The following is a 57,671-nucleotide window of genomic DNA, read 5'->3' on the forward strand; positions in this document are numbered from 1 at the left end:
AAAGCATACAAACTCAGTTACACTTTTTATTACTGATTTTTTATTCTTTACATGACTTATAGCCAGATATACCCCCACTAAAGGTGATAAATCTGTTATTGCAAGAATTATTATACTCGTATCCATCATCATTTCCGGTAAAACTTTAAAATTTAGGTATTTAATTATAAATACACATTCGAATACTCCTATAACTGTAACTATTATTCCTAAAAACGTCTGTAAAGTTTCCACCTTAAAGCGGCTAGTATTTAGCATGATCATCCCCATTGCAATTAAAAAAGTTGCATACAGACAGTGTACTATTATTTCAAATCTTATAATATCATTTACAAAAAACATAGCTGCCAACGAAATCAACAAAAAAATAGCAACATCTCTCGTTTCATTGAATTTTGTACTGTTAATATTTCTAGGTTTTGCTATACTTGTTTTCAAAGCTCTCATACTCCTTAACAATTTTCTAGTATAAATAACTATACGATACTCGACACAGTAATTCCTTCTTTCAATTTCAAATACAAATAAATATATTTTTTTATTTTTTTCAACTTCATTATATTGCATAAATTTTATTAAAATATAAACACTCGACATATAGTTTATAGATACTCAAATAAGCTTTGGTTTTCAAAAAATTAGGATGCACTAAATTGATATGCATCCTTAATTACCTTAAAGTAAATTATATTTAATTGATCTCAAGTCTTTTATATCATTATATTAAGAGTTAAAAAACACTCTTTTATTCTCTACCCTCTTAGTGATTTTGTTTCTATCAAAGTTTTCTAGGATTATCATGCAATTTTTCCTACTCGAATCCACAAGATCCCTATAATCGCCTAATGTTATCTCTCCATTTTTATTTATATAATCGATAAGTATATCTTTTGCTTTTTCATATATTTCCTTATCCATTACATATATATCATCTAGCTTCTCTACATCTTCACCTATCATAGATTCGAGAACTTCATTGTAATTATGATTTTCACAAACCTCTTCGATTGTAAGAATTGAAGACATACCACAAGCTTTTAGTTTCTTCTTTATACTTGTAGCTATAGATTTTTGGGCATCATTTAGTTTCACTTCAAAATAGTGTAGAGAAACTATATTCCCTGTAACCTTGATAACCTTCTCTTTGCTAAGTTTTTCTAGTAGTAAATCCATATCTCTAGTTTTAAATTTACTAGCTACTTTTGACCTTAGTTCTTCTTTTAGCATACCTTTTCTAAGCCTATACTTTTTATGATAATCTCCTAGTAAAATTACAGTCTTATCTTTTAGCATACTATACTGATTTATATGGAAATACATGTTGTTCATATTTATGATTTTTTCTTTCCCTATTAACGTTTCTAATGCTTTAACTATATCAGCTTCATGGGCTCCACTGTAGCTCATAATCACTTTGATTGTCGGATACTCATTATTTGATTTTATAAACTCTTCTATTATATCTTTTAACTCGCCTTTTTCTTTTACTTTTAAAGCCTCAATTACTTTATCATCAAATCTTTTATGTTTTCTAGGAGATGGATCTATTATAACGCCTCCACCAATAGTTTCCATTGGGGAGTAAAGTCTTATTACAAATTTATCTCCCTTTTTACAAACAATACTTTCTTCTAGTCTAAGCTGAACAAATGCACTTTCCCCAGGTTCAATCTTCTCATTATTTAGAGGAACAGCTCTACACAGAATTTCTCTAGTGCCATGATATAGTCTAAGCCTATCCCAGTGTTTTATCGATTTATCACTATGTTTTACAGCTGATAGTTTTACATCTAACATCATTGATTCCTCAAGAGAGTTAGGAGATGCCAAAACATTTCCTCGCTCAACATCATCAACCTTAACATTAGAAATATTTATAGCCGTTCTTTGACCTGCATAGGCAGTTTCTACATCTTGTCCGTGTACTTGTATGCTTCTTATCTTTGTCTTTAGATTCTTAGGATATACAATCAGGTCATCATCTATATTGATTTTTCCCTCAAATAAAGTCCCTGTTATTACAGTTCCGAATCCTTTTACTGAGAAAACTCTATCTATATTTAGTCTAGCAGGAGAATTTACATTTTTATCTTCTATATCATCGCTTAATACATCTATTTTTTGTATAAGTTTATCAATTCCTCTTTTCGATATAGAATCTACTTCTATAATCTCTGCATCTGCTAAAAATGTATCACTTATTTTTTCAGAAACATCTTCTTTTACTAAGCTTACAAACTCAGGATCAACTGCATCACATTTTGTAAGAACAACGATACCTTTTTTTACATTAAGGTAAGATAGTATATCTAAATGCTCAACAGTCTGTGGCATTACGCCTTCTTCTGCTGAAACTACTAAAAGTACCATATCAAGTCCTGAAGCTCCAGCAAGCATATTTTTAATAAACTTTTCATGACCAGGGACATCGACTATACCCACTCTTTTATTGCTAGGTAAATCGAAATAAGTAAATCCAAGGTTTATAGATATTCCCCTCTTCTTTTCTTCATCGAGAGTATCTGTCTCTCTACCTGTTAGAGCTTTTATAAGAGTGGTCTTACCGTGGTCAATGTGTCCTGCTGTTCCTATAATGACATTCTTCATTTTTTCCTCCTATTTAAAAGCCTTTTCTATTTCTTTTGCTAATACTCCAAATTCATCATCAAATATTGTCCTTACATCTAAAACGTATTTGTCGTCGTAAACTCTTGCAATTATATGTGAATCGCTAAGTCTAAGTCTTTTTTCTAGTTCAGATATACTTATAATCTTTGGACTTATTGTTATTACTCTACTCTTCATAGTTTCAAGCGGCATAGATCCCCCACCTACTTGTGAAAGACCATCTTCCATAGATACATCTGCATCAATATTTGAGCTTTTAATTTTAGTGTATAAGATCTCTGCTCTCTCAGCTAGCTCCTCATATGAATAAAGCAACATTTTAAGTGTAGGAACATTTTCTATTGCTTTTTTCTCATCTAAATACATTCTAAGAGTAGCCTCTAGTGAACATATAGTTAATTTATCAACCCTTAAAGCTCTCGTCAGCTGATTTTTTTTCATTTTTTCTATATACTCTTTTTTCCCAACTATTATACCTGCTTGCGGGCCGCCTAACATTTTATCACCACTAAACGTTACTATGTCCGCACCATTTTTTAGTGAATCCATAACAGTTGGCTCATATGTCATTCCAAATTTTGATAAATCTATAAATACGCCACTTCCCAAGTCTTCTATTACTGGAAGTCTGTATTTTTTACCTAAGTCTGATAGTTCATCCACACCTACGCTTTCAGTAAATCCAAGCACCCTGTAGTTACTTGTGTGAACCTTCATAAGAACTTTTGTATTTTCAGTTATAGCATCTTCGTAATCATTTAAATGAGTCTTATTAGTAGAACCTATCTCGACTAAATCCGCCCCACTTAAAGCCATAATACTTGGTATTCTAAAAGATCCTCCTACCTCAACAAGCTCTCCTCTAGATACTATAGCTTCTCCACCTTTTGCCATTGTACTTAAAACTAGTAAAACTGCAGCTGCATTGTTGTTGACAACTAGTACATCTTCAGCCCCAGTAAGTCTCTTAATTGTATCTGTAAGGTGAACATATCTAGAGCCCCTCTCCCCTTTGCCTAAATTGTACTCAAGATTGGAATATCTAGATGCCGCTGTCCATAATTCATCCTTTATTTCCTCGCTGAGCAAAGATCTTCCTAAATTAGTATGAAGAACTGTGCCTGTGGCATTTATAACTTTTTTAAGAGATAAAGAGTATTTATTTTTTGCATTAACTAGTGAATTCTCAATTATTTCATCTAAATTTACCTTGTAAGATTCAACCTCTTCATCTTTTAGCTTTAATATCTTTTGTCTGTTGTACTCAATACTTTCTCTAATAGACTCTAATATCAATGTCCTTGGGTAAGATTCTAAAAAATCTTCGAATCTCTTATCACTTATTACTTCATCAACCGATGGCAACATTGCAAATAGATTTCTCTTGTCCAAAATAATCCCACTCCCTGTACTTATTTATATTATTTTAATGTATTTATCTTCATCTTTTTTCTCTACTACTTGTCCTATAATCTTTGCTTCTAAAGAACCATTTTTCTTCATGTCTTCAGCTAGAGCTTCTGCTAAATCTGCTTTTACAGAAATCAGTAAACCTCCTGCAGTTTGTGGATCGTAGAATACATCCTTAACAGCTTCTTTTACATCCCCTGCTAACTCTACATCTTTAGATGCGTAGTACATATTTTTGTACATTCCCTCTGGAATAATTCCCATCTCAGCCATATCAACTGCGCCATCTAATATGGGTACTTCTTTTGCATCTATTTCTACAGTCACTTCAGATGCTTTTGCCATCTCAAGTGTGTGGCCTATAAGCCAAATCCCGTAATATCAGTAACAGAATTTACTTCAAAGTTCTCAAAACTCATTGCTGCATACTTATTAAGATGAATCATAACTTTGATAACTTCATCAAATATCTCTTGAGACACCATTCCCTCTTTCATAGCAGTATTTAAAATTCCTACTCCTACTGGCTTTGTCAAAATCAATTTGTCTCCTGGTTTTGCACCCGAGTTTGCAAGCACCTTGTCTGGATGTACTGTACCCGATACAGAAAGCCCGTACTTCGGCTCTTTATCGTCTACTGTATGCCCCCCAACTAAAAGTGCTCCACTCTCTTTAACCTTGTCAAAACCGCCTTTAAGAATCTCAGCTAGTACATCCATGTCATGACATGCTGGAAAGCATACTATATTCATAGCCACCAAAGGTTTTCCTCCCATAGCATAAACATCTGAAAGTGAATTCGATGCAGCTATCTGTCCAAATATATACGGATCATCCACCATCGGTGTAAAAAAGTCTAAAGTCTGTATTAAAGCTGTTTCATCGTTTAATTTATATACGGCAGCATCGTCTGCTGTTTCTAATCCTACTATTAAATTTTCTGTATTTTCATTCTTTGGAAGCTGAGATAACACTGATGCCAGAACTTCTGGACCAATTTTAGCGGCTCAACCTCCTGCTTTTGTCATATCTGTAAGTTTTTTAAATTCTTTTCCCATGATTCTACCTCCTGTTACATACTTCTACATATTAATAATAACATACTACAATTCTATTAAAAATACTTATTATTATGTTGTTTAAATTAATTGGGTATTTAATTAACACTTATCATCTCTTTTATATTGTCATACTTTTTATCTCCTATTCCATTAACATTTTTTATATCTTCTATTGAATTAAATTTTCCATTTTCTTCTCTGTACTGAATTGTTTTATTCGCTGTAGCCTCACCTATTCCCGGAAGTGTATCTAGGTCTTTTAATTCCGCTGTATTTATATTAACTTTTCCAGAGCTATTTGATTCACTTTCGCCATTATTTGTACCAGCTCCAATGCTATTTTCCCCTTTGTTGTCTGCTGAAGCAATTTCATCATCCTCCACATCAATTACTTCCCCTATTCTCGGGACTATATAATGTTTTTCATCTTCTAACTTAGATGCCATATTCACTCTGTTTAAATCAGCTTTCTCCGTAGTCCCTCCAAGCATTTGCACTGCATCAAACAACCTTTTATTAGAATTTATTGTCACAATACCCGGCTTTTGAACTGCTCCACTTATGTACACTGTAATCTTGCCATCCTTTTCTTTTTTATCTGCTTCCTCATTTAGCTTATTAAGGTTATTATCTGCTTCCTCAGTCTTATTTACTTTATTGGAATCGTTTTTCTTGCTTACATCTTCATTTTTACTTACTACATAAACATCATTTCCAAATCCAGTACCTAGTTTTATTAGTATAATAAGACAAAATACTAAAATTAACAAAGAGATTATCAAAATTCTTTTCTTTTTTTTCACATATACCACTCCCTTATTTCAATTATTACCATATTTATGCTATACTAAAATATGAATTTATAATTTGGAGGTTAAAAATGAAAAGGATATTTTCACTTTTATTAGTCGGTTTTCTAACAATAGCACCTATCACAGGAATGACTAATATATCTTACGCAATTAATAATGACGGAAATAGCACTACTCAGACAACTAATAACATTAATACGATTAAAGGGACTCTTAATGAAAACAACACTTCGAAACAAGTAAACAGCAATCCAAATTCGCTACCATTACAAGCGAAGTACGCAGTTCTTCTAGACTACGAAACTGGTAAAACTTTATATAGCAAAAATGGGAATAAAAAGCTTTATCCAGCTTCTACAACTAAAATGTGGACAGCCTACATGGTCTTAAAAAATGTTGACGATCTAAACGATGTAATAAAGATTGAAGACTTACCAACCATTGACGGTTCAAGTATGTACCTAAAAGAAGGAGAATCTTTTACAGTAAAACAACTTTTAGATGCTTTACTTGTTCATTCTTCAAACGATGCAGCATTTGTACTTGCAAGATATACAGGTAAAGGAGATGTAAATAAATTTGTAGATATGATGAATACAGAAGCCAGATCAATTGGTGCCAAAAATTCTCATTTTACAAATCCACACGGACTTCCTGATCCAAACCACTACACTACAGCCCACGATATGGCTGTAATGGCTAGAAAAGCAATGAGCAACACTGTATTTAGAGAAATAGTGAAAACTACATACATTAAGTTTGATGCTACAGAAGCGTATCCTTATGAAAGACATTTTTCAAATACTAATCAACTTTTAACTTCTAATAATAAAATGCTCTATAAAGGTAAAGAAGTAAATATAAAATACGATATCGTGGATGGTATAAAGACAGGTTTTACAGACGCTGCTGGTAAATGCTTACTGTCTAGTGCTGTAAAAGATGACAGAAGAGTTATATCTGCGGTATTTAACTCTACTAATGATGGACTTTACTTAGATTCAAGAGAACTTTTAGACTATGGATTTGATAATTTCTATTCAGCTACTGTGCTAGACAAAGATGATTATGTAAAAACTAAAAAAGTAATGTTTACTAAACAAAAAGAATTAATTTATAAACCTAAGTTCAGCTACAAGCTTACACTGAGAAACGACGAGCAGAAGAAAGACTATACAATTAAGTCTAATTTAGACAAAATAGATCTTCCAATTAAAAAAGGCGATAAAGTAGGAACATTAGATGTATACAACGGTAGCGAAAAGGACAAGACAATCGATCTTATCGCACAAAACGATTTAAATAGTTCTTTTGCATTTATAACAGAGAATACACTTGCATTAAACATATGTAAAGGTATTTTAGGACTTGCAGTAATCATTATAGTAGTAAAAATCGGATTTAAAATTAAGAAAAAGAAAAAATAATTAAAATACAAATTAAAAAAACCTACAGACAATTAGGAGCTACTTCTCCATAAGTTCTGTAGGTTTTTTCTATGTAATTACTTTTCCGTCCGATTAATCAACATCAATATTGTAAATACAGTTATCACAATTTCCTAGACATTCATTCACTTTATTTAAACACTCAGTAAATGCAACTTTGCTGCTATTTTTATGTCTAACAATTGGTATATCTTGTTTTTTAGCTTTACTCTCTACTATTCTGCACATCTTATGTGAGACTGTTGAGGTCAATATAACTACTGCATCTGGATTTCCGATAGACTTGCTTAATTTAGATGATGCAGTTGTATAAACTTTAGTTTTAAAGCCATTTTTTTTGCCCAACTGCATGTAGTCCCTCTCCATTCTTTCATGTCCACCGATTACTAATAAGTTCATATTATCTCCTCCATTTATTATCATTACTACTCAATATTGATATTCATTATCATTAGATAATATGATATACCTATTTGGGTTATTTGTCAACTGCATATATTATTTTTACATAAATTTAAAGAACCAACTACAATTGTTGCGTTACAGCATTAATTGTAGTTGGTCCTAATTTAATTTTTTATTTGTAGATCTCAAAATATATAAAAACTAAATTACTTCTTATTATATCAATATCACTTTTAAATTAATTAGAGTATTCTTATCGTAGATTTTTCTTTATACCTTTATTTAAAATACTTTCGTAATCGATAAAGTCGTATATATCCTCTTTAAAAGCATCAGAGAATTTTCTAAGCTCTTCTAAAGTTAGTTCTTCTATGGACTTATTGTTATCTTCACAGTAGATTACTATATTTCCTACAATTCCATGAGCATCTCTAAATGCAACATTGTTTTTTACTAAGTAATCTGCAACTTCTGTAGCATTTAAGAAACCTTTTTTAACAGCTTGTTTCATATTCTCTACATTTACTCTTAATGTAGCGATCATTCTCTCCATTATTTGAAGGCACATCTCAAGTGTATGAACACTATCAAAGAATCCTTCCTTATCTTCTTGCATATCTTTATTGTAAGTTAGAGGAAGACCCTTCATTACAGTTAAAAGGCTAAATAGATTTCCATATACTCTTCCCGATTTTCCTCTAATTAGCTCTGCTCCATCTGGATTTTTCTTTTGCGGCATAATACTGCTACCTGTAGAATATAAGTCGTCAAGCTCTACAAATTTAAATTCCTGAGAACTCCAAAGAATAAGCTCTTCACTAAGTCTACTTAAGTGCATCATTATTATTGAAAAGTCGCTCATAAGCTCAAGTAAGTAATCTCTATCACTTACTCCGTCCATAAAATTATTTACAGGCTTTTTAAATCCTAACTTTCCACAAGTTATATTTCTGTCGATTTCGTGTGTTGTACCTGCTAGAGCTCCACACCCTAGAGGAGATTCGTCAAGTATCTCTAGAGCGTTTTTAAGTCTCTTTTCATCTCTATCAAGCATACTATAATACGCAAGTAGATGGTGTTTAAAGGTTACAACTTGGGCTCTTTGAAGATGAGTATATCCTGGCATAATTACAGAATTATTTTCAGCAACCACTTTAAGAGTTTCTTTTAAGTTTGCAACTAGTTCTATAAGACCAATCGATTTTTCTTTTGCAAATAATCTCATATCAACTGCAACTTGATCATTTCGGCTTCTTCCTGTATGCAGTTTCTTTCCAACTTCACCAATTCTTTCAATTAAGTTTATTTCTATAAAACTATGTATATCTTCATAATTCCCTTCTAAGAGAAGTTTTCCATCTTCAATATCATTTAATATACTACATAATCCATTAGTTATCGCTTTAGCCTCTTCTTCTGTAAGCAAGCCACATTGCTGCTGCATATATACATGAGCTAAACTGCCCTCTATATCTTTTTGATAAAGTACGCAGTCGTAGCCAAATGATTTATTAAACTCCTCCATCAGCTTGTTTTCTTCTTTTCTAAAACGTCCACCCCATAATTTCACTCTATTCACCTCATATTAAAAATTATTTTATATTTGTAGCTAAGTCACCAACTTCATCAGTATACATAAACTTAAAAATCGCGTTCGCGAATCCACTCTCTTCGTTAGTATCAGTAACGTAATCAGCACTCTCTTTTATATCGTCATTTGAGTTGCCCATTGCAACTCCAAGCCCTGCGTACTCCAACATCTCTATATCATTGTAGTTATCGCCAAAAGCCATTATTTCACTTCTATCTATGTTTAAATGCTCGCATAACATTTTTATAGCTTGTCCTTTATCTACACCTTCACTCATTATCTCTATATTATTTTCCCAAGAAGATGTTATCTTTAGACCTTCTATTTTCTCTAATTCTTCCTTTATAACTGGCAAAATAGATGTATTGTTTTCTTCAATAATAGTAAATTTCAATATATCGTTGTTTAGTATAGAATCTTTTAAATCGTCTTCTATTACGACTTTGGTTTGAGTTTTCATAAACTCATTTATTTTATAGTATTTACTGTCTTTATTATCTGATTCTTTACAGAATAACAGATCTTCATGTTGACACTGGTAGTATACATTATATTTCTCCAATACCTCTACTGCCTTTAGACATAATTCTGTGTCTATCTTATTTGAATATATAAGTGTACCATTTGATGATTTTATCAACGAACCATTACATGCAATAATAGGTATATCCATATTTAGATACTCTATATGTTGCTTAGCAGAATCGTACATCCTACCTGATGCCAAAGCTACACTAACTCCGTTTTCTATAGCAAAATCAATTGCCTCTCTATTTTTTGGGGTCATTTCTTGCTCTCTATTTAATAAAGTTCCATCCATATCAGTCACAATTAGTTTATATTGCATATTTTAAATTCACAACCTTTGCCTATATTGTATAAATGTTTATAATGTTTTACCCTATTTAAATTATAACATAATTTTTGCAATATCAATTGTAATAACTTTTATTATATAAACTCTGCAAAAATATTTACTTTTATCATTAGCCTATTGACAATTTTATGTATTATACTTATTATATGAATATATATTAAAAATATTCGTATGATATATTCATAAGATAGGATAGGAGTAAATTATGGCCAGAGGTGTAAAAGTATTTACAACTGAAGATAAAAATAAAATTAGAAGAAATTTAATAGATATTTGCAAAGAACTTTGGGTGTCACAAGGATATAAGGAAACGAGTATAAAAGAGTTGGCTTCTCGTGCTGGTATTTCTACAGGTGCATTTTACAGCCTGTACACTTCAAAAGAAGACCTCTTTTTCGAAACACTTAGCGAAGTACAGACTACAGCAAATAAAAATTTCATTGATGCAATATCACTAAACTCCACCAAACAAGGTTTCTTGATTGCAGTCAATGAACTCTACTTTGAATACGAAAGTAAGCCATTTTTATACAATACAAAGACTCCTGACTTCCTAGCCCTGTATAAGAAATTTTCAGAAGAAAAAATTAAGACACTTGAATCGTACAATGCTGATCTTTTCTGTAAATCTATACAAAAAGCGAATTTAAAACTTAAAGTCGATGAAGATATAGCTTTTTCTGTATTTTCACTTTTATTTTCTACTATAGCATCTAAAGGCGACTTATCGAGTTCTTGTGATTACAATGGAGCATTTCAATTTATACTTAATAAAGTGGTAGATGATATTTTTGAGTAAAGTGAAAAATTGGCGCCATAGTTTGTATATCATTCTATGTTTCGAGTACATATGGCGCTAGTGAATATTTTTGCAAGTATGCTATGTCTAATTAGAATATAAAGGAGATAAGAAAATGTTTAAAAATATAATTAAGGTTCTTGATACTACAAATAAAAAAATAAATGATTTTGGCATACAAATAACATTACCAAAACCATCTAAACGATCTTTTAAGGTCACTGCTGTTACAAATGGAACTATTGGTTCTGGACTTATTATTTTCGGAGTTTTATCTTCAAGCAAATGGGCAATTGTTCTAGGTGCACTTGGAGTTTTATGGGCTATCTGCATTGTTACATTTGACTAATAATAATTTAATTAATACAATTTATCACTAAAATCGGGGGCTAAAAATGACACTATCTTTTTCAAATTTAATAAACTTTATTTTAAGAGTTTCTCCTATATCTAGTGCGATCAATATCGTTTTTGCTATATGCATGTTAATTTTGGGGATATATTTAAATAAAAATAATCAACATTCGAGTAAAGAGAAAAAAATTGGCGCTATAGTATGTATATCATTCTCTGTTTTGAGTACATTGAGTGCTATAATTAATGTTTTTTTCATATTTACTCTATCTAATTAAGCTAAAGGGGGTGAGAAAATGCTAGGATATATAGTTAAGGTTCTTGACACTACAACTGAAAAAACTAATGATTTAGTGGGTATACAAATAGCAATACCAAAACCATCTAAACTAGCTTTTAAGATTAGTGCTGTTACAAATGGAACTGTTGGTACCGGACTTATCGCTTTTGGAGTTTTATCTTCAAAAAATGGGCGATTGTTTTGGGTGGACTTGGAATTTTAGGAGCCATCTATACTTCTACAATTGATTAATTTCAATAATTTATTTTTAAATAAAACCTACAGAGTGTACATTATTACAATTTGTGCAATCTATAGGTTTATTTTTATCTATTTTTTTATTCTTTGTTATTATTGTTATCATTTGAATTCTATTAAATATAATTTATCGAATTCTTGCTATTTATATGGTACAATTCTATTTATATATTTATAATTATTTACTTAAGTAAATTTCAATTTTTTATACTAGAAATGGAGGTTGATACTTTGTTAGAATCATTTTCTAATTTAATAAACTTTATTATAAAAGCTTCTCCCATACTTATAACTGCACATATTGTCTTTGCTATAGCTATGATTCTTATAGGTTTTTATTTAGCAACCACAAATAAAAGTTCAAGTAAAGGTAAACATATTGGCTCTATAGTATGTTTTGTACTAGGCTCTTTAGGAGCTACCTTTGCAGTAATTAATGCTATTTTTATATATATGATGTCAAGTTTAAATTAAAATTTAATATACATAGAAAATTAAAAACCTACAGCCTGAAAGATAATATCTTTACTGTCTGTAGGTTTATTTTATATACTTCTTAAAATTAAATTTCTGAGTCTATAGATTCAACAGAAATTCTTCTTTTATTGAAGATAATTTTCTTTAACTCCATAACTACTGATGCTGATAATGCCAATCCAAAACATATAGAAAGTTCTCTAAATCCAAATCCCATTGGTATCGAGAATATTCCTCTAAGTCCGGGAACTAATGTTACACCATAAAGTACAAAGCATATAACCATTGCACCTAATACATACTTATTTGAGAAAAATCCTATTCCAAATGATGTCTGTTCATTTGAGCGAGCTGGTAACGTCTGAATTATTCTAGAAAGTATTAGTGTTGAAAACGCCATAGCTACTCCCATTTCAGGAGAAACTATCATGCCTATTTTCTGAGCTATTATTGTTGCAATACCTATTACTATACCTCTAAATAATACTATTTGAAGTGTTCCCCCAGCAAGTATACCTTCGTCTGGATCTCTTGGCTTTTTCTTCATTACATTTTTTTCTGCTTTTTCAAAACCAAGTGCAATAGCTGGAAGCGAATCATTTACCAAGTTTATAAAAAGTAACTGTAGTGCTGTAAATGGATTTGACCATCCTGCAAATACTGCAAATAGTATTGCTATTATTGCACCTAGGTTGCCTGCAAATAAATAAGTTATTGATTTCTTGATATTGCTGTAAACAGTTCTACCAACTTCAACTGCCTTCACAATACTCGCAAAGTTATCATCTACTAATATCATCGCTGAAGCATCCTTAGCAACATCAGTACCACTTCCCATACCAATACCTATATCCGCTTGTTTTAGTGCAGGTGAGTCATTTACACCATCTCCGGTCATAGCTGTAATTTTGTTTTTCTTTTGCCATGCTTTAACTATTCTTATCTTATTTTCTGGTGATACTCTAGCATATACGCTTATTCTATCTAAGTCAGTGTCTAACTCTGAATCTGTAAGTTCATCTAGCTCCTTACCAGTAAGTGCAATATCTCCCTCTTTAATTATCCCTATTTCTTTAGCTATTGCCCTAGCTGTTGTTTTATGATCTCCAGTTATCATTACGGTCTTTATACCTGCGCTTTTTGCATTTCTAATGGCATCTATCACTTCTTCCCTAGGTGGATCTATCATCGCTAAAAGTCCAACTAATGTCATTTCATTTTCGTCGCTAATTCTAGGCTCAAATCCTGAGTCTGGAACATCTTTTATAGCAAATGCCAGTACTCTAAGTGCTCTATTTGAGAAATCTTCATTTTTCTTTTTATACTCTGAAAGTATATCTTCTGTAAGCTCTACTGTCTCTCCATTATTTAATACATATTTACATCTATTGAAAACTATATCTGGTGCGCCTTTTGTAAGAAGTATTGCATCTCCATAAATACTGTTTACAGTAGACATCAACTTTCTGTCAGAATCAAATGGAATCTCATCAAGTCTAGTGTATTTATTTCTAAGTTTATCGTAATCTAAGTCATTTTTATTTGAGTAATTAATTAAAGCTACTTCGGTTGGATCACCTATCTCTTTTCCAGTATTAGTTATCTGTGAATCGTTGCAAAGTGCAGATACAAGAGCTAATAACTTTGCATGATAAGAATTTTTTATATTTTTGTTATTTACTTCAAAATCCTCTGCTCCATAAAGATATCCATCAACTACTGTCATTTTATTTTGAGTAAGTGTACCAGTTTTGTCAGTACATATCACACTTGTCGATCCTAAAGTTTCAACAGCTGGTAACTTTCTAATTATAGCGTGGTTTTTAGCCATGTTATTAGTCCCTACTGCAAGGACTATTGTAACTATGGAAGATAATGCCTCTGGTATAGCTGCAACTGCAAGAGCTATAGCAAACATAAATGAATCTACGACTATACCAAACATCTCGCCTTCTCCGCCAGTCATGTACCCTCTTGCTACTTGTATCCCAAATATAAGTAATGCAAGTATAACTATTCCAATACCTAGTTTTTTACTGAATTCATCTATTTTCTTCTGTAGAGGTGTAGCTTTCTTTTCTGCACTCTCTATCATAGATGCTATCTTACCCATTTCTGTCTCCATAGCAGTCTTAGTAACTACAAAACTTCCTCTTCCATATACAACCATGGATCCACTGAAAACCATATTAATCTGATCTCCTAGAGCTACATCTTCGTCAATCTTATTTGTATTTTTTAGAACAGCTTCTGATTCTCCAGTAAGCATTCCCTCTTCAACTTTTAAAGATTGTGAGTTTATAATTCTACCATCAGCAGGTATATAGTCTCCTGCCTCTAAAAATACAATATCTCCAACTACTAATTCCCTCGCTGGCAGTGTATTTTTTTCTCCATCTCTTATAACTTTTGCATTTGGTGCAGAAAGTACTTTTAAACTATCTAGTGAGCTCTCTGCCTTCTTAGTCTGAACTACTCCAAGTATTGAATTTAGAACTATAACTGCAAATATAATAAGTGATTCTATTCGTTCGCCAAGAACCATTTGTACTACACCTGCAATTATTAAAATTACTACTAACGGATCTTTAAAGCTCTCTAAGAATAATTTGTATGTAGGAACTTTATCAGTTTCCTTTAGTTCATTTGATCCGTTTTTCTCTAATCGCTCTGATGCCTCTTTTTTACTTAGTCCGTCCAAACTAGAGCCTAAAGATTTGATTACTTCTTCATAATCGTTTTTGTAAGACATGCAACATTCCTCCTAGTTTAATAAAGTTATTTTATGTCTCTATAGTAATATATATACTATAATGACCTAATTAATAAATAAAAAACCTTGATAACAAAAAAACCTTCGAAACAAATACAACTGCATCTGTTTCGAAGGTCTTGCTATCAAGGTTAACTTGTTGATTGACCGAGTATCTCTACTGTCTTGACGACCAATCATCACTTTCGTGTCAGCTACTCCCCTTCGAGGTAGTTATTTATTAATTTATACTAGTATTATATACTAAATCAATTAAATTGTCTACAAAAACCTTTTCTGTAGTTTACTATAAAATAAATTGCCACCATTTCTCTAATGGTGGCAATTTAGTAGCATATAATGTTATCGCATATTTTACTCTGCTCTATACATTAAATGAATTTTAATAATCTTATAACATAGCTATTGCTTCTATTTCTACTAATACATCTTTTGGTAATCTAGCAACTTCAACACAAGCTCTAGCTGGTTTGTTGTCACCAAAGTACTCAGCATAAACTGAGTTTATGTCACCAAATTGGTCCATATCTTTTATAAATACTGTAGTTTTTACTACATTTGAGAAATCTGCTCCAGATTCTTTAAGAACAGCTTTAAGATTTTCTAATGATTGAGCAGTTTGAGCTTTAACGTCTCCTTCTACAAGTTCCATAGTAGCTGGTACTAGTGGTATTTGTCCTGATACAAATAACATGTTTCCAGATTTTATAGCTTGAGAATATGGTCCTAATGCTGCAGGAGCATTGTCTGTATGTATTACATCGAATTTCATAATAAATTCCTCCTAATTTTTTAATAAATCAAATTTTGTATATCAAAATCATCAATATACTTTATTATTATAACCTTTTTTCACTTTATGGAAAAGTTTTTGTCATAAATTTATCTATTTACTGTAAAATCTTTTCTTAAGTCCATAGGTTGAATCATTAAATTATTGTAAAACCGTTGTCTCTTATAACTTCAGTTAATTTGTTTATGTGATCAAAACCATATGTTTCTAATGTAAACTCAGCGCTTTGTTTTCCTAGAGACTCCCCTGCTGATATTTTACCTTGGTTTGCTGTTAATACGTTTCCGCCATTTTCACTTATTAGAGTTGCAAGTCTAGCAAAGTTGCCTGGTTTGTCGTCCATCACTACAGTGAAAGAGAATCTTCTTCCTTCTGAAGCTAAAGCTACACCAATAATTCTGTAAAGAACGTTAACATCTACATTTCCTCCAGATATTATACATACAACATTTTCATCTTTCTCAGGAACGTATTTTCCACTTAGTAAAGCTGCTGTACAAACCGCACCCGCTCCTTCAGAAACTAATTTTTGACTTTCCATCATAAATAGTATAGAATCTGCTATTTCTTCTTCAGTAACTACTACTACTTCATCAACTAGCTCATGAATTATTTCGAAAGTTAAATCTCCAGGAGTTTTAACTGCAATACCATCAGCTATTGTAGTATCTTTAAATGCTGAAGTTATTTTTCCATTTTCCATTGATTCTTTCATTGATGGTATATTTTCTGTTTGAACACCTATTATTTTTACATTTGGGTTTAGAGCTTTTGCTGCAACCGCTATCCCAGATATTATACCACCGCCACCGATTGGGCAAAGTATAGTATCTACATTACTGTCTAATTGCTCAAATATTTCTAGACCTATAGTTCCTTGTCCAGCTATAACATATTTGTCATCGAATGGATGTAGGAATGTAGCTCCTGTTTCTTTTTGAACTTCAACAGCTTTAGCAAAAGCATCATCGTATACAGTACCATTAAGTATTACTTCTGCTCCATAACCCTTAGTAGCACTTACTTTAGCTATTGGTGCTGTAGCAGGCATAACTATTGTAGCCTTTATACCAGTCATTTTTGCACCATAAGCAACCCCTTGTGCATGGTTCCCAGCACTAGAAGCTATTACGCCACATGCTTTTTCTTCTTCTGTTAAGTTTGCAATCTTGTTACATGCTCCTCTTAGTTTGAAAGAACCTGTTTTTTGTAGATTCTCACATTTGTAAAAAACTCTAGAACCAGTTTTTTCACTAAGTTTAACGCTTTCCAACAAGTCAGTTTTTTTAACTATATCTTTGATGGTCTCTCTTGCACTCTTAACATCTTCTAATGTTACTTTATTCATTTTTACTCACTCCTGTAGAACATATTTTATATCTTACACTTAGATTCTATATTTTTTTGTCAAAAAAATCAACATCTTGAATTTTTTTAATTAGTATTATAGATTATTTGTATTCTTTTCATCAAAGATATAAATAATACATTTAGTTTAAAAGAACTTATTATATAAAGTTAAATTTTTATAAAAGTTTATTAAACCACTTTACTTTTTTATATAACCATATATAATTAAAGTATAAATATTTTTAATAAAAAATTTGTATGATTTAACTTCTAAAAATTTGTTTAATCTACTATAAAAGGAGGAGTTTAAATGAAATGTTATAATTATCAAGAAATAAAAAATATGTATGGAAAATTAAGTCCATTCGAATTTAAGGATAAACTTTTAAATATAGCGAAGTTCACTGCTGAGGAAAATAATCGTCCACTACATGATGCTGGACGTGGAAACCCTAACTGGACAAATTCAACAGCTAGAGAGGCATTCTTTACTTTTGGTAACTTTTCTGTCTCTGAATCTAGACGAAACTGGGACCTTGGAAATTTATCGGGTATGCCTAAAAAAGAAGGTATAGCAGAAAGATTTTACGATTATATAAACAAAAATATAGATATGCCTGGAGCACATTTAGCCAAAGAAATTATTGATTATGGAATAGATGAACTCAATTTTAATGAGGATGATTTTATATACGAACTTGCAGACGGTATTATTGGGGACAACTACCCACTACCAGACAGAATGCTTCCTCATATAGAAAAAATCGTGCACGAATACCTAGTAAAAGAAATGAAATACGACATAGATGGAAAATACGGAGATGTTGAAATATTTGCAGTTGAGGGAGCTACTGCCGCAATGTGCTATATATTTGATTCGCTTATGGCAAATGAACTTCTTAGAAGAGGCGATAAAATTGCTATTATGACTCCTATATTTACACCTTACTTGGAGATCCCTCATCTACCTAGATACAACTTCGAGATAGTCCACGTATACGCAGACACAGTTGACAAAGACGGAAATAATACATGGCAGTACTCTAGAGAAGAGCTTAAAAAACTTGAGGATAAATCTATAAAAGCTTTATTTGTAGTAAATCCTAACAACCCAGCTTCAGTAGCGCTTGATGAAAAATCATATTCTAACCTTATAGATGTTGTACAAAACTACAACAAAGACCTTATGATAATTTCAGATGATGTATACGGTACTTTTGTAAACAATTTCCAATCACTAATGTCTAGACTTCCATACAACACTATTGGAGTTTACTCTTACTCTAAGTACTTTGGTGTAACCGGATGGAGACTTGGAACATTTGCTCTTCACAAAAAAAATATATTTGATAAAAGAATTCAATCTCTCTCAGAGAATTTAAAAGCATCAGTAAACAAGAGATACAGTGACATGAGCATAGATCCATCAAATTTAACATTTATGGAGAGGGTTGTTGCAGATAGTAGAATGGTTGCTCTTAATCACACTGCTGGTCTGTCTACTCCACAACAGGTTCAGATGGCCTTCTTTTCTGCCTTCGCTTTGATAGATAAAGTAGACGCATACAAAAAACTTAGTATAAGCATATGTCATAGACGTATTAAATTGCTTTACAATGCACTAGATTTCCCATTAAAACTTGAACAAAACAATGCAGCTTACTATACGATTCTAAGTATAGAAAAATGGGCTAAAGCTTATCATGGAGACGAATTTTTCGAATTTATAAATAAGAAATACTCTTTAGTCGATATACTTTATAAACTTGCAAATGATTACTCCACTGTACTATTAAGCGGCGATGGCTTTGCAGGTCCAAAGTGGTCACTTCGTATATCGCTTGCAAACTTAAACGATGATGCGTATACAGATATAGGTAATGCAATTAATAATATACTTTCAGAATATGTAAATGAATGGAACAAAACTAAAAAATCATAAATTTAAACTTTTAAATATCGATCGATAAAATGTTTGTCATAATATAGGGATTTTAATAGATATTGTAATAGACCAAGATATGTTTTTCTGATATAATTTCAATCGGATAATATTTTAATTGTAAAAGAGGGAAGATACTATGAGTATAAAGAAAAAAGTCGCAATAGTTTTTACTGGTGGTACGATTTCAATGACAGTAGATGATACTGTTGGAGCTGCTATACCAACATTATCAGGTGAGCAGATCCTATCAATGGTTACTAATATAGATAAAGTGGCAGATATTGAAGTTTTTAATTTCGCTGAGATACCTGGCCCACATATTACGCCTGAAATAATGATGGAACTTAGAAACTATATAAATGAACTTCTAGATAGAGAAGATATAACTGGTGTCGTTGTAACGCACGGAACAGACAGCTTAGAGGAAACGGCTTATTTTCTAGATCTGACAATAGACAGTATAAAACCAGTAATTGTTACTGGTGCTATGAGAAGTAGTTCTGAGCTAGGTTACGATGGGTCAAGCAACTTATCGGCAGCTGTATGTACTGCAATATCAAAAGATGCAATAGGCAAAGGAATTTTGGTAGTTTTAAACAATGAAGTATTACTGGCTTCAGAGGCAACTAAAACAAACACACTTGCACTTAATACTTTCCAATCGTTAACTAGCGGTCCTCTTGGTGTGATCGACTGTAATGAACTTGTTTTAAATAGAGATATAGTTAATAGATCAGTAATAAAGACAGATAAAGTCGAACCTAAAGTAGCTATATTTAAAGCATGTGTTGGAGAAGATGATCTATTTATAAAATATGCAGTTGACCAAGGCTACAAAGGAATTGTTGTTGAGTGTATGGGAAGAGGTAATATTCCTCCTAGCATGTTCTCTGGTATAAAGTATGCAAGAGAGAAAGGCATCCCTGTAGTGGTCGTTTCAAGATGCCATTCTGGTAGAGTTCTAGATAGTTACGGATACTATGGATCTGGTAGAGATCTTAGAAACCTTGGTTGTATTTTTGGTGGAGATCTTCCAGGACAAAAAGCTAGAATTAAACTTATACTAGCTCTTGGTAAAAATGATGACTTAGATAGTATAAAAGATATATTTGAAAAAGGAATTTACTGTTAAATAGTGCTGAATCCTATGATGACAGTGAATAGAGAATAACAGTTATACAATGATTACGTCATCTATGTATTCTCTATCCACTGTATCGTAGTCCCAGCACTTTTTTTATTCATAATTATATAAATTTTACTTTGTTGTTCGATCTAATTGATAAAACGTACTTGCTAAATTATTTCATTTTCCATATAATCATTATATAAATAATATGTCTGAAATTGCTATATATGTTAACAAAATTTAAATTGCTTTTTAGTTATAAAGATTACTTATGCCAAAATCTATTGGATATTATAGTTATTTAATTAAGTTGAAAATATCCAAACTTCGATTTAGCTAGTAATCTTTTTCGTTAATTATAGAAAAGAGGTAAACTTTATGTCTAATACAGTTAAATCCGCATTTATTTTCTTTGCGGCAACCATGATTTCAAAGGTTCTTGGATTTTTTAGAGATGTTGTCATTGCAAAGGTCTATGGCGCAGGTGCCATATCTGATGCTTATTTTATGTCTTTAAATATCATCACAGTGGCTTTTATCGGATTGTTTTGTGTTGCTATACAGAGTACGTATATGCCTATATATACAAAAATAGAAAAGAATGACGGACGCTCAAAAGCTCTCGAGTTTACTGGTAATATTATAAATATTATTGTAATTTTTTCTTTGGTAGTAGTAGTATTTGGATGGGTTTTTACTGAACCTTTAGTCAAATTATTCGCTATGGGATTTACAGGAAAGACATTAGCACTTACGATACAATTAACTAGAATAGTTTTATTTTCTGTCGGTTTGGTTAGTGTTACGTACATACTAAAAGCGTACTTGGAAATACACAATTACTTTTTAATAACAGGCCTTATGAGCATACCATACAATATATCCATAATAATCTCAGTATACCTCAGTAAAAATTTTGGGGTTGGAATATTAGGATATGGTACCGTCTTTGCATTTTTGGCACAAATTCTTTTTCTGATTCCATTTTGTTGTAAGAAAGGTTTTAAATATAAATTAAAATTTAATCTAAAAGACAAAAATGTAAAGCGTATGGCTTTAGCGATAGTTCCAATTTTGATAGGAGCTTCTGCTAATCAAGTCAACAGTTTAGTAGACAAAAATCTAGCTTCCACACTAGCTGAAGGTTCATTATCAGCATTAAATTACGGTTACAGATTAAATATCTTTGTAACAGGATTATTTGTAGCTTCAATAACATCAGTTATGTATCCTTTATTTTCAAAATTAGGAGCCAACAAAAATATACAAAAGTTAAAAGATAATTTATCTCTATCGATCAATGCAATCACATTAGTAACTCTACCAATATCTGTAGGCGCTTTTATACTTTCAGAGCCTATAATAAGAGTCTTATTTGAAAGTGGTGAATTCGATAGTAGCGCTACAGTTCTATCAGCACAAGTTTTAGCTTTTTATGCTATAGGTATGTTAGCTAGTGGAATCAGAGATATAGTTGTAATAGTTTATTATTCATTAAACGACACCAAAACGCCGATGAAGAACAGTCTATTATGCGTTTTCTTCAACATCGTATTCAACCTAATACTAATTAGATATTTAAAAGCTCCTGGGTTAGCCCTAGGTTCAAGTATATCAGCAATACTAGCAGTATGTTTCTTGATGTATCAATTGAGAAAGAAAATAGGACATCTTAACGCAACAAATATGATTATAAGCTTTATAAAAATTTCCTTTACATCAGGGATAATGGCAGTTGTAGTTTTAACAGTGTTCGAAAAACTCTCTGCCACAAGTGAACTAATATCGCTATTGGTTTCAGTTACTGCAGGGGCAATTGTATATATTATAATAATCTTAATGTTAAAAATTGATGCAACCGATTATTTTATAGAAATACTAAAAAATAGGTTTAAAAGAAATAATGTAAAATAAAATATACTTTATATCATAAACGAATTATTTTTATAATTAAATGAGCCTGTAATGTATTAACTGATAAAATCAAGTTTCAATTTTATCAGTTAATACATTACAGGCTCACTTTTATGGTTATTATCATTACTTTATAAACTTCATTAGACTAATATTTAAAAATTATTTTACAACTATATTAACAAGTTTATTAGGTACTCCAACTATTTTCACTATTGTCTTACCTTCAACAAGTTCTTTTATCTTATTGTTATCCATAGCTAATTTTTCCAAATCTTCTTTGCTTGTATTAGCAGGTATATTCATTTTGTCCCTTACTTTTCCATTTACTTGAACAACTACTTCTATCTCATCTTGAACTAGTGCAGTTTCATCGTATTTTGGCCAAGATATACTAAATACACTTCCCTCTTTACCTATTATAGACCAAAGCTCGTCACCTAAGTGAGGTGCAAATGGAGCAAGTATTACTATTACTGTTTCTACACATTCTTTTAAAACTGCATTATTTCTAGTATCTAATTCTTTGTATTTATACGCTTCATTTATCAATTCCATAAGAGCTGATATTGCAGTGTTAAATCCAAATTTTTCACTTAAGTCTTCAGTAACTTTTTTAAGTGTTGTGTTTACTGTAAATCTCATATGCTTATCTTCTTTAGTCATTTCGCCAAATGAAGTGTCTTCTTTAACTATATCTTTTAACTCGTCAACTAGTCTGTAAACTCTGTTTAGGAATCTGAAGCATCCATCAACACCTTGCTCTGACCACTCTAGATCTCTCTCTGGTGGTGCTGCAAACAGCACGAATAATCTAGCTGTATCTGCACCGTACTCTTCAATTATCTCTACTGGAGATACTGTGTTTCCTTTTGATTTACTCATCTTAGTGCCATCTTTTAGCACCATACCTTGAGTAAGCAGGTTTTTAAATGGCTCTCTAAAGTTTACCATTCCCATTTTATAGAATGCTTTTACAAACCATCTTGCATAAAGTAAGTGAAGGATGGCATGCTCTACTCCACCTATATATTGATCTACTGGAAGCCATTTATTCGCTAAATCGCTGTCAAATGCTTCTTCCTCATTTTTATTGTCCGTATATCTTAAGAAGTACCAAGATGAATCGACAAATGTATCCATTGTGTCAACTTCCCTTTTCGCTGGCTTTCCGCATTTTGGACAAGTTGCATTCATAAATTCTTTTGAAGTAGTAAGAGGCGACTCTCCTTTCCCTGTAAACTCAACATCTGTTGGAAGTAATACTGGTAAGTTTTCTTTCTTCTCATGAACTATTCCACAATCGTCGCAGTACACAACAGGTATAGGGCATCCCCAGTATCTTTGTCTTGATAGCAACCAATCTCTAAGTCTGTAGTTTACTGTTTTCTTTCCTAATTTATAAGTTTCTACCTTCTCTATTATTTTTTGAACGCGTCTTTATTATCCATTCCATTAAACTCTTCAGAGTTTATCATTTTTCCATCATCATCTATTACATCAATTATTTCTATATTATACTTCTGTGCAAACTCTTTATCTCTATCATCATGAGCTGGTACTGACATTACAACGCCTGTTCCGTAGTCTGGCATAACATAGTTTGCTATCCATATCGGAACTTCTTTCCCGTTTATTGGATTTATAGCATATTTGCCTATAAACATACCTTGCTTTTCTGTATCAGTTGATGTTCTCTCTATTTCACTATATTTGTACATCTCTGTTACAAAGTTCTCTACATCTTTTTCATACTCTGTCCCAGCTACTAATTCTTTAACTAAATCTAGCTCCGGTGCCAATACCATACATGTAACTCCGTATATTGTATCTGGTCTAGTAGTAAATACTGTCATAGTTTTATCAGTACCTGCTATCTTAAAGTCTATGTCAGCTCCTTCACTCTTTCCTATCCAATTCTTTTGCATAAGTTTTACTTTTTCTGGCCATCCGTCAAGTGTATCTAAATCTTCCAACAACTCTTCTGCAAAGTCTGTTATCTTGAAATACCACTGATCAAGATCTTTCTTAACAACAGGAGATCCACATCTTTCACATCCCCCTTGAACAACCTGCTCATTTGCAAGAACTGTTTCACAAGACGTACACCAATTTACTAGTGATTTCTTTTTGTAAGCTAATCCGTTTTCTAATAATTTTAGGAATATCTCTTGAGTAAATTTATAGTATTCTGGAGTAGATGTAGCTATCTCTTTATCCCAATCGTAACTTCCACCTAGTAAATTAAGCTTATCCTTCATTTCTTCTATGTTTTTCATAGTCCATATGTGTGGATGTATTCCATTTTTTATAGCAGCATTTTCAGCCGGAAGTCCAAATGAGTCCCATCCCATTGGATGAAGCACATTAAACCCTTCCATCTTCTTAAATCTAGCAACTACATCACCTATAGAGTAGTTTCTAACGTGACCCATGTGTATTTGTCCAGATGGATATGGAAACATCTCTAAAGTGTAGTAATTTGGCTTATCAGCCTGTCTTGTATCCACTTTGTACTGACCTGTTTCTTCCCATATCTTTTTCCATTTGCTTTCTATTTCTTTAAAATTATAAACGCTCATATAATACCTCCTATATTTAAATATTTTTTATAATTGCCTAAACATATCATGACTTTTATTGTTTTTAGAAACTAAAAAATCCCCATCTCTAAACATTACGTTTAGGGACGAGGATATCATCGCGGTACCACCCTAATTAGCTCAAAATTTTGAACTCTCTCAAAGCTTTTAAACCAGCTAAGGTCAATAGATTTAATCTAGCAAGTTCGGATATATACAGTATTAGTTCACACCAACCACTAACTCTCTTTAAAAGTATACTTTCCTACTACTCTAGTCTATTGTAAATAATTCTAATTTTATAAATATTCTAACTATACAAAATATATCAACAACTTTGTTAAGTATTTAAGATAATATCATACATACTTTTTATTGTCAATATTTTTTGTAAATATTTATTTTAAACCTTCGACATCTATATAAGGAGCATCTCTCCACAACTTTTCTAAGTTGTAAAATCCTCTGTTATCTTCATCAAATACATGAACCATAACATCTACATAGTCTATAAGTATCCAGTTCTTAGTATCATAGCCCTCTTTACCTCTAGGCTCCATACCGTTTTTCGTCATTTCTTCTTCTACTGAATCTGCGATAGCCTTAACTTGTCTCTGTGATGAAGCTGTAGTTATAATAAAGTAATCACATAGACTTGATACTGCTCCAACATTAATGATAACTGTATCTTTGCCAAGTTTATCTTCAATAGCGTCGTATATAACTTTTGTCATTTGGTCTACTGTCATTTGTTCAAATGCCATATAATAATCCTCTCTTTCATAAATCAAATCTCTACTAAACAAATCTATTAGTTATTATACCATAAAACTTAAATTATAATAACATTTCTTTAATTAAGTAATTTCTTGCACTTATTGTGCGAGGATGTATCAAATTATTATTTTTTATAACAAAATTAAGCGTATTATTAAATGAGATAAGTAAAGCTTCATCTAATTTTCCTCCATATGACAAATCTCTAAGATGTTGCACATGTGGCAGTGTTCTTCCATCTTCAATTAAATCAGCTATGTATATAATTTTTTCAAGAAGTTTCATATTTTCTTTTCCAGTGGTATGGTATTTTACAGCATTAGTTATTTCTTTGTCCTTTATATTAAATTCGTACTCAGCTATATATGACCCTATTACACTATGTGATAAAGCTAAGTTATTTTCTTCAATAGGATCGAGGTAAATCTCATATTTTTCTACATAATCCTTAACTTGATCATCCTTTAAGCATTTAGCTGCATCGTGAACAATACCAGCTAAATACGCCTTTTCTTCATCGCAGTTGTATAATTTAGACAGTTTTACAGCACAATCCGCAACTCTGTAAGAATGATTAACTCTTCCTTTTGGTAACAATGTACTAAGTTTATGATTAATCTCTTCTATGTTCATTTACTCATCTCCATACTGTATATTTTTTTATCGTATAAATACTTCTCTACACTATCTGGCATCAAATATCTAACAGATTTTCCAACTTCTAATTGATCTCTAATATATGTTGAAGATATATCCAGTGAAGGTACGTAAACAGTAATAATATCTGCATCGTATTTTTTGATTAGCTTTTCAATTGTTTCTTGTGCCTTAAGAAGGCTTATCCCAGGTCTAGTCGCCGCTATAAATGTTGCGAGTTCAAAGTTACGCTTTACGTCTTTCCACTCTTCAATGCCGCATATAGCATCAGCCCCAGTAATAAAATATAACTCTGCATCTTTATAACACTGATTTAACATTTCTAATGTATCAACGGTATAAGATCTCTTTTCTTTTTTAATTTCAATATCTGATACAAAAAAATCATCGTTACTTTCAGTTGCTAAAAGAACCATATTGTACCTATCTTTTTTATCGGTAACTATACTTTTTTTATGTGGAGGATTCCCCGATGGAATAAATATTATTTTGTCTAACTTATATTTATCTCTAATGAATTCAGCAGTAGCTAAGTGAGCATAGTGAATTGGGTCAAACGTTCCTCCTAGAATACCTAATTTTATTTTTTTCGAACTGTGTTTAAATCTCTCTAGTTTTTCAGCATTTTCTTTGACAGCGGTCTTAACTAGATCATCTATTTTCATATTAAGTCTCCTTTTAATGTTATACTATATATTGTATCATTTTTTTAGATTTCTTAAAGTATATAAATGTTTTTTCATAATTTATATTAGAATATTTTGTAGTATAGTGCTATAGCAGAAAACATTTTGTTAGTTATTTATAGTTTATCTAAAAATGCAATTTATATTTTAGTATTTTAGTTTTATAAATATATTTTTAATTGTAGTATAATAATTTATATAAAGATTTATAAGTATTAAAATTGGAAAGGATAATATTATGGCAATAATTACAAAACTAGAGGCACAGAAAAAAAACGAAGATAGAGTAAGTATTTATGTAGACGATAAATACTTTGTAGGAGTGTATAAAGAACTTATTTACTCATTCAATCTAAAAAAAGGCGACTCTATAGATGAGGAAAGTTTAAAAGAAATGCTTGATAAGGAAATGTTTATAAAAGCAAAGAACAAAGCGATAAATATGCTTACTCGTTCAGATAAATCCGAAAAAACTATGAGAGACAAACTTACTGAAGATTTCGACGAGCACATTATAGACCAAGTTGTTGAATTTTTGGAAGGATATAAATTAATAGACGACAATTCGTTAGCTCATAAACTAACCAATAAAAATGTTCATCTTAACAAATGGGGTAAAAATAAGATCAAGCAAAATCTGTACACAAAGGGTATAAAAAAAGAAGATATAAACGATGCAATTTCCGATATCGACGATGATGTAGAGTTTGAAAATGCAATGTATTTAGCTAAGAAAAAATATGCTCAAGTAAATAAATTAGAAAAAAGAAAGGCCTACCAAAAACTGTATCAGCATCTTTCTTATAAAGGCTTCGACTACAATACTGTAAAGAGGGTTTTGGATAAGCTTTTAAATACTGATGAATATGATATGTAGATTTATATGCTATAATTTATAGATAATCAACTTACTTGGAGGTTTGTGATGACTAAGATTATTATCGGAGCACTAAGCTTTATGCTTGGAATATACAATGTTTTTAAGTTGTACAAAGAAGAAAGTCTTAAGTAATTAATATTTATGATATCATGTAATTAAAACGACTCGATTAAACAACAGAAATGGAGATTTTCTCGAAGCATAAGTTAACTTTAAAAAGATATAGGCCAATTGAACGAATAATAATATTTACTGATATCAATTCGTTCAATTGGCCTATTATTTGTTTATAAATTTATAGACTATTTATATTTATTACTGTATAAAAACTTCTAATAGTTAAAAGCTATTGCCTTATCGTAACTTGGAAGTTCGATTTCTCCAGATATAAGCTTTGGCATTATAGTTGCTTTTATAAAATTCAATGTCATATTTTCTTTTTTATACGTATCAATTTCTTTCGATAACAGAGATACTCTTTCTTCGTAGTCTTTTATTATTCCTATAGGGGGCAATAACATCGGATACTTTTTGAGGTCATTTTGGCTTATAAGAGGTTGAGTCGACCCTCTATTTAGTGAATAATAATCAATATACTTCATTACTTGGTAAATGTATTCTTCATATTCACTCCTTATATAAAACGCATTGTCTGATATCCAAATAGGCTGGTCATATCGTCTAATACATCCATGTGTTCCAACTCTACCTGTCGTTATTATCGATCCTTCAACAAGTGCCTCATTTGTATAACCTATTATTTTAGTTGCTCCAACTACAGGGATTCTATATTCACTGTTGTACTTTTTTCTAGTATTCTCAGGTCTTTTTCCGGATTTTATCTTTATTAATTGAGATAGTTCTGAAATCTTCCATCCAATTGGTATTTGCCCGAATTCACTTTCGATAAATTCTCCAGAATTTGTTCTATATGGCTTTTTATCTGAGTCTGGAAATTCAAAATCCTTAAACCACCTTTTAAATATCCCTGAGATTATTTCCTCAATTGTATCCACTATAACATTGTTTAATTCTATCTTGCTATCAAATAAAGTCAATATTTTACCTATAGCAATTTGTTTGCTTTTATCAGGTATACTTACATTTAGACTGTATAAATTTTCTCTATTAAGTCCTGGTACCGCACTATGAGTGTTTAGCTTCTCAAGATTAAGTGTCTGCAATAAGTAATATATAAATTTCAGATCATAAGAGCTGTCTTCTTCAATATAGTAAGTCGTATCTATAGGAAAAAACTCTTCCTCCTCATAAAATACTCTTCCTATATTTCCTTTTCTACCGAGTATTATTGCTGGACCTTCTACTAAGGCTTTATTATGATATCCTATTACTCCTCCAGAGCCATAAACTTTTACATTTCCTTCTTTTCTCTTCAACTTTGGAAGTGACTTTCCGTAACGAGCTACAAATATATCTTCTATTCTAACATCGCTATACTTCATAACCAATTCCTCCAAGTACTCTTTTGATATCATCTTCAAGTTTATGAGATTTTTTAAATTGCTCATTTAGAGTTTTAGTTAATCTTTTCATCTTATCATCGTATAGCTCTGTATCTTCTTCTTCTAACTCTACACCAACAAATCTATTTGGAGTTAAAATATAATCATTTTTAATTATATTTTCAATAGTCTCAACTTTACAGTACCCTTGAATATCTTTATACTCTTGGTCAATACTTCCTCTCCAAGCATGATATGTTCTAGATATCTCATGAATTTCATCTTCAGCAAATTCTTTATGGATTCTGTCGGCCATAAATCCTTTTTTACCTGCGTCTATAAACAGGATTTCACCTTTTCTAGATTTATTGTTTCCTTTTTTATCGTTTGATAAAAACCATAAACACGCTGGTATCTGAGTTGAATAAAACATCTGTGCGGGTAGTAAAACTATACAGTCAACTAAATCATTTTCAATTAGATTTTTACGTATTTCATACTCACTTAAAATATTTTTTGTAGATAAACTTCCATTTGCCATTACAAATCCAGCTCTACCTTTGTCAGATAACTTCGATATTATATGTTGTATCCATGCGTAGTTTGCATTTCCCTGAGGTGGAATTCCATACACCCATCTGTTATCATTTTCTAGCTTTTCTCCGCCCCAATCACTTATGTTAAACGGCGGATTTGCCAATACATAATCTGCTTTTAAATCTTTATGTAAATCATTGTGAAATGTATCTGCATTGCTCTTTCCTATATCTCCGTCAATACCTCTGAGTGCTAAGTTCATCTTGCACATTCTCCAAGTTGTCGGATTCGACTCCTGTCCGAATATACGAATATCTCCGGGTTTACCTTTATGATCTTCTATAAACCTTTCAGACTGCACAAATAATCCACCAGATCCACAACATGGATCGTATACATTACCCTTACAAGGCTTTAACATCTCAACTAATAATTTAACGACTGATCTCGGTGTGTAAAACTCACCTCCTGCTTTTCCTTCAGCACTTGCGAATTTACTTAAAAAGTATTCATAAATTCTTCCAAGTATATCTTTGGACTGACTATCTGCATCACTGACTTTAAATTTCAATAGATCAATTACATCTCTTAATTTCGACGCATTTAATTGCGGCTTTGCAAAATCCTTTGGCAATACATCTTTTAGAGATGGATTCTCTTTTTCTATCATACTCATAGCATTATCAATTATCTTACCTAAATCTTTATTTTCGGAGTTTTTTGTTATGTATTCCCAACGTGCTTTCTGTGGTACCCAGAATATATTTTTCGTTATATACTCACTTTTATCTTCTTCATTTGAGCTCTCATTATTTTTTAACTCATCATATCTTTCTTCAAATGTCTCTGATATATATTTTAAAAAGATTAAGCCTAATACAATATTTTTATATTCTGATGGATCCATACTTCCCCTCAATCTATCTGCCAATAACCACATACTCTCTTCAATTTTTATTTCTGATACTGACATAATATTAAAATCCTCCATGATTACCCTTTTGTTAAGTCCATTTTACCAGTTTTAACTACTTTTTTATACTAGTTTCCTAAAATAAATGGAAATTTATGGTAATAAATTATTAGTTGAAGGTATTTAATCGAATATTTAATTTGATTTTAGAAAAAATAATATGTAAATCCTAAATTAATGATAGAATGAATGTATATATTTGGTAAAGAAATTTGAAAGGAGATACTCAGACGATATGATAGATTTAACTTTGCTTGGTTGCGGTGGAAATGTGCCTATCCCAAATAGATTCTTATCATCTTTATTTATAAACTACAATGGAAGAAAAATTTTAATAGATTGCGGAGAAGGGACCCAAGTATCCTTAAAAATCAATAAATGTGGTTTTAAGGATATTGATTTAATTTGTATTACTCATCTACACGGAGATCATATTTTCGGGCTACCAGGTATTTTGTCCACTATTGGAAATAGTGGCAAAACTGACGACTTAACTATACTCGGACCTTCAGGAATAATAGATGCTGTAAAGTATATAAAAATGCTTCTAGGAGTACTGCCGTACAATGTGAATGTAGTTGAAAACCCCGGAGTAAATTTTAAAATCTCCGATCCAAACTTCAAAAATCTAGAGATATCTACAATAGACTTAGAGCATTCAGTCGAATGTATTGGATACAGTTTTAAATTTAACAGAAGTAGAAAATTTGATATGGACAAAGCCTTTTATAATGATGTTCCAAGGTTTATGTGGAGAAAGCTTCAAAATGGCGAAAAAATGATTATAAACGACAAGACATATACTCCAGAAATGGTTTTAGGCAACGAAAGGATTGGAATAAAACTAAGTTTTATAACGGATACAAGACCTATGTTCGAGATTCCTGATTTTATAAAAGACAGCGATCTTCTAGTGTGCGAGGCAATGTATGGAGATGATTCAGATATAGATAAAGCTGTTAAAAACAACCATATGACATTTAGGGAAAGTGCCAACTTAGCAAGACTTGGAAATGCCTCTCAGTTATTATTAACTCACTTTAGCCCCTCTGTTATGAAACCCGAAATATTTATTGATAATGCAAAAGATGTCTTTGAAAACACAATTATCGGTGAAGATGGTCTTAAATTGAGTTTAAAATATAAATAATAAAATAAAAGACACGCTCGAATTTCAATGCGAGTGTGTCTAAATAATTAACAACTTTTTTTATAAACACTACAAAATTGTTATAGCTAGTTATAACTACCTGTAATTGCTCTTTGTAAGATTCCCTTTTTTAGTAACTTTATTGTCTCTAACCTTAGCTTTCGCTTGGCTATGTCCCGGAAATTCTATTTTAGGATCTTCCATATTTTTCTTGTATACTGTAAATTTAAACCCTATAGCCTGAACAAACTCCGCTCTTAAAGCTTTACAAACTTCATTTGCAGTCTCCTTAGCGTCTAATCCTGCATTTTCTAGTATTGTTATCTTTACTAGTTCTCTCGTTCTAAGCATGCCGTCTAATTGCTCTAAAAAGCTTTCTGTCACGCCATCTTTACCTATCTGAGTTGTAGGTTTAAGGTTGTTTGCTAAAGATTTTAAATAAGATCTTTGTTTCCCCTTTAACATTACTTCACCACTTTTCTATTAAATAATCTATTTATTAAATCTAGACTCAAGATCTATAATTTAATTGTAAAACTCAAATTCTAATTCGTATATTCTAACAGTATCCCCGTCTTCAATACCCATTTCTCTAAGTCTATCAAAAACGCCTCTGCTTTCCATAGTCTTTTGGAAGAATTGAAGCGACTCCATATCGTCAAAGTTTATAGAATACATGACCCTTCTAAGAGCTTTTCCAGTAACTTCATATACTCCATCGTCATCTATTTTGATATTTAATTCTTCATCATTTATTAATTCAGCTTCAGGTTTGTACATATCCTCTTCAGAAATCAGCTCAATTTCTTCAACTTCTTTTAGAGCATTTGATACATAAGTTATTACATCGTCTACACCTTCTCTAGTAGCTGCAGACATTTTAAATACTTTATATCCTCTTGCTTCAATAGTCTTTTTAAATTCTTCATATACTTCTTCGTCTTGAAGTATGTCCATCTTGTTTGCAACAACTATTTGAGGTCTTGTTGCAAGTTTTTCATTGTACAGTTTAAGCTCTTCATTTATCTTATCAAAATCGTCTATAGGATCTCTACCCTCTATACCAGATATATCTACTATATGGATAAGCACCTTTGTTCTCTCCACATGTCTTAAAAACTCATGACCAAGCCCTATTCCTTCAGAAGCTCCTTCTATTATTCCAGGAATATCTGCAAGTACAAAACTATCTGCATGTTTAGTTTGCACAACGCCTAAATTTGGAGTAATAGTCGTAAAATGATAGTTTGCAATCTTTGGCTTAGCTTTTGTAACAAGCGATAAGAAAGTAGATTTACCTACATTGGGGAATCCTAAAAGACCTACATCCGCAAGCATTTTAAGCTCTAGTACTATCCATCTTTCTTCTCCATCTGTTCCAGGCTTTGCAAAATTTGGAGCTTGTCTAGTCGCTGTGGCAAAATTATGATTACCTTTACCGCCATATCCACCTCTTGCAACTACAATTCTATCATTTTCATCTTTTAAATCTGCTAAAACTAGCCCAGTTGCTTCATCTCTAATTACAGTCCCAGCTGGTACTTTTAAAACTATATCTTCTCCGTTTTTACCAGATCTTTTTCTTTTTGTTCCGTTTTCGCCTGATGGAGCTAAGTATTTTCTTTGATATTTGAAGTCTAGAAGTGTTCTTATGCCCAAATCCACTTCAAATACTACACTTGCACCACGTCCGCCGTCTCCGCCATCAGGGCCCCCTGCTGGAACGTATTTCTCTCTTCTAAAAGATATTCCACCGTTTCCACCATTTCCAGCCTTAACGAATATTTTCGCCTTATCTATAAACACAACATCACCTACTTGATTAATCTTTATACTATTTTACCCCGAATTTAAATATAAATTCCAGGTAGAGTCCAATTGTCTTTTTACTAAAATAAAAAGGAGTGTATCCACACTCCTTCCATAGTATATTACTCAGCAACTGCTACTGGATATATACTTACTTTTTTTCTCTTCTTATCTTTTCTTTCGAACTTAACAGTACCGTCAACTAATGCAAATAAAGTATCATCGCTACCTTTTCCTACATTAGTTCCTGGATGTATTTTAGTTCCTCTTTGTCTAACTATTATACTTCCAGCAGTTACTAATTGTCCATCAAATCTCTTAACACCTAATCTCTTAGAAACAGAATCTCTACCGTTTTTAGAAGAACCTACTCCTTTTTTAGATGCAAGTAATTGTAAATTCATTTTTAACATATGGAGTCACCCCCTACTTTTTCAAAATTTTTATATACTTTGGATATTCTCGTTTTATCTCTTCAACTGCAAGCTGAAAATGCTCTAGCAACAATTTCGATTTCTCTATATAAGATGTATCTACTATACACTCTATATGACCTTCGTCAGCGACTATCTTTTCAAATTCAACTTTTTGTAGTTTGTTTAGTGAGTTTATAACAGCAATAGCATTAGATGTAACCGCTGAACAAACTATATCCTGACCTGCATCAGCAAATCCAGCATGTCCACTTAAACAAAACCCTTTTATTTGGAAATCATCATTATAATAATATTTTACTTTTATCATATTATATACTCACTAAGCGTTTATTTTTTCAACAACTAACTTAGTATATGCTTGACGATGTCCTTGCTTTCTTCTATAGTCTTTTTTAGCTTTATACTTATAAACTATAACTTTTTTAGCTTTTCCTTGCTCAACTACTTTAGCTTGTACAGAAGCACCTTCAACAACTGGAGCACCTAATTTAAGTTCTCCATCTTTTGAGCATGCTAATACTTCATCTAAAGTAACAGTATCACCTGTGTTCGCTTCTAACTTCTCAACAAATAATACATCACCTTCAGAAACTTTATACTGTTTTCCACCAGTCTTAACTATAGCGTACATATATACACCTCCTCGGTCACAAACTCGCCAATATAAGGTACTCCGAACGAAGATTTAAACCTTTACTGAGCGGCATTACAGTTATTAATTATATGATAATCACATTACTTTGTCAACTATTTTTAATGAAAACCACGTGTATATTTTCATGCTCTATTCTATGATTTTCCAATAAAGTTGTTTTTATGCTATATTTTTTGCTAATATTTTCAATGATATTTAAGTATTCCTCAGTTATAACTCTAAATACTGCGCTATTAACCTCTACAGATACATCTTTATACACAGTATGTTTTTTTGTTCTTCTTATCTCTCTTTCTATCTTGTCAATTACATACTTTATAGACTTTAGAGAATTTAATGAATTACATGTTTTACAATCCATTAAGTAATAAGAGTCTATTGAGCTTTTTTCTCTTCTTCTAGCTACCTCAACAAGACCTAACCTAGTTATCCCTAGCACTTCAGATTTTCTTCTATCACTTTTTAAACTCTCATCTAACACTCTAAGTACTTCGTACTTTTCTTTACTAGATTTCATATCTATAAAATCTATTACAACAATTCCGCTTATATCTCTAATCCTCAACTGATATGCAATCTCTGAGGCAGCCTCTAAATTAGTCTTTAAAATAGTATCTGAAAGCTTAGCACTCTTAGTGAACTTACCTGTATTTACATCAACAACTGTCATAGCTTCAGTTCTATCTACTACTATATAACCACCACTTTTTAGCCAAACCTTCTTGTCAAATAGCTTATTTATTTTATCGTCAACTCTATGGAGTTCAAATACATTTTCATCTTCCTCTAAAACTAGTTTTTCAATAAATTTCTTGTCAATAGACTTTAATTTTACTTTTACCTCTTCATAAGTATCTACATTGTCTGTAACAATTTTTTCTATTTCTTCACTTAAATTATCATTTATATATTTTACAGCTGAGCTCTCAGATTTATAGAGAAGCTTCGGACCTATACCAAGTTTATATTCTTTTAAAATCTCACTGTATTTATATTTCAATTCATAAATGTCTTTTTGTAGATCTTCTATTGTACATCCTTGAGCTTCCGTCCTTATAATTAGCCCTAGATTTTCTACATTTGCCTCTTTAACTAACTTTTTGAGTCTTACAATCTCTTTTTCATCTCTAATTTTACTAGACATAGTTACTCGGGTATTCGCAGGTATATACACTAAGTATCTACCTGCAACGCTAATCTCTAAGCTTAATTTGGCTCCTTTTGTACCTACTTCTTCTTTATTTACCTGAACTAAAACATCACTTCCAGATTTAATCTCTGAGCCGTTATCCAGTTGTAGATACGCAAGCTTTTCCAATCCTATATCTACAAAACACGCATCGATTCCATTTAATACTTTTTTTACAACTCCTCGATATATGTTTGATACATTTTTCTCGCGATCATTGTCGTCGATAAAAAAGTCTAGCAGCTTATTATCGCTAGTTACAGCTGTTTTCTGTGAAGTTGTCAATGTTTCTATTATTATACTTTTCAAACTTTTCACCTCTATGCTCTAAAAATTCGTTTAAAGTATTTTTTATACCTTCTACATAGGAGTTTCAAGGTGCCCATCCTTTTGAATATAAAGATCTCGTCTAAGTATATCTACATCTAGCGGATTCATAATTATGCCGAAAAGCTCCAAAATCTTTGGTATAAATATATTTGTATTTAAGTTTTGCTTTGATCCTGTAGCTATCATTGTATTTATTGTTATTCTCTCTTCATTTAGATCTATAAGGTCGAAGCTCTTTATTAAAGGTCTTATGTCTACATCGACCATTTTTCCTTTTTTATTCTTTTTAGTTATCATTATCTCTTCTTGGTTCATAAACTCAACTATTTTGCCCTTTACATACTCTTTACTAAGAGGTCTTTCAAGGTCTATACTGAAAATATATTCACCATAATCTATAATTGATGAAAGGGATGGTGTTTGAGAATCAATTTCCATAGCTTTCATAAATTCAATCCCCGCTGGAAGCTTTTTAGATATTCTCTCCAAGAATTCATTAATTGTTAGATCGTCCTCTATCTCTATATCGACATATTCGCCTTGACTCTCTGTACCAAGAGCAAGCGCATTTCCATAACTCATTTTTGGGTGAGGGTTGTAACCTTGTGAGTGAGATAAGTTAATCTCAGCTCTTCTAAATGCTCTGTGAAGCAGTCTCTGTAAATCAAGATGAGATATGTAGATCATATCCCCTTCTTTTTTAAATTTCACTCTAATTATCTTACTCATCTAGCATAATCCCCTTCCTATATCATGCGTATTTATACCACAGACATTGCAACCATTTCTACAATCTGGCGTTATTTCATCCAGCTTAGCTTTATCGTTTTCTCTTATAAGGAAATCTTTATCTACTCCTACATCAATATGATCCCATGGGAATACCTCATCGTAATTTCTATCTCTATTAGCGTAAAACTCTATTGACAGATCGTTCTTTTCCATAGCTTCCTTCCAGATATCAAGTTTAAAGTACTCAGACCATCCATCAAACTTAGCTCCTATTTTAAAGGCGTCGTAGATAACCTTACCTATCTTACGGTCACCTCTTGCTACTACTGCTTCCATTAAACTAGTACTTGAATCATGGTAGTTGTACTTTATATTTTTGTTTCTAAGTTTCTTAACTAAATGTCTTTGTTTTTCTACTATTTCTTCAGTAGTATCCTGTGCGTGCCATTGGAATGGTGTAAATGGCTTCGGAACAAATGTCGATGTACTTACAGTTACACCAAAGTTTTTCTTAAGCTTGCCTTGATGTACATCTCTGTAGATATCAATTACTTCATATGCTAGTTTTGCTATACCATCAAGATCGTCATATGTCTCTGTTGGAAGACCTATCATAAAGTATAATTTCACACTATTCCATCCCATTTCAAATGCCTTACGTGTAGCATTTTCTAAATCTTCTTCTGTTACCCCTTTGTTAATTACATCTCTCATCCTTTGAGTTCCAGCTTCTGGGGCAAATGTTAGTCCTGATTTTCTAACTTGTTGTATTTTATCCGCTATTTCCATAGAGAAATTGTCAAGTCTAAGTGATGGCAGAGATATTCCAATATTGTTTGATGCGTATTCATCTACCAAATAGTCCGTAAGCTCTGATAAATGAGTGTAATCACTAGTACTAAGAGATGAAAGTGATATCTCATCATAACCTGTGTTTTTAACTAACTTGTCTAATATCTCTTTTAGTCTCTCTACTGATTTCTCTCTTATTGGTCTATATATCATTCCTGCTTGGCAGAATCTACAGCCCCTAGTACATCCTCTAAATAGCTCAAGTACTATTCTGTCGTGTACTGTATCTATATAAGGTACTATAAGTTTCTCTGGATATAATACATTCTCTACATCTTTAATTATTCTCTTGCTTGGATTTGTCGGTATTCCTTCTTTTAATGTCACTACATTTTTAACTGTTCCATCCTCATTGTAGTTTACATCGTAAAAACTCGGAATATAAACACCTTCTATATTAGATATTCTATATAGAAAATCCTCTCTACTAGTCTTATTTTTCTTCCACTCTTTATATAAATCGACTACTTCTAAATTTACTTCTTCACCTTCACCAAGTATTACTATGTCCACAAAATCAGCAAGTGGCTCAGAGTTATAGGAACATGGACCCCCTACCATTACAAATGGATCATCTAATTTTCTATCTTCTTTTAATATCGGTATACCTGCTAAATCCAGAATATTTAATATATTTGTGTAAGATAGTTCGTATTGAAGTGTAAACGTTACAAAGTCAAAATCAGTTATAGGCTCCCTCGACTCCAACGCAAATAAAGGTATATTTTTTTCTCTCATTATATTTTCCATATCTACGCCAGGAGAGTACACCCTTTCACAAAATACATCTTCATCTCTATTTATAACTTCGTAAAGTATGTGACTGCCTAAATGACTCATACCAACTTCATATATATCAGGAAAACAATGTGCATATCTTATAAGATTCTCTTTATCTGTGTCTTTGTGTATAGAGTTGATCTCATTGCCTAGATATCTAGACGGTTTTTCTACTTTTTTTAGTATTCTTTTCAAATCAACTTTCTTCATCTATTAGTAAACCTCCAATTAGTTATAATCTATTTAAATTTGTCATTATTATTATACACGATATAAGTTTTACTATCAAAATATAATATTATGAATCAGACAATATCTGCCATAAATTAGACTGAATATTTGAATTTTTACGTTTTTATCTAAAGCCGATTGTATCTTTTGTAAATTATGTTAATATATACTTATATTTATGTGAACATTTTTATGGGATTTAAAAATAATGTTTTATTTATGCCTTTTTCTGGGTATAATTTAACTTATGGATAAAAATGATTTTATTTTAGAGGAGGAATTTAAAATGAGCAATGTTTTTGAAATTAAAAAAGATGTTTATTATACGGGTGTTATTGACAAAGACTTAAAAGTTTTTGACATAATAATGGAAACACATTATGGAACTACATATAACTCATACTTAATCAAAGATGAGAAAACTGTACTATTTGACACTGCTAAAGAAAACTTTAAAGATCAATTTTTTAGTAATCTAAAAGAGGTAACTGAAGTATCTGATATAGACTATGTAGTAGTCCATCATACTGAGCCGGATCATACTGGTTGTTTAAAATACCTTCTAGATATGAATCCAGACATCGTAGTATACTGTACAAAAGCTGCAAAAACTTATTTGGACGGTCAAATAAACAAGCCTTTTAATTGTCATGTAATAAAAGATGGTGAAACCCTTAATATAGGTAAGAGAACTATCAAATTTATAACTGCACCATTTTTACACTGGGTAGACACAATGTTCACTTATGTAGAGGAAGATAAACTTCTATTTACTTGTGACGCTTTCGGATGCCATTACGCTGATACAAATCCTGAGATATATGGAACTGAAAACTACGAAGATTCTTTAAGATTCTACTATGATTGCATAGTAAAACCATTTGCTAAACACGTATTGAGTGCAGTTGAGAAACTAGGAAAATTAAATGTAGAGTTTGATACAATTCTTACTTCTCACGGTCCAATACTAAGCAAAGATCCTAAAGCAGTAGTTGAAAAATACGTAAAATGGGCTACAGAGGATGTTGGCTTTATAAATCAAAATAAAGCAGCTGTATTCTATTTATCAGCTTATGAAAACACTAAGAAAATGGGTGGAAAAATAGTAGAAGCTATAAAGGCAGAAGGTGCTGAAGCTACATTGTACGACTTAGAACATATGAAATTATCAGAAGTTCATGATGTTTTCTTATCATCTAAAGTTGTTTTATTAGGCTCACCTACAATTAACAAAACTATGGTTAAACCAATGTGGGATTTATTTTCAATAATTGATCCAGTTATAAACCAAGGTAAAATAGCTGGGGTATATGGATCATTTGGATGGAGTGGAGAAGGTATAACTATTGCTCAAACACTTATTAAGTCTATGGTATTTAAATCACCTGTTGAGCCGCTTAAGAAAAAATTCTCTCCAAGTGAAGATACTTTTGAAGACTGTATAAACTTCGGTAAAGAATTTGCACAATTTATAAAATAAATCGTTTTTAGTTATACGGCTAAAATTAAAAAAGTTGATTTGGGTAGATGTTAACCACAGCATCTACCTTTTTATATTAAATGCAAAATTGAATTAAACGTATAACAAAATATAAAAGCAGTAAATTCAAATAAAAATTTACTGCTTTTGTATTTTATTTTACCATTTCTATTTTGTTACACTATTTTTATATCGTTCTATGCTTTTATTACTAAGTTAATATTCCTAAATCAAATATAAATTTTCTACAAAAATTTAGTTTTTTGATAATTTATTTTTTCTAATTGCTCCTGCAATATATCCTTACCTCATCTCTTTGTATTTGGACCTAGAGATGCTTTTTTGCATTGTGATGTTGATTCTGATTTTCTACAGAGACAGAGTTTGTAATACTGTTAAACATACCTTTGTTTTCAGTATCTATTTTCTCGAATTTCTTATTTTGTTTATTTTTATTTTCTTTTCTTGCCACTATTATCACTCCTTAATATTTTAATATATATGACACAGCTAAAGTTCTGACTTTTGATGCAATATATTAGATTAATTGTCTATACACCGCTTCAAATATAATGCCTGCCAAAAACCACGCTGGTGCATAATCTAATCTTATAAGACCATTGATGCTATACTTACTACCTGTATAATCCCATGGACATGTTCCTAGCCTTTTTAAAAATCCTCCCGTTAAGTACTCAATACAAAAAATACACAGTACATATATTCCTCCTCTAATTAATATTGGAAGTCCTGCCAATACATCGCAAACAGGTTCAAAGAAAACTACCATGCCGTATATAAAAAACATCCAAATAGATGTTGTAGCTGTCATCTTATAATCTTTATTTTTTAATGAGTGGAATCCAGTCCACATTATTTCCATGCACCATCCTATTGCTCCATAAATTAAAAATCTAATAATCATGTACATAGTATCTGTAAAATCTCAATGTATATACTTTATTTTGTAAATTTTTAAAATGTAGAAATTTAAACTCGTAACAAAAATTTGTTGAATGAATAAATATAAAATAGACAGTGAAAGGCGGTGTCATTTATGAGCTTTAGCGTATTTTATTTTTTAGAAATTTTCTTGCTTGTTATAGCACTTTCAATAGATTCTTTTGTTGCCAGCTTTGCCTATGGAGCTAATAAGATTAAAATTCCTATTTCATCAGTAGCTGTTATTAATATCATTTGTACTTTAGTATTAGGAGTTTCTTTATTTCTAGGATCGGCTATAGGGTCTTATATCCCTTCAAATTTAACTAAAATTATCTGTTTTTCAATTTTATTTTTTATCGGTTTAATAAAGCTGTTTGACAGTACTTCTAAATCTTTTATCAAAAAAACAACAATATCAATAAAGAAATTAACTTTTCTATGTTTAATTTAAGCTTTATATTACAAATTTATGTAAATCCTGAAAATGCAGATAAAGACTTATCAAAATCGCTCTCTGTAAAAGAATCTGTGGCTCTAGCCTTAGCCCTATCGATGGATGCACTTGCAGCAGGCTTCGGAGCTGGAATCGCCGATATTAGTTATTCTTTAGTCTTATTTTCCTTTTTAGTGGTCAATACATCTTTGATGGTTATAGCTTGTAATTTAGGAGGGAAAGTATCTGAAAAGATTAATATGGATATCTCTTGGATAAGTGGAGTTTTGCTTATAGTACTCGCTTTTTTAAAACTCTAATTTGTCAATATTTATTTATTATTTTATACGATTTTCCAGCTGTAGTATTCAAATTTAAAAATAAAAAAGTAGCTGAAATTTACTACTCTTGTTAGTTTAAAAACTTATTCAAGATCTCAATTTTAGCTACTTCATATTTTGTTGTTTTTACCTAGATTTTTTTGATTTTCTTTTTATTTGTATTGTTTGTATGAAAAAGATAAAATATAGTTTTATAATTATACAACAACATTATTCTATTTATTGCTTACATAATTATAAAATTCTTTAAGATCTTCTTTAACGTTTTTCGGCAATTCGCTCTTCTTTATCCCACGTATTGCCCCTTCTATTGCATATAATCTCTGTATACATGCAGAATCATCGATATTTTTAATATACATCCAAGCTTGTTTACTACCTAATTCCTGTAGCTCTTTAAGAGATTTGATACCTACTTTATTCAATTGCAATTCGACCTCTTTACCTATATTTGGCAACATTGATAATTCGCCCAAAAATACCACCTCACCTAAAATTAATACTATTTTATTATAATTTATACTATTTTTGGTATAAATTACAATAGTTTTTATATTAATTGCTATAAATCAAATAATAAAAGATGCACTCTGTTAAAACAGAGTGCATCTTTTATTTAAATCAGTCAGATAGACATATACAGAGACATCATAATCTATAACGATAGATTTGCCTTGAAGCGAATATATCGTTATAGATTATTTCATGGCAACGCTCTACTTTTTACGAACTTCTCTCCAAGATAACTCACCTCTATCTAAAGCTTTAATAAATATTTCAGCTGAAGCTAGATTAGTTGCTATTGGAACATAGTATACATCGCATAGCCTAATAAGAGCTTGTATATCCGTTTCATGTGGTTGTGATGTTAGAGGATCTCTTAAAAATATAACGAGATCAATTTCTTTATTTACTACTAAAGATCCTATTTGCTGATCGCCTCCTAATGGTCCTGAAGCGAGTCTATTGATATTAAGGTCAGTACCTTCCATAATTCTCTTGCCTGTCGTTCCTGTAGCGTATAAACCGTATTTCTTTAGTATAGCCTCGTATCCTATACAAAATGCTACCATTGTCTCTTTCATTTGATCATGAGCAATTAATGCTATATTCATAAAATTTCCACCTTACATAGTTTAAAAATTTATTTTTTTTCTTCTCATGTACACATTTAAAACAAGCCCTAAGTTTGCAAGAGATGTAAGAACTGAACTAGCTCCTGCACTTATAAATGGCAGTGTCACTCCTGTAACGGGTATTAAGGCAACTGTCATACCAATGTTTTGTATTATCTGGTATGCGAACATCCCCATAACCCCTATTACAATTAAGGATCCATAAAAATCCTTCGCTTCTTTGGCTATATACAAAAGCCGAATTATAAATAGAGTAAACATCAGTATTACAAATAACATTCCAAAGGCACCCAGTTCCTCTCCAATTACTGCAAATACAAAGTCACTGTCTTGAACTGGCAAGAAGTTTTCCTGATTTTGACTTCCATTGTACAATCCCTTACCTGTAACTCCTCCTGAGCCTATAGCTATCAATGATTGCATAACTTGGTAATTTCCTTTTAAAGTTACATCCTCTGGATTTAAAAACGCCTCTATCCTCACCTTTTGGTGATCCGCCATCGCCAAGTAAAGAAGGGGAGATATTAAAACAATTATAATTATAGTTCTTTTTATTAGCTTTGTACTAAGTCCTGAAAGGAAAAGCATTGCGGCTATAATACAAATAAATACTATAGCTCCACCAAGGTCTGGCTGAGCAAGTAAAAGCCCTATAAAAGGTAGCGCATATAGTAAAACTGGAACTATTTCTTTAATTGTATTTAACTTTCCTTTTTTGCTCTCCACTATTTTTGCATAGCTTATGATAAATGTAAGCTTGACTATCTCAGAAGTCTGTAAATCCAGCGGCCCAAGATGAAGCCAAGATCTAGCTCCACCCCTAACCGCTCCTATACCCGGAATTAATACAACGGCTAGAAGTATCAAACTTATCAAATAAATTTCTTTATAATATTTCCCTAAAATATTGTAATCAAACAACAGAATAAATATTAATGCTACCGCTCCAAGAATAAACGCCAACATTTGTTTATAGATTTGTGTAAACCCGCCTGTAGAGTTAGCATGTGTTGCACTACTCAGTATAATCAGGCCAAATCCAAAAATTACTGAAACTATCGTTATAAGCTTCCAATCCAACTGTTTGATCAATTTTAATGTCAATTTATAATTTATATTGAACAAATAACCACCACTCTCCAACTTTATAATAAGCTCTTATTTACTAAATAAAGGAGAATAATCCCTTAGGATATTCCCCTTTAAGAAATTACATTTAATAAAGCCTATACTTTAAATTTAAAAATCTATATATATTATAATATCATAAAATACGACATTAATAATATACACTTTTTAAAGTTTAGAAATTTATCTTTTTTCTCCTCATGTACACGTTTAATGCCAATCCAATATTTGCAAGTGATGTAAGAACTGAACTAGCTCCTGCACTTACAAACGGGAGTGTTATTCCGGTAACAGGAAGCACGGCAATAGTCATACTTATATTTTGGACGATCTGATAGAAAAGCATTCCAAAAACTCCTATTACAATGAGGGTTCCATAAAAATCTTTCGCCTCACCTGATATGTATATAAGTCTAAACAACATTAGTACGTACAATCCAATTAAAACTAACATTCCAATAGCGCCAAGTTCTTCACCTACAACCGCAAATATAAAGTCACTGTCATTTATAGGTAGAAAATCCTCCTGATTTTGTGTTCCGTTGTAAATTCCTTTTCCTGTAATCCCACCAGACCCTATTGCTATTAGAGACTGCATCACCTGATAGTTTCCTTTTAATGTTATATCTTCTGGGTTTAAAAATGCTTCTATTCTAACTTTTTGGTGATCAGCCATCATCAAATAAAGAAGTGGAGATAAAATCACTGCTATTACTATACATCTCTTAATTATTTTTGAATTTAGCCCAGAAACAAACAGCATTGCACCAACAATGCAAATAAATACAAGAGCTGTACCTAAATCAGGCTGTGCTATTATAAGCCCCAAAAAAGGTACTGCATATATAACAACTGGTACTATTTCTTTTAAATTATTTAGCTTACCCCTATGACTTTCTAATATCTTTGCGTAAGACATAATAAACGTAAACTTGGCTATCTCTGAAGTCTGAAGTGTAATTGGACCTAGTTTTATCCATCTACTAGCACCTCTGCTTTCAAGACCTAATCCAGGTAACAGAACTGATACTAGTAAAATCAAACTGATTATATACAAAGCTTTATAGTGTTTACCGATAGTATTGTAGTCAAAACATAAAATAATCATAACAATCCCTACACCTAGAACAAATGCTATTAATTGTTTATATATCTTTGCAAAGCTACCCCCTGAATTTAGATGCGTAGCACTGGTTATCATAACAAGACCAAATCCAAGTATCAATAAAACGATCGCTATCAGCTTAAAGTCCAACTGCTTAATTAATTTTACCATCATTTTATAGTCAATCTTAAACATACTCTCACCTACTCTCCACCCAATAAAACACTTATAAATAATAATAGGGGGTTGATCTTATATAAGATACCCCCTATTTATCTACATATTTCTCTCTTTTATACTCTTTAGTGGTATATTTGCAACAAGCGCTGAGATAGGATTGTCGTCGAGTTCACTTCTACACTTTGACATTTTTATTTCTAATCCTGATTCTTCTATTTCCGCATAGTTTGCAATTACATTTAATATATCCGATTTTATCATGTCAAGCAGTTGAGGTGAACAATCAACTCTGTCATGAACCAAAACCAATTTTAATCTTTCTTTAGCAACAGACTTGCTTTTTCTACTATCATTAGAAAAAGCTTTAAATAAATCAAACACAGCCATAATCTATTCCCCTCCTGTTATTTTGCCATAACTAGTCTTTTTAACTTGCTGAAGAATCCACCTTCTGTAGCAAATTCTAGTAAAGGTACTTCTTGACCTAATATTCTTTTGGCAATATTTTTATATGCTTGTCCAGCCTGAGATTTAGAATCAAGTATAGCTGGTTCCCCTTTGTTAGTTGATATAATTATACTCTCATCATCAGGAACAAGTCCGATTAAATCTATAGCTAATATTTCAAGGATATCTTGTTTATCCATCATATCGCCACGATCCACCATATCTTGTTTTATTCTGTTGATAATAAGTCTTATGTCTTTTATTTCATTAGACTCTAATAATCCGATTATTCTGTCAGCATCTCTTACAGCTGATATCTCTGGATTTGTTACTACTATTGCTCTATCAGCTCCTGATATCGCATTTTTAAAACCTTGCTCGATTCCAGCTGGACAATCGATTAGTATAAAGTCAAATGACTCTTTAAGTTTTTCACAAAGATCTTTCATTTGGTCTGCGTGAAGTGCATTCTTATCCCTAGTTTGTGCTGCAGGAAGCAGATAAAGATTATCAAATCTCTTATCTTTTATAAGAGCTTGCTTAAGTCTACAAGTTCCTTCTACAACATCAACTATGTCGTATACTATTCTATTTTCTAGACCCATTACTACATCAAGATTTCTAAGTCCAATATCAGCATCCACTATTACTGTTTTTTTATTCTCCAAGCTTAGCGCAGTCCCAAGATTAGCTGAAGTGGTAGTCTTCCCAACTCCACCTTTCCCAGATGTTATAACTATAACTTCGCTCATATTTCTACCCCCTATTTATTCGTTATTTAACTACAAAAGATAAATAACTTTCTATTACGATTCTATCATTACTTACATATGCTATTTCTGGACTTGAGTCTTTTTGTTCCACACAATCTTCATCGTCTGGTGCCTCTGCTATGACCTCAGCAATTTTTAGAACTTTTGGTCTAAGATTTTTAGATACAACATATGCAGATTGATTGCCATTTGAACCTGCATGTACGAAGCCTAATATACTCCCCATTACAGTTACATTACCACCAGCAATCACTTTAGCACCTGATTGAATATCACCCATTACTACAGTATTAAATGTTGAAACGACCTCTGATCCTGGTTTCATATCACTAAGTACAACAACATCTCCGTCGTATTCAATATACTCACCTGATCTTAATGATTTAACATACTTTGTATCAAAATTTGCTAATTCTTCAATGAGTTGTTCCTCGATAAATTCTACATCAAATTTGGATGTAATACTATCTTTTAACTGTAAAATTTCTATGTCATCTAAATATTTACTATTTATTTTACTAATTTTAGCCCCATTGAAAAATCCAACATAAGACTCTAATTTATTAATCAAATTCTCTTTAATTTCTTCGAAGGGTAACTCTCTCTTTATATTTACTATTATGCCCTCTTTATTACCCTTAAATTCTATGGGCTCCTGATTTATAGACTCTCTTAAAGACATAACAACCTCCAGAATGATATACATTTAATATTCTTCAAATTAATCGCAAATTCCTTTAAATTTTGTAATAAAAGCAAAAGTTTAATTTACTTTTAGATTATCTGTTAATTTGTGACGAAAAATTCATGTTATTAGAAGATTGCTCTGCTTTGTTTGGCTCTTTTTTATCAGATTTTTTGTCTTTCTCTTTGTCACTGTTATCAAGAAGTCCCATATAAGCACCTATTACTTCTCTCGATGGTAAAAGTGAGAATGCACTTGAGTTTCCCTGTGGGATAACACAAATTACTGCAATCTCAGGATCATCTGCTGGTGCAAATGATACACTCCACGAGAATGAAGCGTAGTCAGCTTTATATTTATCTATTTGCTCATCAGTTAAATCTTGATTTAATTCTTTCATAGCTTTTCTCAAGTAAGAGGCATTAATTTTGTCCGTATCATCCAACTTAACTTTTACACCATCTTTTAACTGTTCTTCTAATTTTTCTCTTTCTTTTTCATCTAATTTTTTATCTTTTAAATTTTCTTTAATTTCATTTTCTTTTTCTTTTGATAATTCTTTTTCTTTTTCTTTTTTGAACTTATCTGCAAGCTTTTCAGCGTCCTTAAGATCTACAGAATAAGATTTTATATGACTCTTTAGGTATTCATACTCATTTTCCGTTGGTATTTTTCCACTTTTCTCTGCTGTACCAGTCTTTGATGCTACTTCCACAGGGAAGTTTGCATAGACCCCTTTACCAGAACCTTGAGTAGAAACTAGTTTCATACCTTTTACAAGTTCTTTTATATTTTCCGGATGTTTAAATGGAATTTTTGTAGATTTTTTTTCAACAGTTTTAGATTTTGAATAATCACTAGATACAGACTTTTCTACAACAGTCAAGTCTACTAGATTTCCTCCATTTGCTACAGCTGCTATAGCTCTAGCCATCTGAGCTGGCGTATACGCATTTTCCCCTTGTCCAATCGCTAAGTTAAATGTATCCGCTACACTCCATTTCGCAAAGTTTAAATAACTGAATACTATTGAATCGGCATTAGGCTCAATTCTATCTTCTTTTACCTTAAGCTTTTTTAGTCTCTTCATAGCTTCTACTCTGCCTGGAGTCTTTTCTTCTGCTGCCCATCCTACAATTTCATCAATTCTCTTTTCAAATTCTTTAGGGTTTTTAGCTTTTGTTATATCCGTAAAGTCGTTTGCCATCTTTTTCATCAGCTCTGTCTTAAGCATAGTTTGAGTTGCTTCTAATTTATCTTTAGTATTAGGGACCCTGCCAAATCTCTCTTCTATCTGTCTTCCAAGTCCTGTACTTTCATCAAGCCCAAACATTTTTGCGACCTCAAGTACTTTATCAGCTCCCATATTTATACCGGGATCATTTGAACCTATCCAGTTTTTGCCTGAAGCTACAGTATAGAAGTATATATTACAAGATTCTTGTATAGCTTTATATAAGTTTGTAATACCATGGTTTCCTTTACCGTGGTTCCAAATGTAGTCCCCAAATGTCTGACCTCCTAGTCGTATAACCCCTGTATCCGCTATAGAGTAATTTGGATCCAGTCCATTTTCTAATGCTGCCATACCAGTTATTATCTTAAATGTTGATCCCGGCTGGAATGCACCTTGTGATACTAAGTTTAAAAGAGGACTAGCCGCTAATAAATCATTTTGATTTTCTGGTTGCAGTGCTTTGTAATCTTTTGAACTTATTCCTGTTGCAAACTTATTTGGATCGTAATCTGGATAACTTGCTGAAGCTAACACTTCTCCTGTTTTAACATCAAGTGCTATTATAGCTCCTGATTTGGCTTCACCAGCATAAGTAGCTACAGCCTTATTTCCAAATTTACTTTTAAAAGTTCCACCTTTTGTAGCAACTTCTACAATTTGTTTTAGAGAACTTTCTGCCACTTCCTGAAGATCTTTATCCAAACTAAGGTATACAGTATCTCCAGATTTAGGTTCCTTCGATTCTATCTCTTTGCTTATTCTTCCTAGAGCATCTACCTGAACCATCTTATATCCATCTTTACCTTTTAGTAAACCTTCATAGCTCTTCTCTATTCCTGAAAGACCTATCATATCCTTTTTAGAATATCCCTTGGCTACATATTCTTCTTCTTGTGTAGATGGTATTTTTCCAACATACCCAAGAACATGAGATGCTAAAGATTTGTTTGGATAGTCTCTAACAGGCTCAATAGCTACAGAAACTCCTACTAAATCCATTGCACTTTCTTCAATTTGTGCTATTGCAGTTTCATCTATATCCTTTGCTATCGTTACAGGATTGTACTGTGAATAACCTTGCGATTTAACTAGATCTCTAACAACCAGTATTTTTCTTGCATCTACATCGCTTAAACTTTTATCTATATTTAGAGATTCGCTATTTCTTATTTCTACAAATGCCTCTCTAGCACTAGGTATACTATCTTTTATTTTGTAACTTTCTAGCCAATCCTTCTTGTCTCTCTGGTCTGTAAAAGTCCAAGTTTTAACTAAAATCGGTGGATAGTATCCATTTTCATTTAGTTTTTGCTGCAATTTTACAGGTTCTAAATCCCTCTCAGAGCTTGTTAAAACTCCTTCTTTAATCGCCTTATCCACCAAGAAGTAAAAACTCTTTTTGGCATTATAATTTAAAGGGATTTTATTTTCTTTCTTGTAATCATTTATATTTCTGTCAAATGTATAAAAGTATTTACCATTTTCGACGTAAATAGGAAATTCGTCTACATACTCTTCATTGTTTTTCTCTAAAAGTTCGATAAGTTTTAAAGAAATTTCATTTGCTTTTTCTTCACCGTTTTTGTTTAAATCATTTCCAGATATCTGAACAGTGAATAAATTTTTATTTCCTGCAAGCAATCTTCCGTATCTATCTCTAATCTCTCCCCTAGGAGCTTCAATTAATAGTTTCTTGTAAGTTTTATTTTCAGCTAGCTCGGAGTAATGAGCATGTTTAAAGGTAGTCATGTACAGAATTTTTGCAAAGATTATGATAAATACTATTATTATTATTTTCTTTATAGTTGAAAGTCTATCAATCTGTTTATTTTCATCCATCATATCACCAACTAATCTTCTTTTAGTTTTAGCACAAATTTTCGAGATAATCTATACAGTATTAAACTGACAAATCCATTTGCTAGCGGTGCTATAAATAACCCCTTAATAGCCAATGTAAGTATCCCAAAACTGTGATAAATTATACTGGACATCGCTATATTTACAACAGAGTCAAGCATAGTCGCTAAAACAACCAATATAAATATCGTGCTGTAACTATCTTTATACAATTTTTCTCTCATATAGCCTATAACATATGCGACTGCAAATAGTATCAAGGCATTTACACCAAATATACCACCTACAGTTATATCTTTTACTATACCTAGAATAGCCGCGACAATTCCACCTTCAAGTCCATCTAAATACAGAGATATAAACGTTACATATATAAGAATCAAATTTATACTTATTCCAAATATATTTATATAATTAAAAATACTGTTTTCAACTATTACAAGCAATAATCCCAATACGCAAAGCAAAACTTTTTTCATAGTTTATTTTCCCCTTTGCTCTATATTTCTCGGTTCAACTATTACGACATCGTCTATATTTTTAAAGTTTACATAAGGTTTAATAACTACATATTTCAGCGAGTTATTTTTGTCATCAATAACCTTTTCAACCTCTCCTATAGGTATACCTTCTGGAAATATACCAAGTCCTGATGTCACAACAACATCACCTTGAACAACATCGTATGATGAATCAAACATGTATCCTTGTAAATAGCCTTTACTATTGTATTTTTCTTTATCTTCAATATTGGTGTTCTGTGTAATTATTCCTTTAGAATTATCATTCTTTGATAATTTAAAGCTTATTGATGCCTTTGAGTCCAAAAGAGATATAGCCTTGCTGTAGTTTCCTGAAACATCGTATACAAAACCTACTAAACCTCTTCCATTCATAATAATGCTATCTTTTCTTACGCCAGAACTCTTGCCAGCTGCCAAAACCATACTATTGTACCAGTTGCCGTCATTTTTTTCGACTACAGTAGTTGCAATACTAGTTGCTTTATACTCTTCCTCTACAAAGTTAAGAGACTTTTTTAATTCCTCAAGAGATTCAGATTTGTCTAGTTTTCCGTTTAATTTTATTATTTCATCCTTAAGTTTTTCGTTTTCTTTTTCTAATTTATTAGCTTTATCTGCATTTGACTTAAATTTGAAAATATCGCCTATATTATCTGAAAAAAATGAAAATCCTTTGTTTACACTACCTCCTACACTCGTAACTCCGTCACTTACCGGCCTAGTAGCTATAGGATTTGTCCCAGAAAACTTAAAAACTGATATCCCTACAATTCCAATTAAAGTGATAGCAACTACGCCTGTCGCTATCACTTTAACGTTAATCTTTTTTTTACCCTTTTTATTTTTGTCAAATCTCAAGGTTAACACCAACCTTTACTTCCTAGCATTCATCATCAATACTTTTTCAAATATCTCTTGATCTTCTACAGATTTACCAGTTCCAAGTGCCACACAGTCAAGTGGCGCATCTGCTATTTGTACTTGCATACCAGTTTCTTGATTTATTAACTTGTCCAAACCTCTAAGAAGTGCCCCTCCACCTGTCAGCATAATTCCATTTTCCATTATATCCGATGCCAACTCTGGTGGTGTCTTTTCTAAAGTTGATCTTATTGCATCTACTATTGAGCTAATTGGCTCTTTTAATGCTTCTCTAACCTCAGTTGAACAGATTTCTATTGTTTTAGGTAGTCCAGATATTAAATCTCTACCTCTTATTTGCATATTTGTCTCTTGATCTTCTTTGTACGTTGATCCAATTGTTATTTTTACATTTTCCGCTGTTCTTTCACCTATCATAAGGTTGTACTCTTTTTTAACGTAGCTTACTATAGACTCGTCAAATTCGTCTCCACCTATTCTGATAGACTTAGCAGTAACAATACCTCCCAGAGATATTACAGCTATTTCTGTTGTACCTCCACCGATATCTACTACCATATTTCCTTCTGGCTCTTCAACTTTTAGATTAGCCCCTATTGCAGCTGCCATAGGTTCTTCTATTAGATAAGCATCTCTTGCTCCAGCATTTCTAGCAGCTTCCTCTATAGCTCTTTTTTCTACTTCCGTTACTCCGAAAGGAACACAAATAGCGATTCTAGGATTAATAACTCCTTTTTTATCCGCAGCTTTCTGTATAAAATAGCTAAGCATCGATTGTGTAATATCAAAATCGGCTATAACTCCGTCTTTCATTGGTCTTATAGCAACTATATTTCCTGGAGTTCTACCTATCATTTTTTTAGCTTCTTCTCCAACAGCTAAAACCTCTTTGGTGTCATCTCTAATAGCGACAACCGAAGGCTCTCTAACTACGATATTTTGACCTTTTATGTAAACTAACGTATTAGCAGTACCCAAGTCTATCCCCATATCCTTTGTAACTTTTTTAAATCCACCAAACCATGATTTTTTCTCTTTTTTCTCTTTTTTTTCTTTAGCCATTATTAAATGCTCCTTCCATATATAAATCAAATTAACATATTTTCTTTAAAACTAAAATAATTTCCATCTCCAATTATTATGTGGTCTAGGATTCCAATCCCTAAAATTTCACCGCATTTTACCAACCTGCTCGTTATACTTTTATCTTCACTAGAAGGTTCTACATATCCAGATGGATGGTTGTGTATTAAGATTATTTTATTAGTACTTCTTTTGATTGCTTCTTTAAAAACTTCTCTAGGATGAACCAATGATGAATTTAAAGTTCCAACTGATATTTCCACATCAGATATAACTTCATTTTTAGTGTTTAAAAGAATAGTTTTGAATACTTCTTTGTCTAAAAACCTTAAACTATCTACATAGCATTTATATACATCCCATGGATCGTTTATTTTGTGTTTTAAGGGCTTATACGATGCTATCCTTACTCCAAGTTCAAGTGCAGCTTTAATTTGTGCTGCTTTGGATATTCCTATGCCTTCTATTTCACATAACTCTTCTATTGTCATATGCTCTAGATTTCTAATCCCTTGTGCATCTGTATTTATAATCTTATTTGCAAGATCTATCGCATTCATCTTTATTGTACCGGTTCTAAGTATTATAGCCAGTAGCTCTGAATTAGATAAACTTTTTATGCCGTTAATAAGCATCTTTTCTCTCGGTCTTTCCTCTAACGTCATTTTTTTCATAGTAATATTAGAATTAAATGACTGTTTCAGTAAAATCACGCTCCATAAAAAAGATTTATATCAAAATACTTGATTAATAAATCACTGAGTTTAGAAATTGGAAGCCCAACTATATTAAAATAGTCGCCTTTAATTTCATCAACCAACAATGCACCATACCCTTGTATGCCGTAAGCACCTGCTTTATCCTGGAACTCTCCTGTCTTTAAATAATCTGAGATTACTTTATCTGACAAGTGCTTGAATTTAACTTCACTGACAACATAGTCCACTACTTTTTTATTCTCAGCTATATTTATTAAACTAATTCCAGTTACGACTTGATGCTCTCTACCAGACAAACTATTTAGTGTTTTATACGCATCAGATTCATCTTTAGGCTTACCAAGGATCATATCATTAAGTACAACAATAGTATCTGCTGCAATAACCAAGTCCCCTTGGTTTTTACTCGCAACGTCTGTCCCCTTTTCTAATGCCAATCTTACTACTGCCTGAACAGGCGACTCATGTCCTAATATAACCTCGTCTATTTCACTCTTAATTATATTAAATTTTACATTATAGTTCTCCAGTATTTCTTTTCTTCTTGGAGAAGCCGACGCCAAGACTATATTCATTAGTTCACCTCATCTGTACGTAAATTTGTACCTATTAAGTCTATCATTATATTGTAAAAATATCAACAGAAATGTCGAACCTTTTTTAATATAATATCGTTATCTTTCACAGCAATAACAAATGTTTCCACTAAAAAAGGGTATGGATTTTCTCCCATACCCTTATTCTATCCAAATTAAATTGTTTTAATAGCTTTCTTCGGACATTTTTCAACGCATAAATGACATGCAGCACACTTTACTGGGCCTATTCTATGCATAGAATTTACATTGCTTTTTGCAAATTAAACATTTTATACAATGTTGATCATTAATCTTAACTTATGTGTTGTTTTGTTATATCTCCTTTGATAACTTTTGTAGGGCACTTTTTAACACATTCCATACACTCTACACACTTATCGTAGTCAATTCTAGCAATCTTATCTTCGAATATAATAGCGTCGTATTTACATGCTTTAACACACATTCCACAACCTATACATCCAACTATACATTTCTCTTTTACATTTTTTCCAAACTCTTTGCTGTTACACTCAACAACTACTTCTTTGTTAGCTGGTTTTTCTTTTATAATCGCTTTAGGACATACTTCAATACATTTTCCACAGTTAACACATTTTTCTTCATCTACTACAGCTATACCATCTTTAACAGTTATAGCGTCAAATTTACAAGCATCTTTACATGTTCCAAGACCTAAACAACCGAATTTACAAGTTTTTGCACCTGAGTTTAAAACATTTGCTGTTCTACAATCAGTTATTCCTTCGTATTCGTATTTATTCTTAGCACTTGCACAATCGCCTTTACATATTACTTTTGCAACTTTTCTTTCACCAGTTTCAGCTACAATTCCCATTATTTCTCCAACTTTAGCTGCTACATCTGCCCCACCAACAGGACAACCATTTACTGGTGCTTTTCCTTCCACAACTGCCGTCGCAAGTCCTCCACATCCTGGGAATCCACAACCACCGCAGTTTGCTCCTGGAAGAACTTCAAGTATTGCATCTACTCTTTCATCAGTTTCAACCGCAAACTTCTGAGAAGCAAATGCAAGTACTACTCCGAAGATCAAACCCATGATTCCTAAAACTAGTACCGAAATTACTATTGTATTCATATACATTTACCCCCAATTCTATAACTTTATAAGCCCTGTAAAACCTAAGAATGCTATCGACATAAGTCCTGCAGAGATTAAAGTTATTGGAAATCCTTTAAATGCGTCTGGTATATCTGCAAGTTCTAGTCTCTCTCTTATACCTGCAAATAGTACGATTGCAAGGGTAAAACCTGCTCCTGCTCCGAACCCATTTATAATAGTTTCAATTAGATTATATCCATTTTGAACGTTAACAAGTGCTATACCAAGTACCGCACAGTTTGTAGTTATAAGTGGTAAGAAAACCCCAAGAGCTTGGTAAAGCGATGGACTCATTTTCTGTATTACCATTTCAACGAACTGTACTATTGAAGCTATAACTAATATAAATGCTATTGTTTGCAAAAATTCTGTGTTAGTTTTTACAAGCAGCATTTGAATAAAATATGTTATAAATGACGCCAATGTCAAAACGAAAGTAACTGCAACACCCATACCTAAAGCAGTATCAGTCTTTTTAGATACTCCAAGGAATGGACATATCCCCAAGAATTGAGAAGTTATAACGTTATTAACAAGAACAACACTTAAAAATAAAAGTATTAAATTCATTTATCGCACCTCCACTATGCTTTCTTGCCTTTTAATTTATTAAATCCAGCGAATAAAAATCCTAGTGTTAAAAACGCACCTGGAGGCAATACAAATATTAATATTGGTTGGAATGAAGCCCCAAATAAAGCATATCCAAATATACTACCGTTCCCAAGTAATTCTCTAACTGCTCCTAATACTGTAAGTGCTAAACTGAATCCAAGCCCCATACTAATTCCGTCAACTGCTGATGCTACTACTCCATTTTTCGATGCAAAACTCTCTGCACGTGCAAGTAGTATACAGTTAACAACTATTAGAGGTATATAAAGACCTAAAGCCGCATCTAAAGCTGGCACATAAGCCTTAAGTAACATTCCAACTATTGTAGTAAACGTAGCTATTACAACGACAAATGCAGGTATTCTTATTTTATCTGGCACTATTTTTCTTATTAGTGAAATAAAAATATTTGCACATAATAGAACCACTGCTGTGGAAAGCCCCATACCAAGTCCGTTGATCGCTGAAGTAGTTACAGCCAACGTAGGGCACATACCGATAACCTGTACAAACGTTGGGTTCTCATCAATTAGCCCGTTTTTAAATATCTTAGCTAAGCTCATATATAACCCTCCTATTATTTATTTAAAGCACTATTATAAACTTCTATTGCAGTATTAACTCCATTAGTTACTGCTGTAGATGTAATAGTTGCTCCTGATATTGCTAGTATTTGATTTTCTCCTGAAGCACTTCCCTTAGCAACTTCTAAAGCTGCTGCAGTTTTATCTTTATACTGATCTATAAAGGCTGGGTCAGCTGCTTTAGATCCTAGTCCTGGAGTTTCAGCCATAGTTCCTGTCTTTACGCCTGTAATTTTACCATCTGTAGATAGTCCAACCATAAGCTCAATAGCTCCACCATAACCACTTGGTGTAGTTTTTATAGTATAACCAACAACTTCTCCTGAATCATCAAGACCTTCGTATACTTCTGCAACTATTCCGTCTCCGATACCTTTATATACTGATTCTTTTACCTGTGCAAAATCTTTAGCTTCTGGTAAAACAGCTTGTCTTAATTCATTATTTGCTTGTATTCCTCTTTGCACTATTATTGGAGACGTTACTTCATTAGTAACTCCAAGTGCTAATGATGCTACCACACAAATTGCAAGTAGGGTAAGGCCTAATTTAACCATGCTTTTCATTACTTCGCCACCTCCCCGAATACTCTGTTCTTAACAAACTTATCTAATAGTGGTGTTAAAACGTTAACTAGTAATATAGAATAAGATACTCCTTCTGGATATCCTCCGTACATTCTAATAACTGTAGTAAGTAGTCCTGCTACTACTGCATATATTATTTGAGCTTTTTTCGTCATTGGCGATGTTGTATAATCAGTAA

General features: G+C 32.0%; 55 protein-coding genes, 3 pseudogenes and 1 other annotated feature (2 of these 59 running past the window's edge). Of the genes and pseudogenes, 13 read left to right on the top strand and 45 right to left on the bottom strand.

Annotated features, from left to right (window positions below):
• From T473_RS0102460 to T473_RS0102480, 5 genes and pseudogenes are all read right to left on the bottom strand, one after another.
• Positions 1 to 438 carry the 5' portion of an ATP-binding protein gene (locus tag T473_RS0102460; RefSeq protein WP_024620476.1) on the bottom strand. Its footprint begins 2,301 nt before the window's first position, so the window shows 438 of its 2,739 coding nt (coding positions 1-438); its start codon is at positions 436 to 438; its stop codon lies off the left edge, out of view.
• A gap of 285 nt (positions 439 to 723) precedes the next feature.
• Positions 724 to 2,607: a selenocysteine-specific translation elongation factor gene (gene selB, locus T473_RS0102465; protein WP_024620477.1), complete on the bottom strand. Its 1,884-nt coding sequence runs from the start codon at positions 2,605 to 2,607 to the stop codon at positions 724 to 726.
• A gap of 9 nt (positions 2,608 to 2,616) precedes the next feature.
• The gene (gene selA / locus T473_RS0102470) at positions 2,617 to 3,996 is read right to left on the bottom strand and encodes an L-seryl-tRNA(Sec) selenium transferase (RefSeq protein ID WP_029791457.1); all 1,380 of its coding nucleotides are present in this window, start codon (positions 3,994 to 3,996) and stop codon (positions 2,617 to 2,619) included.
• Between the two features lie 48 nt (positions 3,997 to 4,044).
• A pseudogene (gene selD / locus T473_RS16010) lies at positions 4,045 to 5,096 on the bottom strand (selenide, water dikinase SelD).
• 98 nt (positions 5,097 to 5,194) lie between these two features.
• The gene (locus tag T473_RS0102480) at positions 5,195 to 5,902 is read right to left on the bottom strand and encodes a helix-hairpin-helix domain-containing protein (protein ID WP_024620479.1); all 708 of its coding nucleotides are present in this window, start codon (positions 5,900 to 5,902) and stop codon (positions 5,195 to 5,197) included.
• Between the two features lie 77 nt (positions 5,903 to 5,979).
• Between T473_RS0102480 and T473_RS0102485 the strand changes: the two genes are divergently transcribed.
• Complete coding sequence (locus T473_RS0102485; RefSeq protein ID WP_038300178.1) at positions 5,980 to 7,338, top strand: D-alanyl-D-alanine carboxypeptidase family protein; 1,359 nt, start codon at positions 5,980 to 5,982, stop codon at positions 7,336 to 7,338.
• A 93-nt stretch (positions 7,339 to 7,431) separates the two neighbouring features.
• On the opposite strand, the gene T473_RS0102490 is transcribed toward T473_RS0102485, so the two are convergent.
• The 3 genes from T473_RS0102490 to T473_RS0102500 form a co-directional block, all read right to left on the bottom strand.
• Complete coding sequence (locus T473_RS0102490) at positions 7,432 to 7,758, bottom strand: DUF2325 domain-containing protein (RefSeq protein WP_024620480.1); 327 nt, start codon at positions 7,756 to 7,758, stop codon at positions 7,432 to 7,434.
• A 259-nt stretch (positions 7,759 to 8,017) separates the two neighbouring features.
• A complete protein-coding gene (gene argH / locus T473_RS0102495) occupies positions 8,018 to 9,334 on the bottom strand; it encodes an argininosuccinate lyase (protein WP_024620481.1) in 1,317 nt (438 codons plus the stop codon).
• A 22-nt stretch (positions 9,335 to 9,356) separates the two neighbouring features.
• Entirely contained in the window at positions 9,357 to 10,202 is an 846-nt protein-coding gene (locus T473_RS0102500) for an HAD family hydrolase (protein ID WP_024620482.1), read from the bottom strand.
• A 235-nt stretch (positions 10,203 to 10,437) separates the two neighbouring features.
• Here T473_RS0102500 and T473_RS0102505 point away from each other — a divergent pair, with 235 nt between their 5' ends.
• The 4 genes from T473_RS0102505 (at position 10,438) to T473_RS0102525 (ending at position 12,397) form a co-directional block, all read left to right on the top strand.
• The gene (locus T473_RS0102505; RefSeq protein ID WP_024620483.1) at positions 10,438 to 11,031 is read left to right on the top strand and encodes a TetR/AcrR family transcriptional regulator; all 594 of its coding nucleotides are present in this window, start codon (positions 10,438 to 10,440) and stop codon (positions 11,029 to 11,031) included.
• A gap of 115 nt (positions 11,032 to 11,146) precedes the next feature.
• Complete coding sequence (locus T473_RS0102510; protein WP_051365846.1) at positions 11,147 to 11,380, top strand: hypothetical protein; 234 nt, start codon at positions 11,147 to 11,149, stop codon at positions 11,378 to 11,380.
• A gap of 301 nt (positions 11,381 to 11,681) precedes the next feature.
• The gene (locus tag T473_RS16015) at positions 11,682 to 11,888 is read left to right on the top strand and encodes a hypothetical protein (protein ID WP_051365847.1); all 207 of its coding nucleotides are present in this window, start codon (positions 11,682 to 11,684) and stop codon (positions 11,886 to 11,888) included.
• Between the two features lie 266 nt (positions 11,889 to 12,154).
• Positions 12,155 to 12,397 carry a hypothetical protein gene (locus tag T473_RS0102525; RefSeq protein ID WP_024620486.1) on the top strand — a complete coding sequence of 81 codons (243 nt, stop codon included), beginning with the start codon at positions 12,155 to 12,157 and terminating at the stop codon, positions 12,395 to 12,397.
• An 88-nt stretch (positions 12,398 to 12,485) separates the two neighbouring features.
• On the opposite strand, the gene T473_RS0102530 is transcribed toward T473_RS0102525, so the two are convergent.
• From T473_RS0102530 to ilvA, 3 genes are all read right to left on the bottom strand, one after another.
• Positions 12,486 to 15,152: a cation-translocating P-type ATPase gene (locus T473_RS0102530; RefSeq protein WP_024620487.1), complete on the bottom strand. Its 2,667-nt coding sequence runs from the start codon at positions 15,150 to 15,152 to the stop codon at positions 12,486 to 12,488.
• 412 nt (positions 15,153 to 15,564) lie between these two features.
• Positions 15,565 to 15,945: a RidA family protein gene (locus tag T473_RS0102535; RefSeq protein ID WP_024620488.1), complete on the bottom strand. Its 381-nt coding sequence runs from the start codon at positions 15,943 to 15,945 to the stop codon at positions 15,565 to 15,567.
• 157 nt (positions 15,946 to 16,102) lie between these two features.
• Positions 16,103 to 17,314: a threonine ammonia-lyase gene (ilvA, locus tag T473_RS0102540; protein ID WP_024620489.1), complete on the bottom strand. Its 1,212-nt coding sequence runs from the start codon at positions 17,312 to 17,314 to the stop codon at positions 16,103 to 16,105.
• Between the two features lie 312 nt (positions 17,315 to 17,626).
• On the opposite strand from ilvA, the gene aspD reads away from it, so the two are divergent.
• The 3 genes from aspD (at position 17,627) to murJ (ending at position 22,304) form a co-directional block, all read left to right on the top strand.
• Positions 17,627 to 19,258, top strand: a complete 1,632-nt coding sequence (aspD, locus tag T473_RS0102545; RefSeq protein WP_024620490.1) for an aspartate 4-decarboxylase — start codon at positions 17,627 to 17,629, stop codon at positions 19,256 to 19,258.
• Between the two features lie 139 nt (positions 19,259 to 19,397).
• Complete coding sequence (locus T473_RS0102550; protein WP_024620491.1) at positions 19,398 to 20,393, top strand: asparaginase; 996 nt, start codon at positions 19,398 to 19,400, stop codon at positions 20,391 to 20,393.
• A gap of 375 nt (positions 20,394 to 20,768) precedes the next feature.
• Positions 20,769 to 22,304 carry a murein biosynthesis integral membrane protein MurJ gene (gene murJ / locus T473_RS0102555; RefSeq protein ID WP_024620492.1) on the top strand — a complete coding sequence of 512 codons (1,536 nt, stop codon included), beginning with the start codon at positions 20,769 to 20,771 and terminating at the stop codon, positions 22,302 to 22,304.
• A 162-nt stretch (positions 22,305 to 22,466) separates the two neighbouring features.
• Here murJ and leuS read toward each other — a convergent pair.
• The 4 genes and pseudogenes from leuS to nadD all read right to left on the bottom strand — a co-directional run bounded on the left by leuS (position 22,467) and on the right by nadD (position 26,985).
• Positions 22,467 to 24,886 (bottom strand): annotated as a pseudogene (gene leuS / locus T473_RS19955) (leucine--tRNA ligase).
• 100 nt (positions 24,887 to 24,986) lie between these two features.
• Positions 24,987 to 25,171: a binding site (T-box leader), on the bottom strand.
• Between the two features lie 113 nt (positions 25,172 to 25,284).
• On the bottom strand, positions 25,285 to 25,635 hold the full coding sequence (gene rsfS / locus T473_RS0102565; protein ID WP_024620493.1) for a ribosome silencing factor: 351 nt from the start codon (positions 25,633 to 25,635) through the stop codon (positions 25,285 to 25,287).
• Between the two features lie 88 nt (positions 25,636 to 25,723).
• Positions 25,724 to 26,296, bottom strand: coding sequence for a bis(5'-nucleosyl)-tetraphosphatase (symmetrical) YqeK (yqeK, locus tag T473_RS0102570; RefSeq protein ID WP_024620494.1), 573 nt, complete (start codon positions 26,294 to 26,296; stop codon positions 25,724 to 25,726).
• Positions 26,293 to 26,985, bottom strand: coding sequence for a nicotinate-nucleotide adenylyltransferase (gene nadD, locus T473_RS0102575; protein WP_024620495.1), 693 nt, complete (start codon positions 26,983 to 26,985; stop codon positions 26,293 to 26,295). Before nadD ends, yqeK begins: the two co-directional genes overlap by 4 nt.
• Positions 26,986 to 27,244: 259 nt before the next feature.
• Here nadD and recX point away from each other — a divergent pair, with 259 nt between their 5' ends.
• The gene (gene recX / locus T473_RS0102580; RefSeq protein WP_024620496.1) at positions 27,245 to 27,883 is read left to right on the top strand and encodes a recombination regulator RecX; all 639 of its coding nucleotides are present in this window, start codon (positions 27,245 to 27,247) and stop codon (positions 27,881 to 27,883) included.
• Positions 27,884 to 28,218: 335 nt separating this feature from the next.
• Here the strand turns inward: recX and T473_RS0102590 are convergent, their stop codons facing one another.
• On the bottom strand, positions 28,219 to 29,349 hold the full coding sequence (locus T473_RS0102590) for a restriction endonuclease subunit S (RefSeq protein ID WP_024620497.1): 1,131 nt from the start codon (positions 29,347 to 29,349) through the stop codon (positions 28,219 to 28,221).
• Entirely contained in the window at positions 29,339 to 30,859 is a 1,521-nt protein-coding gene (locus tag T473_RS0102595; protein WP_024620498.1) for a class I SAM-dependent DNA methyltransferase, read from the bottom strand. Before T473_RS0102595 ends, T473_RS0102590 begins: the two co-directional genes overlap by 11 nt.
• 235 nt (positions 30,860 to 31,094) lie before the next feature.
• Here T473_RS0102595 and T473_RS0102600 point away from each other — a divergent pair, with 235 nt between their 5' ends.
• Positions 31,095 to 32,009: a ribonuclease Z gene (locus T473_RS0102600; RefSeq protein ID WP_024620499.1), complete on the top strand. Its 915-nt coding sequence runs from the start codon at positions 31,095 to 31,097 to the stop codon at positions 32,007 to 32,009.
• Between the two features lie 96 nt (positions 32,010 to 32,105).
• On the opposite strand, the gene T473_RS0102605 is transcribed toward T473_RS0102600, so the two are convergent.
• From T473_RS0102605 to T473_RS0102640, 8 genes are all read right to left on the bottom strand, one after another.
• Entirely contained in the window at positions 32,106 to 32,474 is a 369-nt protein-coding gene (locus T473_RS0102605) for a YhbY family RNA-binding protein (RefSeq protein WP_024620500.1), read from the bottom strand.
• Between the two features lie 60 nt (positions 32,475 to 32,534).
• Positions 32,535 to 33,815 carry a GTPase ObgE gene (gene obgE, locus T473_RS0102610; protein WP_024620501.1) on the bottom strand — a complete coding sequence of 427 codons (1,281 nt, stop codon included), beginning with the start codon at positions 33,813 to 33,815 and terminating at the stop codon, positions 32,535 to 32,537.
• 125 nt (positions 33,816 to 33,940) lie between these two features.
• Positions 33,941 to 34,231 (bottom strand): 50S ribosomal protein L27, encoded by a 291-nt coding sequence (rpmA, locus tag T473_RS0102615; protein WP_024620502.1) that lies wholly within the window; start codon positions 34,229 to 34,231, stop codon positions 33,941 to 33,943.
• 13 nt (positions 34,232 to 34,244) lie between these two features.
• Positions 34,245 to 34,562: a ribosomal-processing cysteine protease Prp gene (locus T473_RS0102620; protein ID WP_024620503.1), complete on the bottom strand. Its 318-nt coding sequence runs from the start codon at positions 34,560 to 34,562 to the stop codon at positions 34,245 to 34,247.
• Between the two features lie 12 nt (positions 34,563 to 34,574).
• Positions 34,575 to 34,886: a 50S ribosomal protein L21 gene (gene rplU / locus T473_RS0102625; RefSeq protein ID WP_024620504.1), complete on the bottom strand. Its 312-nt coding sequence runs from the start codon at positions 34,884 to 34,886 to the stop codon at positions 34,575 to 34,577.
• A 112-nt stretch (positions 34,887 to 34,998) separates the two neighbouring features.
• Entirely contained in the window at positions 34,999 to 36,417 is a 1,419-nt protein-coding gene (locus T473_RS0102630) for an Rne/Rng family ribonuclease (protein WP_242825836.1), read from the bottom strand.
• A 42-nt stretch (positions 36,418 to 36,459) separates the two neighbouring features.
• Positions 36,460 to 37,158 (bottom strand): TIGR03936 family radical SAM-associated protein, encoded by a 699-nt coding sequence (locus T473_RS0102635; protein ID WP_024620506.1) that lies wholly within the window; start codon positions 37,156 to 37,158, stop codon positions 36,460 to 36,462.
• The gene (locus T473_RS0102640) at positions 37,159 to 39,003 is read right to left on the bottom strand and encodes a TIGR03960 family B12-binding radical SAM protein (protein WP_024620507.1); all 1,845 of its coding nucleotides are present in this window, start codon (positions 39,001 to 39,003) and stop codon (positions 37,159 to 37,161) included.
• A gap of 307 nt (positions 39,004 to 39,310) precedes the next feature.
• On the opposite strand from T473_RS0102640, the gene T473_RS0102645 reads away from it, so the two are divergent.
• On the top strand, positions 39,311 to 40,504 hold the full coding sequence (locus T473_RS0102645) for an FprA family A-type flavoprotein (RefSeq protein ID WP_024620508.1): 1,194 nt from the start codon (positions 39,311 to 39,313) through the stop codon (positions 40,502 to 40,504).
• A 328-nt stretch (positions 40,505 to 40,832) separates the two neighbouring features.
• On the opposite strand, the gene T473_RS18835 is transcribed toward T473_RS0102645, so the two are convergent.
• Complete coding sequence (locus tag T473_RS18835) at positions 40,833 to 40,976, bottom strand: hypothetical protein (RefSeq protein WP_200865875.1); 144 nt, start codon at positions 40,974 to 40,976, stop codon at positions 40,833 to 40,835.
• A 66-nt stretch (positions 40,977 to 41,042) separates the two neighbouring features.
• Positions 41,043 to 41,435, bottom strand: coding sequence for a putative ABC transporter permease (locus T473_RS0102655; RefSeq protein WP_315168269.1), 393 nt, complete (start codon positions 41,433 to 41,435; stop codon positions 41,043 to 41,045).
• Positions 41,436 to 41,561: 126 nt separating this feature from the next.
• Here T473_RS0102655 and T473_RS17985 point away from each other — a divergent pair, with 126 nt between their 5' ends.
• Together T473_RS17985 and T473_RS17990 are read left to right on the top strand one after the other, a co-directional pair.
• A complete protein-coding gene (locus T473_RS17985) occupies positions 41,562 to 41,900 on the top strand; it encodes an MntP/YtaF family protein (RefSeq protein WP_051365849.1) in 339 nt (112 codons plus the stop codon).
• Complete coding sequence (locus T473_RS17990) at positions 41,888 to 42,202, top strand: manganese efflux pump (protein WP_051365850.1); 315 nt, start codon at positions 41,888 to 41,890, stop codon at positions 42,200 to 42,202. Before T473_RS17985 ends, T473_RS17990 begins: the two co-directional genes overlap by 13 nt.
• Positions 42,203 to 42,438: 236 nt before the next feature.
• Here T473_RS17990 and T473_RS0102665 read toward each other — a convergent pair whose 3' ends face one another.
• The 18 genes and pseudogenes from T473_RS0102665 to T473_RS0102750 form a co-directional block, all read right to left on the bottom strand.
• Positions 42,439 to 42,699, bottom strand: coding sequence for a TfoX/Sxy family protein (locus T473_RS0102665; protein WP_024620510.1), 261 nt, complete (start codon positions 42,697 to 42,699; stop codon positions 42,439 to 42,441).
• A 240-nt stretch (positions 42,700 to 42,939) separates the two neighbouring features.
• Positions 42,940 to 43,338, bottom strand: a complete 399-nt coding sequence (gene mgsA, locus T473_RS0102670) for a methylglyoxal synthase (RefSeq protein WP_024620511.1) — start codon at positions 43,336 to 43,338, stop codon at positions 42,940 to 42,942.
• Positions 43,339 to 43,359: 21 nt separating this feature from the next.
• Positions 43,360 to 44,484 (bottom strand): FtsW/RodA/SpoVE family cell cycle protein, encoded by a 1,125-nt coding sequence (locus tag T473_RS0102675; protein ID WP_029791461.1) that lies wholly within the window; start codon positions 44,482 to 44,484, stop codon positions 43,360 to 43,362.
• 178 nt (positions 44,485 to 44,662) lie between these two features.
• Complete coding sequence (locus T473_RS0102680; protein WP_024620513.1) at positions 44,663 to 45,787, bottom strand: FtsW/RodA/SpoVE family cell cycle protein; 1,125 nt, start codon at positions 45,785 to 45,787, stop codon at positions 44,663 to 44,665.
• An 81-nt stretch (positions 45,788 to 45,868) separates the two neighbouring features.
• A complete protein-coding gene (gene minE / locus T473_RS0102685) occupies positions 45,869 to 46,153 on the bottom strand; it encodes a cell division topological specificity factor MinE (RefSeq protein ID WP_024620514.1) in 285 nt (94 codons plus the stop codon).
• Between the two features lie 23 nt (positions 46,154 to 46,176).
• Positions 46,177 to 46,971: a septum site-determining protein MinD gene (gene minD / locus T473_RS0102690; RefSeq protein ID WP_024620515.1), complete on the bottom strand. Its 795-nt coding sequence runs from the start codon at positions 46,969 to 46,971 to the stop codon at positions 46,177 to 46,179.
• A gap of 22 nt (positions 46,972 to 46,993) precedes the next feature.
• Positions 46,994 to 47,674 (bottom strand): septum site-determining protein MinC, encoded by a 681-nt coding sequence (locus T473_RS0102695; RefSeq protein WP_024620516.1) that lies wholly within the window; start codon positions 47,672 to 47,674, stop codon positions 46,994 to 46,996.
• Between the two features lie 97 nt (positions 47,675 to 47,771).
• The gene (locus tag T473_RS0102700) at positions 47,772 to 50,753 is read right to left on the bottom strand and encodes a penicillin-binding transpeptidase domain-containing protein (RefSeq protein WP_024620517.1); all 2,982 of its coding nucleotides are present in this window, start codon (positions 50,751 to 50,753) and stop codon (positions 47,772 to 47,774) included.
• An 11-nt stretch (positions 50,754 to 50,764) separates the two neighbouring features.
• Positions 50,765 to 51,253 (bottom strand): rod shape-determining protein MreD, encoded by a 489-nt coding sequence (gene mreD / locus T473_RS0102705; protein ID WP_024620518.1) that lies wholly within the window; start codon positions 51,251 to 51,253, stop codon positions 50,765 to 50,767.
• Between the two features lie 3 nt (positions 51,254 to 51,256).
• Complete coding sequence (gene mreC / locus T473_RS0102710; RefSeq protein WP_242825837.1) at positions 51,257 to 52,165, bottom strand: rod shape-determining protein MreC; 909 nt, start codon at positions 52,163 to 52,165, stop codon at positions 51,257 to 51,259.
• Between the two features lie 6 nt (positions 52,166 to 52,171).
• On the bottom strand, positions 52,172 to 53,242 hold the full coding sequence (locus T473_RS0102715; RefSeq protein WP_024620520.1) for a rod shape-determining protein: 1,071 nt from the start codon (positions 53,240 to 53,242) through the stop codon (positions 52,172 to 52,174).
• Positions 53,243 to 53,268: 26 nt separating this feature from the next.
• On the bottom strand, positions 53,269 to 53,928 hold the full coding sequence (gene radC / locus T473_RS0102720) for a RadC family protein (protein ID WP_024620521.1): 660 nt from the start codon (positions 53,926 to 53,928) through the stop codon (positions 53,269 to 53,271).
• A gap of 44 nt (positions 53,929 to 53,972) precedes the next feature.
• The gene (locus tag T473_RS0102725) at positions 53,973 to 54,557 is read right to left on the bottom strand and encodes a Maf family protein (RefSeq protein ID WP_024620522.1); all 585 of its coding nucleotides are present in this window, start codon (positions 54,555 to 54,557) and stop codon (positions 53,973 to 53,975) included.
• Positions 54,558 to 54,733: 176 nt separating this feature from the next.
• Positions 54,734 to 55,683: pseudogene (locus tag T473_RS16030) on the bottom strand (RnfABCDGE type electron transport complex subunit B).
• Positions 55,684 to 55,701: 18 nt separating this feature from the next.
• On the bottom strand, positions 55,702 to 56,277 hold the full coding sequence (rsxA, locus tag T473_RS0102735; protein WP_024620523.1) for an electron transport complex subunit RsxA: 576 nt from the start codon (positions 56,275 to 56,277) through the stop codon (positions 55,702 to 55,704).
• Between the two features lie 14 nt (positions 56,278 to 56,291).
• Positions 56,292 to 56,885 carry an RnfABCDGE type electron transport complex subunit E gene (locus T473_RS0102740; protein WP_024620524.1) on the bottom strand — a complete coding sequence of 198 codons (594 nt, stop codon included), beginning with the start codon at positions 56,883 to 56,885 and terminating at the stop codon, positions 56,292 to 56,294.
• A 14-nt stretch (positions 56,886 to 56,899) separates the two neighbouring features.
• Positions 56,900 to 57,472: an RnfABCDGE type electron transport complex subunit G gene (locus T473_RS0102745; RefSeq protein ID WP_024620525.1), complete on the bottom strand. Its 573-nt coding sequence runs from the start codon at positions 57,470 to 57,472 to the stop codon at positions 56,900 to 56,902.
• A protein-coding gene (locus tag T473_RS0102750; protein ID WP_024620526.1) for an RnfABCDGE type electron transport complex subunit D crosses the window boundary here: on the bottom strand, positions 57,472 to 57,671 show its final stretch. The gene runs 781 nt beyond the window's last position; 200 of the gene's 981 nt are visible here — the last part of the coding sequence; its start codon lies off the right edge, out of view; the stop codon is at positions 57,472 to 57,474. The genes T473_RS0102745 and T473_RS0102750 overlap by 1 nt, the downstream gene beginning before the upstream one ends.

Source organism: Clostridioides mangenotii TR (genome assembly GCF_000498755.1).
GTDB classification, from domain to species: Bacteria; Bacillota; Clostridia; order Peptostreptococcales; family Peptostreptococcaceae; genus Metaclostridioides; species Metaclostridioides mangenotii_A.

Excerpts from the sequence above, each read along its gene's own strand:
- selB (WP_024620477.1), bottom strand. The coding sequence starts at position 2,607 with ATGAAGAATGTCATTATAGGAACAGCAGGACACATTGACCACGGTAAG.
- selA (WP_029791457.1), bottom strand. The coding sequence starts at position 3,996 with ATGTTGCCATCGGTTGATGAAGTAATAAGTGATAAGAGATTCGAAGAT.
- T473_RS0102485 (WP_038300178.1), top strand. The coding sequence starts at position 5,980 with ATGAAAAGGATATTTTCACTTTTATTAGTCGGTTTTCTAACAATAGCA.
- T473_RS0102490 (WP_024620480.1), bottom strand. The coding sequence starts at position 7,758 with ATGAACTTATTAGTAATCGGTGGACATGAAAGAATGGAGAGGGACTAC.
- T473_RS0102500 (WP_024620482.1), bottom strand. The coding sequence starts at position 10,202 with ATGCAATATAAACTAATTGTGACTGATATGGATGGAACTTTATTAAAT.
- T473_RS0102505 (WP_024620483.1), top strand. The coding sequence starts at position 10,438 with ATGGCCAGAGGTGTAAAAGTATTTACAACTGAAGATAAAAATAAAATT.
- T473_RS0102510 (WP_051365846.1), top strand. The coding sequence starts at position 11,147 with ATGTTTAAAAATATAATTAAGGTTCTTGATACTACAAATAAAAAAATA.
- T473_RS16015 (WP_051365847.1), top strand. The coding sequence starts at position 11,682 with ATGCTAGGATATATAGTTAAGGTTCTTGACACTACAACTGAAAAAACT.
- T473_RS0102530 (WP_024620487.1), bottom strand. The coding sequence starts at position 15,152 with ATGTCTTACAAAAACGATTATGAAGAAGTAATCAAATCTTTAGGCTCT.
- T473_RS0102535 (WP_024620488.1), bottom strand. The coding sequence starts at position 15,945 with ATGAAATTCGATGTAATACATACAGACAATGCTCCTGCAGCATTAGGA.
- ilvA (WP_024620489.1), bottom strand. The coding sequence starts at position 17,314 with ATGAATAAAGTAACATTAGAAGATGTTAAGAGTGCAAGAGAGACCATC.
- aspD (WP_024620490.1), top strand. The coding sequence starts at position 17,627 with ATGAAATGTTATAATTATCAAGAAATAAAAAATATGTATGGAAAATTA.
- T473_RS0102550 (WP_024620491.1), top strand. The coding sequence starts at position 19,398 with ATGAGTATAAAGAAAAAAGTCGCAATAGTTTTTACTGGTGGTACGATT.
- murJ (WP_024620492.1), top strand. The coding sequence starts at position 20,769 with ATGTCTAATACAGTTAAATCCGCATTTATTTTCTTTGCGGCAACCATG.
- rsfS (WP_024620493.1), bottom strand. The coding sequence starts at position 25,635 with ATGACAGTAGACCAAATGACAAAAGTTATATACGACGCTATTGAAGAT.
- yqeK (WP_024620494.1), bottom strand. The coding sequence starts at position 26,296 with ATGAACATAGAAGAGATTAATCATAAACTTAGTACATTGTTACCAAAA.
- nadD (WP_024620495.1), bottom strand. The coding sequence starts at position 26,985 with ATGAAAATAGATGATCTAGTTAAGACCGCTGTCAAAGAAAATGCTGAA.
- recX (WP_024620496.1), top strand. The coding sequence starts at position 27,245 with ATGGCAATAATTACAAAACTAGAGGCACAGAAAAAAAACGAAGATAGA.
- T473_RS0102590 (WP_024620497.1), bottom strand. The coding sequence starts at position 29,349 with ATGAAGTATAGCGATGTTAGAATAGAAGATATATTTGTAGCTCGTTAC.
- T473_RS0102595 (WP_024620498.1), bottom strand. The coding sequence starts at position 30,859 with ATGTCAGTATCAGAAATAAAAATTGAAGAGAGTATGTGGTTATTGGCA.
- T473_RS0102600 (WP_024620499.1), top strand. The coding sequence starts at position 31,095 with ATGATAGATTTAACTTTGCTTGGTTGCGGTGGAAATGTGCCTATCCCA.
- T473_RS0102605 (WP_024620500.1), bottom strand. The coding sequence starts at position 32,474 with ATGTTAAAGGGGAAACAAAGATCTTATTTAAAATCTTTAGCAAACAAC.
- rpmA (WP_024620502.1), bottom strand. The coding sequence starts at position 34,231 with ATGTTAAAAATGAATTTACAATTACTTGCATCTAAAAAAGGAGTAGGT.
- T473_RS0102620 (WP_024620503.1), bottom strand. The coding sequence starts at position 34,562 with ATGATAAAAGTAAAATATTATTATAATGATGATTTCCAAATAAAAGGG.
- rplU (WP_024620504.1), bottom strand. The coding sequence starts at position 34,886 with ATGTACGCTATAGTTAAGACTGGTGGAAAACAGTATAAAGTTTCTGAA.
- T473_RS0102635 (WP_024620506.1), bottom strand. The coding sequence starts at position 37,158 with ATGAGTAAGATAATTAGAGTGAAATTTAAAAAAGAAGGGGATATGATC.
- T473_RS0102640 (WP_024620507.1), bottom strand. The coding sequence starts at position 39,003 with ATGAAGAAAGTTGATTTGAAAAGAATACTAAAAAAAGTAGAAAAACCG.
- T473_RS0102645 (WP_024620508.1), top strand. The coding sequence starts at position 39,311 with ATGAGCAATGTTTTTGAAATTAAAAAAGATGTTTATTATACGGGTGTT.
- T473_RS0102655 (WP_315168269.1), bottom strand. The coding sequence starts at position 41,435 with ATGTACATGATTATTAGATTTTTAATTTATGGAGCAATAGGATGGTGC.
- T473_RS17985 (WP_051365849.1), top strand. The coding sequence starts at position 41,562 with ATGAGCTTTAGCGTATTTTATTTTTTAGAAATTTTCTTGCTTGTTATA.
- T473_RS17990 (WP_051365850.1), top strand. The coding sequence starts at position 41,888 with ATGTTTAATTTAAGCTTTATATTACAAATTTATGTAAATCCTGAAAAT.
- mgsA (WP_024620511.1), bottom strand. The coding sequence starts at position 43,338 with ATGAATATAGCATTAATTGCTCATGATCAAATGAAAGAGACAATGGTA.
- T473_RS0102680 (WP_024620513.1), bottom strand. The coding sequence starts at position 45,787 with ATGTTTAAGATTGACTATAAAATGATGGTAAAATTAATTAAGCAGTTG.
- minD (WP_024620515.1), bottom strand. The coding sequence starts at position 46,971 with ATGAGCGAAGTTATAGTTATAACATCTGGGAAAGGTGGAGTTGGGAAG.
- T473_RS0102695 (WP_024620516.1), bottom strand. The coding sequence starts at position 47,674 with ATGTCTTTAAGAGAGTCTATAAATCAGGAGCCCATAGAATTTAAGGGT.
- T473_RS0102700 (WP_024620517.1), bottom strand. The coding sequence starts at position 50,753 with ATGGATGAAAATAAACAGATTGATAGACTTTCAACTATAAAGAAAATA.
- mreD (WP_024620518.1), bottom strand. The coding sequence starts at position 51,253 with ATGAAAAAAGTTTTGCTTTGCGTATTGGGATTATTGCTTGTAATAGTT.
- T473_RS0102715 (WP_024620520.1), bottom strand. The coding sequence starts at position 53,242 with ATGGCTAAAGAAAAAAAAGAGAAAAAAGAGAAAAAATCATGGTTTGGT.
- radC (WP_024620521.1), bottom strand. The coding sequence starts at position 53,928 with ATGACGTTAGAGGAAAGACCGAGAGAAAAGATGCTTATTAACGGCATA.
- T473_RS0102725 (WP_024620522.1), bottom strand. The coding sequence starts at position 54,557 with ATGAATATAGTCTTGGCGTCGGCTTCTCCAAGAAGAAAAGAAATACTG.
- rsxA (WP_024620523.1), bottom strand. The coding sequence starts at position 56,277 with ATGAATTTAATACTTTTATTTTTAAGTGTTGTTCTTGTTAATAACGTT.
- T473_RS0102740 (WP_024620524.1), bottom strand. The coding sequence starts at position 56,885 with ATGAGCTTAGCTAAGATATTTAAAAACGGGCTAATTGATGAGAACCCA.
- T473_RS0102745 (WP_024620525.1), bottom strand. The coding sequence starts at position 57,472 with ATGAAAAGCATGGTTAAATTAGGCCTTACCCTACTTGCAATTTGTGTG.